We start from the raw sequence: 56,858 nt of genomic DNA, 5'->3' as shown, positions 1-56,858 counted from the left end.
ATCGCGCTGGCGCTGGCGGCGCTGGGGCTCGGCGGGCGGTGGGTGCGGGAGCACCGGACGTCGGCGGAGTCGGAGCGGGTGCGTACCCGGCAGTTACGGGCGCTGTCCCTGCTCGACCCGTCCTCGCCGCCCGCGCTGCGGCTGCGGATCAGGCTCCAGGGCGAGGACGACTACCGGAACGGCACGCATGCCGGGACCCTGCGGCTGCTCCGCGAGGCGCGGGACTCGGGGGACCCGCTCGCCGTCGCGGAGGCGCTCAGCCTGGCCCACCACTGCCTGCTCGGTCCCGAGCACGCGGCGCTCAGGCGCGAGCTGGCCGCCGAGCTGATCGGCCTGGCGGGGGTCACCGAGCGCCGGGGCGACCTGCTGATGGGCCTGATGTGGCGGACCGTCGACCTGTTCATGGCGGCCGACCCGCACGCCGAGCGCTGCCTGGAGGAGCTGCGCCGGCTGCTGCGCGAGCACGCCTACCTCGCGGTCGGGTACGTCGTCAACGCCGTCGAGGTCATGCTCGCCATCCGCGCGGGCCGGTTCGACGAGGCGGAGAAGCTGGCCGGTGAGTGCTTCGAGCGGGGCGTCAAGGCCGGCGACATGGACGCCACCGGCTGGCTCGGCGGCCAGCTCGGCGCCATCCGCTGGTTCCAGGGGCGTGCCGCCGAGCTCCTGCCGGGGGTGCGCGACCTGGCCAGTTCGCCGACGCTCAGCCCGGTCGACAACTCCTACCTGGCGGGCCTGGCGCTGGTCGCGGCGGTCGCGGGGGATCATCGGCTGGCGGCCGGGCACCTGGCCCGGGTACGGGGGCGCGACCTCGCCGACCTGCCCCGGTCGAGCTCCTGGCTGGTCTCGATGTACTTCGTGGCCGAGACGGCGCACCTGCTGCAGGACGCGGGCACGGCGGCGCGGGCGTACGCGCTGCTCGGCCCGTACGCCGGGCTGCCGGTGATCGGCAGTCTCGGGGTCGTGTGCTTCGGGTCGGTGGAGCACGCGCTGGGCATGGCCGCGCTGACCATGGGGGACCTGGACCTGGCCGTACGGCATCTGCGCGCCGCCGTGCAGGCGAACCTGGCGCTGGGGCACTGGCCGGCGGCGGCGTTGTCGCGGTGCCGGCTGGGGCAGGCGCTGGCGTTGCGCGACGGGCCTCGGGACGGGGAGGCGCGCGCCGAGCTGGCCGCGGCGGCGCGGGAGGCCAGGGACCTGGGGATGACGCTGCCCGGCGTGGTCGGCAGCGTTGCGGGCGGCGTCGACGGCCGGGGCGGCGAGGCGCGGCGGACGTGCCGGTTCCACCGCGACGGGCGGCACTGGCGGATCGAGCTGGGCGGGCGGGTCGCGGTGGCGGACCACAGCGTCGGGATGGCCCACCTGGCGGCGCTCGTCGCCCATCCCGGGCGGGAGATCCTGGCCGCCGACCTGGCGGCGGGCACCTGGTCGCAGGAGGGTGAGGGCTCCTCGGCCCAGCCCGTGCTGGACGACGTCGCCCGGCACTCCTACCGCGAGCGGCTGACGCAGCTCCAGGCCGAGATCGACGAGCTGGAGGAGATGAACGACCTGGAACGGGCGTCGGCGCTGCGCCTGGAGCGCGAATGGCTGGTGGCGGAGCTGGCGGCGGCCACCGGGATCGGCGGGCGGGCGCGGCCGTTCGCGGGCGGCGAGGAACGGGCCAGGATCGCGGTGGGGAAGGCGATCCGGCGGGCGCTGTCGCGGATCGCGGCGGTGGATCCGGTGATCGGGGAGGAACTGCGCGCGTCGGTGCAGACGGGACTTCGCTGCTGCTATCGGCCCCGGTGACGGCGACTGGGCGACGGCCCGGCGATGGAACGGGATGGCACGCCCGCAGGGTGAGGATCCGTTTCGATCGTTTCCAGGGAGAACGTCCATATGCGCACCGCGCAACGACTCACCGTGCCGCTCCGTCTCGACCGCGATCTGCGCGAGCCGCTGCAGGCCCAGCTCGCGGCGCAGCTCGGCGAGGCCATCAGGACCGGCCGGCTCGCTCCGCACACCCGGATGCCGTCCACCCGTACGCTGGCCGCCGCCCTCGGGGTCTCGCGGGGCGTGGTGCTGGCGGCGTTCGAGAAGTTGCTGGCCGAGGGGTGCGTCGAGGGGCGGCACGGGTCCGGCACGTACGTCAGCGGCGGTCCCGAGCCGGCCCCGCCCCACGGCCGTCGGCCCGCGCCGGGCGAGCTCGTCGACCTGCGGCGCGGGCGGCCGAGTGAGCAGGGGTTCCCCCTGGCCGCGTGGCGGGAGGCGTGGGGGCGGGCGGGCCGGCAGGCGCCGCCGGCCGGCGGGGTGCCGCCGGCGGGGCTGCCGGAGCTGCGGACGGCGATCGCGGCGTACCTGCGGGAGGCCCGCGGCCTGGTGCTCGACCGGCATGAGATCGTGGTCGCGGCGGGCTACGGTGAGGCGCTGGAGGTGCTGCTGCGCGGGCACTGCGGCGCGCGGCGGCCGGTGATCGCGCTGGAGGACCCGGCTCCGCCGTCGCTGAGGGCCGCGTACGCGCGCCTCGGCACGGTGCTCCCGCTGCCCTCGGACGGGGCGGGCGCGCGGCCCGACCTGATTCCCCGGGGGTGTGACGTGGTCGCGGTCCTGCCGGAACGCGGCGACCCTCTGGGGACGCGGATGCCGCTCGAGCGGCGGCGGGCGCTCGCGGCGTGGGCCCGGCGCGGCGGCGGCCTGGTGATCGAGCCCGCCTTCGACGGCCTCCTCGACGGCCTCCCCGGCGGCCTGCCGGGCGGTCTCCCCGGCGGCCTCCCCCGCGATGTGCCCGGCGGCCTGCCTGAGGGTGCGGGCGGCGGGCGGGCCGGGGTGTTGCCGAGTGTGCTCGCGGCCGGGGCCGGCGAGGCGGGGGCGATGGTGGGGACGTTCCGTGACGTGCTGACGCCGTCGCTGCGGACGGCGTTCGTGGTCGCCCCGCGCCGGACGGCGGAGCGCGCCGCGCCCGCGCAGCCGTCGCACACCTGCCAGCTCGCGCTGGCCGACCTGCTGGCCTCGGGGACCGTGGCGCGCCGCGCGGCCCGCTTGGCCGCCCAGTACGCGGCCAAGCGGACGCTTGTCCGGCAGGCGCTGGCGGCGTACCCGGGGATCCGCCCGCTCGGCGCGGACACCGGGGCCGCGGTGACCCTCCTGCTGCCTGACCGGATGGAGGCCGCCGCCGTGCTGGAGACGCTGCGCGAGCGGCGGATCGCGGTGGCCGGGCTCGGCGCCTACTACCAGCGGCCCGGCGGCATGCACGCGCTCGGCAACGGCCTCGTCCTGCACTACGGGCATCTGGACGGCGTCACGCTCCGCCGGGTCCTGCGGATCCTGACCCGCACGCTCGGCACCGCCGCCTGGCCGGAGCCCGGCGGCGGCCGGACGGTCGCCTGACCCGCGCGGCCGGCCGGCCGGGCCGCGGAAAGGAGGCGCGCCCCGGCTCGACTCGGCCCCGTACCACCCCACGTGGTGGAATACGAGGCAGTACGCAAAGGAAGCGAGCCACCCTGATGGAACACCGCATATTGGGACGCACCGGCCGCGAGGTCGGCGTCATCGGCCTCGGCGCCTGGCAGCTCGGCGCCGACTGGGGCGAGGTCTCCGAGGACGAGGCCCTCGCCACGCTGTCCGCCGCCGCCGACGCGGGCGTCACCTTCATCGACACCGCCGACGTGTACGGCGACGGCCGCAGCGAGCAGCTCGTGGGCCGCTTCGCCAAGGGCCGTCCCGGCCTGACCGTCGCCACGAAGATGGGCCGGCGGATGGAGCAGATCCCCGCCAACTACGTGATGTCCAACTTCCGGGCCTGGAACGAGCGTTCCCGCCAGAACCTCGGCGTGGACACGATCGACCTGGTGCAGCTCCACTGCCCGCCGACGCCCGTCTACTCCACGGACGCGGTCTTCGACGCCCTCGACACGCTGGTCGCGGAGGAGAAGATCGCCGCGTACGGCGTCAGCGTGGAGACCTGTGAGGAGGCGCTGACCGCCATCGCCCGCCCGAACGTGGCGAGCGTGCAGATCATCCTCAACGCCTTCCGCCTGAAGCCGCTGGAGCGGGTGCTGCCAGCGGCCCGCGAGGCCGGGGTCGGCATCATCGCCCGCGTCCCGCTGGCCAGCGGCCTGCTGTCGGGCCGCTACGACGAGCACACCACGTTCGCGCCCGACGACCACCGCACCTTCAACCGGCACGGCGAGGCGTTCGACGTGGGCGAGACGTTCTCGGGCGTCGACTTCGCGACCGGCCTGGAGGCGGTGCGGCGGCTGGCTCCCCTGGTGCCGGAGGGGGCGACGACGGCGCAGTTCGCGCTGCGCTGGATCCTCGACCAGGAGGGGGTCTCGGTCGTCATCCCCGGCGCCCGCAACCCGGCCCAGGCCGCCGCCAACGCGGCCGCCGCCGGGCTCGCCCCGCTGCCGGCCGCGACGCTGGAGGCGGTCGATGAGGTCTACGACGAGCTGATCCGCCCGCAGGTCCACGACCGCTGGTAGCGGGACGGGGGGAGCGGGGCAGGTCTGACCTGGCCGTACCCTGGTGGGCATGATTCGTCCCGCTACCCCCGACGACGTGCCCGTCATCCTCGACCTGATCCGCGAACTGGCCGAGTACGAGAAGGCCGCCCACGAGGTGCGCGCCACCGAGGAGAGCCTGCGCGCCGCGCTGTTCGGCGAGCGGCCCGCCGTCTTCGCCCACATCGCCGAGATCGACGGCGAGGTCGCCGGTTTCGTCCTGTGGTTCCTGACCTTCTCGACCTGGCGGGGCGTGCACGGCGTCTACATGGAGGACCTCTACGTGCGTCCGAGCCACCGGGGCAGCGGTCTCGGATCGGCGCTCATGGGGGAGCTGGGCAGGATCTGCGCCGAGCGCGGCTACCAGCGCATGGAGTGGGCGGTGCTCGACTGGAACGAGCCGAGCATCGGCTTCTACGAGAACCTCGGCGCCGAGCGCCAGGACGACTGGCACAAGTACCGGCTCACGGACGAGCCGCTGCGGCGGCTGGCGGGCCGCGCCCTCGACCCCGCCTGAGGGGCGCCCGCGCCGGAGGCCACGCGGGTCACGCACGGTGACGTGACCCGCGTGACCCGCGTGACGGACCGGTTAAACGCCCGCGTGCGACCGGCTGCGCACGCCCTGGGCCTGGCCGAAGCTCTCCATCTCGGATTCCTCCAGCTCGCGGTGCGTCTCCTCGATGCGCAGCGCGACCCCCATGGCGAAGAACGTGGGCGCCCACTCGCCGATGAAGATCCCCCATCGGTCCGCGCGATCGAGCCCTGCTCCCTCCTTGTTCTTGGACGTGAACCAGGTGGCGAGGGCCAGGCCGACCGAGCCGATCCCCGCCAAGTACATGTGGTTGGACTTGATGCCCATCTTGTGAAGTGTTTTGATCATGATTCCCCCCTTGCTGAGAGTGTCGTTACCCCAGGAAGGCGGCGGTAACCGGGCATTACGCGCATGTTTCCGGCGTGACGCTTGTGCGTGGCTTGTTACCGCGGTGAATCACCCGTAACGAGCGCACAGCCACGGAACGTCAGCGTGCGTAACGACCGATTCCTACGGTGGAGCTCCCGACGCCGAGCGTAGGAGAGGTCGATGGCGCGCTGGATCGCCGACTGGCACCCCGATGACCCAGCTTTCTGGGAGAGCTCAGGAAAGCGCGTCGCACGGCGCAACCTGGTCTTCTCGATCCTCGCCGAGCACCTCGGCTTCACCGTGTGGACCCTGTGGAGCATCGTCGCGACCAGGATGGGCTCCTACGAGTTCACCACCGACCAGCTGTTCTGGCTGGTCGCGCTGCCCAACCTGATCGGCTCGGCGCTGCGCCTGCCGTACACCTTCGGCCCCGCCAGGTTCGGCGGGCGCAACTTCACCGTGGTCAGCGCGGTGCTGCTGCTGATCCCCGCCGTGCTGCTCGCGGTGGCGGTGAACGACCCGGGCACGCCCTACTGGCTGTTCCTGGTGATCGCGGCCCTCGCCGGGTTCGGCGGCGGGAACTTCGCCTCCAGCATGGCCAACATCACCTACTTCTATCCCCGCGCCAAGCAGGGGGTGGCGCTCGGGCTCAACGCCGCGGGCGGCAACGTCGGCGTGAGCTCGGTGCAGCTCGTCATGCCGCTGGTGATCGGCGCGTTCGGGCTGGCCGCGGCCGGCTGGTTCTGGATCCCGTTCATCGTGGTGGCCGCCGCCTGCGCCTGGTTCTTCATGGACAACCTGACCACCGCCAGGGCGAACCCGCGCGAGCAGGTCGCGGTGGCAGGCAAGGCCCAGACGTGGATCATGTCGTTCCTGTACATCGGCACGTTCGGCTCGTTCATCGGCTACTCCACCGCCTTCCCGCTGCTCAGCAAGAGCCTGTTCCCCGACTCCCCGTACGCGGCCGTCGCCTTCGCCGGGCCCCTCGTCGGCTCGCTCGTCCGGCCGTTCGGCGGCTGGCTGGCCGACCGGCTGGGCGGCGCGCCGGTCACCCTGTGGAACTTCGCCGCGATGGGCGGCGGCGTCCTGCTGGTCTGGGCGGCCGGCGAGGGCGGCGGCTTCTGGCCGTTCTTCCTGGCCTTCCAGCTCCTGTTCCTCACCTCGGGCATCGGCAACGGCTCCACGTACCGGATGATCCCGGCGATCTTCCAGGCCAAGGCCGTGGCCGAGCGCGGCGAGGGGGAGGAGGCCCTGCTGTACGGCAAGCGGCAGGCGTCGGCCGCGATCGGCGTCATCTCGGCGGTCGGCGCGCTCGGCGGGTTCCTCATCAACCGCGCGTTCGGGATGTCGTTCGCCGCCTCCGGCTCGCCCGCCCCGGCCTTCCTCGCCTTCGGCCTCTTCTACGCCACCTGCTTCGCGCTCACCTGGTGGTGCTACACGCGCAGGGTCGGCGTCCGGGTCGTGGCCAGCCTCGCCCACGCGAGGGTCTGACCGTGGGCGAGCCGGTGAAGACGCACTGCCCGTACTGCGCCCTGCAGTGCGGCATGGAGATCGGCCCAGGCTTGGTGGTCGGGCCCAGGACCGACATCCCCGCCAACGCCTCGGGCGCGCTCTGCCAGAAGGGCTGGACGGCGGGCGAGCTGCTCACCAGCGGCGAGCGGCTGACCACGCCCCTCCTGCACGGGGAGCCGGTGGAGTGGGACGTGGCGCTCGACCACGTCGCCGGCCGGCTGTCCGCGCTCCGCGCCGAGCACGGCCCCGACGCCGTGGCCGTGTTCGGCGGGGGCGGCCTGACCAACGAGAAGGCGTACACGCTGGGCAAGTTCGCCCGGGTGGCGCTCGGCACCAGCCAGATCGACTACAACGGCCGCTTCTGCATGTCCTCGGCCGCCGCCGCCTCGATCCGGGCGTTCGGCATGGACCGGGGGATGCCGTTCCCGCTCACCGACCTGGCCGCGGCCGACGTCGTCCTGCTGGCCGGCGCCAACGTGGCCGAGACCATGCCGCCGCTCGTCCGCCACCTGGAACGGCCGCGGCTGATCGTCGTCGACCCGCGCCGCACCAGGACCGCCAGGCTCGCCTGGCTGCACCTGCAGCCCGCCCCCGGCACCGACCTGGCGCTCGCCCTCGGCCTGCTGCACCTCGTCGTCGCCGAGGGCCTGGTGGACGAGGAGTACGTGGCCGCCCGCACCACCGGCTTCGCCGGCGTGCGCACCTCGCTGGCGGAGTGGTGGCCCGAGCGGGTGGAGCGGATCACCGGCGTGCCCGTCCACCGGATGCGGCAGGCGGTGCGCGCCCTCGCCGCCGCGGCGAACGCGTACGTGCTGACCGGCCGCGGCGCCGAGCAGCAGGCCAAGGGCACCGACACGGTCACCGCCTTCGTCAACCTCGCCCTCGCGCTCGGCTTGCCGGGCCGCGTCGGCTCCGGCTACGGCTGCGTGACCGGGCAGGGCAACGGCCAGGGCGGCAGGGAGCACGGCCAGAAGGCCGACCAGCTCCCCGGCTACCGCAGGATCGACGACCCGGCGGCGCGGGCGCACGTGGCCGGGGTGTGGGGCGTGCCGCCCGAGTCGCTGCCGGGGCCGGGGCGGTCGGCGTACGAGCTGCTGGACGCGCTCGGCACCCCGGGCGGGCCGAGGGCGCTGCTGGTGTTCGGCTCCAACCCGCTGGTCTCGGCCCCGGCCGCCGAGCACGTCGCCGCCCGGATCGCCGCCCTGGACCTGCTCGTCGTCTGCGACTTCGTCCTGTCGGAGACCGCCGCCCAGGCCGACGTGGTGTTCCCGGTGACGCAGTGGGCCGAGGAGGGCGGCACCATGACCAACCTCGAAGGGCGGGTGCTGCTGCGCAGGCCGGCCGTCGCCCCGCCGGACGGCGTGCGGAGCGACCTGGAGGTCATGGCGGGCCTCGCCGCGCGGCTGGGACACCGGTTCGCCACCGAGCCGGCCGAGGTGTTCGACGAGCTGCGCAGGGCCGGCCGGGGCGGGCCCGCCGACTACTCCGGCATCACCTACGAGCGCATCGCCGAGGAGAAGGGCGTCTTCTGGCCCTGCCCTGAGCCGGGGCACCCGGGCACCCCGCGCCCCTTCCTCGACCGCTTCGCGCATCCGGACGGCCTGGCCAGGTTCGTGCCCGTCCGGCACCGGCCGGCGGCCGAGGAGCCGGACGAGGACTACCCGGTCCACCTGACCACCGGCCGGGTGCTGGCCCACTACCAGAGCGGCGCGCAGACGCGCAGGATCGCGCCGCTCGTGCGGGCCGCGCCCGAGCCGTTCGTCGAGCTGCACCCCGACCTCGCCGAGCGGCTGGAGATCGCCGCCGGGGACATGGTGCGGCTCACCAGCAGGAGGGGCGAGGCGAAGGCCGTCGCCCGGATCAGCGACGCCGTCAGGCGCGACACCGTGTTCATGCCCTTCCACTGGGAGGGCGCCAACCGGCTCACCAACCCGGCGCTCGACCCGACGTCGAGGATGCCGGAGTTCAAGGTCTGCGCGGTCAGGGTGGAGAGGGACTCATGAGGCTCGTCGTCGTGGGCAACGGGATGGCCGGGTCGCGGCTCGTCAGCGAGGTGCGCGCCCGCGACCCCCACGTCAGGATCACCGTGTTCGGCGCGGAGTCGTGCCGGCCCTACAACCGGGTGCTGCTGTCCGACGTGCTGGCCGGCGGCTCCCGCCCCGACCAGGTGCGGCTGCTCGACGCCTCCTGGTACGCCGCCCACGACGTCGAGGCGGTCTTCGGCGACGCCGTCGCCCACCTCGACAGGGAGACCAGGCACGTCGTCACCGCGAGCGGCCGGCGGGAGCCGTACGACCTGCTGGTGCTGGCCACCGGCAGCGACGCCGTCGTGCCGCCGATCCCCGGCGTCGACCGGGCCGTGCCGTTCCGCACCCTGGACGACTGCGCGCGCATCCTCGACGCCGCTGGGCGGGCCGGCCGGGCCGTGGTCGTCGGCGGCGGGCTGCTCGGCGTCGAGGCGGCCCGCGGCCTGGCCGGGCGCGGCCTGCCGGTGACGCTGCTGCACCTCGCCGGGCACCTCATGGAGCGTCAGCTCGACGTCGAGGCCGGCGAGGTGCTGGGCGAGACGCTGGCCGGGCTCGGCGTGGAGATCCGCACCGGCGTCTCCGCCGAGGAGGTGCTGGAGGACGGGGTCCGGCTGGCCGGCGGCGAGCTGGTCGAGGGCGGGCTCGTGGTGCTGGCCTGCGGCGTCCGCCCGGTCACGGGCCTCGCCGCCGAGGCCGGGCTGGAGGTGCGGAGAGGCGTCGTCGTGGACGACGAGCTGCGGACCGACGACCCGTCGATCTTCGCGATCGGGGAGTGCGCCGAGCACGACGGCACCGTCTACGGCCTGGTCGCCCCCGCCTGGGAGCAGGCCGCCGTCGCCGCCGACGTCATCACCGGCGGCAAGGCGCTCTACCGCGGCTCCCGCCTGGTGACCCGGCTGAAGGCGCGCAGCGTCGAACTGGCCGCCATGGGCGAGACCCACCTCACCGAGGAGCACGCCGAGGTGGTCAGGTTCAGCCACCGCGCCCGCGGCACCTACCGCAAGCTCGTCATCCGTGACGGCCGCCTGGTCGGCGCGATCCTGCTGGGCGAGAGCGACGCCGTCGGCACGCTCACCCAGCTCTTCGACCGCGGCGGGCCGGTGCCGGGCGACCGGGCGGGGCTGCTGTTCCCCGGGCTGTCGGCGGCGCCCGTGGCCGACAGCCCGACGCTCATGCCGGACGCGGCCACGGTCTGCCGGTGCAACGACGTGACCAAGGGCCAGATCAGGGCGTGCTGGGAGGCGGGGGCGCGTGACCTCGCCGGGGTGGCCGCCGCCACCCGCGCCACCACCGGATGCGGAACCTGCCGCGACGCCGTGGAAGGCATCGTCGGCTGGCTGTGCGAACAGGAAGGGAGCCCGGTATGAAGGAGCTCGTCGTGGTCGGGTACGGACCGGCCGCCCACCGGCTCGTCGAAAGCCTCAGGGACAAGGGCTTCGGCGGGCGCGTCACCGTGATCGGGGAGGAGCCGCTGCCGGCCTACGACCGGGTGCGGCTGACCTCGTACCTGTCCGGCACCACCGCCGACGACCTCGCCTACGACGTGCCCGAGGGCACCGTCACCCGGCTGGGCACCCGCGTCACCGGCGTCGACCGGGAGGCGCGGCGGGTGTTCACCGCGGGCGGCGACGCGGTGCCGTACGACGTGCTGGTGCTGGCCACCGGCTCGGCGCCGTTCGTGCCGCCGGTGCCCGGCGCGGAGCACGCCCACGTCTACCGCACGATCGAGGACCTGGACGCCATCAGGACCGCCGCCAAGGACGCGGCCGAGGGCGTCGTGGTCGGCGGCGGCCTGCTCGGCCTGGAGGCGGCCGACGCGCTGCGGGCGCTCGGGCTGAAGGCGCACATCGTGGAGATGAGCCCCTGGCTGATGCCGCGGCAGGTGGACGAGGGCGGCGGCGCGGTGCTCCGGCGGCACATCGAGGGCCTGGGGCTCGGCGTGCACGCGGGCTCGGGCGTGCGGGAGGTCGTCCTCGACGGCGCGGGCCGCGTCGCCGGGCTGCGCACGCCGGACGGGACGCTGCTGGAGGCGCAGGTCGTGGTGTTCTCGGCGGGCATCAGGCCGCGCGACGAGCTGGCCCGCGCCGCGGGGCTGGAGGTGGGCGAGCGGGGCGGCGTCGTGGTCGACGAGGGGATGCGCACCTCCGACCCGTCGATCTACGCGATCGGCGAGTGCGCGCTGGCCGGCGGCATGATCTACGGCCTGGCCGGGCCGTGTGCCACGATGGCGGAGGTCGCCGCCGACCGGATCACGGGTGGTTCCGCGGCGTTCACGGGCGCGGACCTGTCCACCAAGCTGAAGCTGCTCGGGGTCGAGGTCGCCCAGTTCGGGGCCATGACGGGGGCGCTGGACGTCACCTACATGGACCCGGTGGCCGGCGTCTACAAGAAGCTGTTCGTCAGCGACGACGCGCGGACGCTGCTCGGCGGCATCTGCGTGGGCGACGCCTCGCCGTACGCCTCGCTGCGGCCCTACGTGGGCAAGGAGCTGCCCGCCCCGCCGTCCGACCTGCTCTTCAGCGGCGCGGGGGCGAGCCTGGACCTGCCCGACGAGGCGCTGGTCTGCTCCTGCAACAACGTGTGCGCGGGCGACGTCCGCGCCGCCGTCGCGGACCGGGGCGTCACCGACGTGACGGGGCTGAAGGCGTGCACCCGCGCGGGCACCACGTGCGGCTCGTGCGTGCCGCTGCTGAAGCAGCTGCTGGAGAGGTCGGGCGTCGAGGTCGGCAAGGCGCTGTGCGAGCACTTCGGGCACTCGCGGGCCGAGCTGTTCGACATCGTACGGGTCCGGAAGATCACCACGTTCTCGCGGCTCATCGCCGAGCACGGGCAGGGGCGGGGCTGCGACGTCTGCAAGCCGGCCGTGGCCTCCATCCTGGCCTCGCTGCACAACGGGCACGTGCTGGAGGGCGAGCGGGCCGCGCTCCAGGACACCAACGACGCCTTCCTCGCCAACATCCAGAAGAACGGCACCTACTCGGTCGTGCCGCGCATCCCCGGCGGCGAGATCACGCCCGAGAAGCTGATCGTGATCGGCGAGGTGGCCCGCGACTTCGGCCTCTACACGAAGATCACCGGCGGCCAGCGCATCGACCTGTTCGGCGCCCGCGTCGAGCAGCTTCCGCTCATCTGGCGGCGGCTCGTGGACGCCGGGTTCGAGTCCGGCCACGCCTACGGCAAGGCGCTGCGCACGGTGAAGTCGTGCGTCGGCTCCACCTGGTGCCGTTACGGCGTGCAGGACTCGGTGGGGCTGGCGATCGAGCTGGAGCTGCGCTACCGGGGCCTGCGCGCGCCGCACAAGCTGAAGTCCGCGGTCTCCGGCTGCGCGCGCGAGTGCGCCGAGGCCCGCTCGAAGGACTTCGGCGTCATCGCGACCGAGGACGGCTGGAACCTGTACGTCGGGGGCAACGGCGGCTTCCGGCCGCGCCACGCCGACCTGCTGGCCGCCGGCCTGTCCACCGAGGAGCTCGTCAGGACCATCGACCGGTTCCTCATGTACTACGTCCGCACGGCCGACCGTCTGCAGCGCACCGCCGCGTGGGTGGAGTCGCTGGAGGGCGGCCTCGCCCACCTGCGTGAGGTGATCATGGAAGACTCGCTGGGCATCTGCGCCGACCTCGACGCGCAGATGGCGCACCACGTCGCCACGTACGCCGACGAGTGGTCGGCCACCCTGGACGACCCGGACAAGCTGCGGCGCTTCGTCAGCTTCGTCAACGCGCCCGGCGTCCCCGACCCGTCGATCGTGTTCGAGCGCGAGCGCGGCCAGATCAAGCCGGTGATGGCCCGATGAGCGCCGCGTGGACGCCGGTGTGCGCCTACGACGACCTGCTGCCGGAGCGCGGCGTGTGCGTGCTGGTGGCGGGCCGGCAGGTCGCGCTGTTCCGCACCTGGGACGGCGGCCTGCACGCGCTGGACAACCTGGATCCGTTCAGCGGGGCGTACGTGCTCTCGCGCGGCATCGTCGGCACCAGGAAGGGGGAGCCGACCGTGGCCTCGCCACTGCACAAGCAGGTGTTCTCGCTGGCGACGGGAGACTGCCTGGACGAGCGGGGCGTGCGCGTGCCGGTTTACGGGGTGCGGCTGGCGGGCGCCGCGGTGGAGGTGCGGGCGTAGCCGTCAGCGCCGGGGCTCCTCGGCGGGCGGGTAGACGTGCGGGCTGCGGTGGCCCGCGGGCAGGACGCAGCGGCGTCCCGCCTCCGAGCTGTCGCAGCGCTCGGCGTCCTCGCGCTGGGGGAGGGGGTCCGGATTCGCCTGGGTTCGCGGCACTGGAGGGACGGTATCGGGGGCTCCCGCTCCGCTGGTCTCGCCGCGGCAACGATCATGGCTCTGAACGGTCTCAGCGGATCGGGTCATTCAGTCGAGTAATACCGGACCAGGTAAAGAACCCGTCGAAAGTGCCTAAACCGCGCATTCGTTGATCGACTGCGGGGGCATCAAAGCGGCCATGAGCAAGATTTCTCACCGCAGGGCACTCCTGCTGGCCGCCGTCCTTCCCGCCCTGCTGGTGGCGGGCTGCGCCGCGGGCACCGACACACAGGCCATGAAGGGCGCGGCGAGCCCGGCCTCGCCCACCGACATGACGTCGCCGGAGCAGACCGGCACCGGCATGGAGTCGCCCATGGGCACCGGCACGGCCTCGCCCACCGGCACCGCCGGGGCCGCGCAGGCGCGCTCGGTCGTCCAGGGCTTCTTCGACGCGGTCAAGTCGGGCAACGTGGACCAGGTCGTCGGCGCCTTCTCCGACGACGCGGTGGTCGCCCTGGCCGGCAAGGCCACGGCGACCGGCGGGAACGCGATCCGCTCCCTCTTCCAGGACCAGCTCAAGAACAAGGACATGGCCAAGGCCACGCACACCATCGAGGACTCGCGCGACCTCGGCCCGCAGTACGCGGTGGTCCGCGCGCGCAGCAAGCAGGGCGACAACGCCTACCGCGAGCTGTTCCTGCTGGCCGACAAGGGCGGCCAGTGGAAGATCACAGACCTTATGACCAACAAGGCGTCCTGACCGGACGGGCCTCCCGGGATCACGGGAGGCCACCCGCACGGGCCGAGGCGGCGTCCGGCGCCCTCGCGCGCCTCGCCCTGTCCTGACCTACGGTGGGGGCCATGGGTGATCTCTCGCAGGACCTGTCGCGGTTCCAGCATCCGCGCTTCGCCCGCGCGTACGCCAGGCTGAGCGCCGAGGCGGAGTCCCGGGCCACCGGCGAGCTGCGCGGGCGCCTGCTGGCCGGCCTGTCGGGGCGGGTCGTCGAGGTCGGCGCGGGCAACGGGCTCAACTTCGCGCACTACCCGGCCGAGGTGCGCGAGGTCGTCGCGGTCGAGCCGGACGACGTGCTGCGGGAGTTCGCCGAGCGGGCGTCGGGAGCCGCGAAGGCGCCCGTGCGGGTGGTGGCCGGCCACGCCGGGGCGCTGCCCGTCGCCGACGGCGACTGCGACGCGGTGGTCCTGTCGCTGGTGCTGTGCTCGGTGCCGGACCAGCGGGCCGCCCTGGCCGAGGTGCGCCGCGTGCTCAGGCCCGGCGGCGAGGTGCGCTTCTTCGAGCACGTACGCTCCTCCCGCCCCGCGGTGAGCCTGCTCCAGCACGCCGTCACGCCGCTGTGGCGGCGGTTCACCGGCGACTGCCACCCCAACCGCGACACCGCCCGCGCCCTGCGCGACAGCGGGCTCGTCGTCGAGGAGTGCGAGCGCTTCCCCTTCAAGCCGCTGCCGTCGTCGCCGACGCTGACCCACATCCTGGGGCGCGCGCGAAACCCCTGATCCGGGGCGGAGCGCGCGGCTACTGGCGGGCGCCGTCGCCCGGGATGCGCGGGCTGATCCGGCCGGCGTCGACCAGCGCCAGATAGACGGCGAACGCGCCCCGCGACCACATGTCGGCCTGCTGCGCGGTCAGCCTGATCTCCTCGCTCCTCGCCGAATTCTCGCCCTGCCTCTTCATTGTGCGCGTCGCGGCCGGGAATGACGCGCCTGCCATCGGGAAATGTCGATTCCCTGGGAACCTCCGCCCGGCCCGCGGTGTATCCGGCGCATGAGATGGATTCTGGCTCTGCTGGTCGCCGGATGGCTCGGCGGCACGAGCGGGGGGTGGGCGGAGACGTCCCTGGACCCCGCGCCCGGCCGGTTCGCGGCGGGGACGTCCTACACGCTGGGCTTCTGGGTGCTGCAGCACGGCACCCATCCGTACGAGGGCGAGTTGACGCCGGTGGGCCTGCGCTTCACCCGGGCCGGCGGCGAGAGCCTGACCTTCCCCGGCACGCCGCTGCCCGAGGCCGGGCACTACGCCGCCTCCGTGGTGCTGCCGGCGGGCGACTGGAAGGTCGAGGGGCTGCAGGGGATCTTCGCGCCGTACGCGGCCGGGACGGTGTCCGTGCCCGGCGGGCTGAAGGCCGAGCCGGCGCGGAAGGAGTCGATCGACGCCTTCGTGGCGCAGGGGGCCGACTACTGGGGCGCGGTGCGGCCTCCGGGCTTCCCCGACCTGCCGGGGGAGCCGGCGTCGGCCGCGCGGCCCACGCCGGGCACGGCCGCGGCGCCAGGTACGGCCGCGCCTGGCACGGCCGCGCCTGGTACGGTCGCGGCGCCCGGCACGGCCGCGCCTGGTACGGTCGCGGCGCCCGGCACGGCCGCGCCCGGTACGGTCGCGGACTCCGCGCCGGCCGCGGCGGTCCCGCCGCCGTCTCCGGTGCGGGTGGCGGAGGGCGCCGGGGTGCCGGCGTGGACGCTGCCGCTCGCCGCGGCCGGGGGAGCGGCGCTCGTGGGCGCGGGGTGGTGGCTGGCCAGGCGGCGGGCGGCGGAGGACGAGGAGCCCCCGCTGCCGCGCGACCCGTCCGCCGAGACCATCGTCATCTCCGGCTGAGCCCCGGCTGCTGGGCCCTGCCTGCCTCGGCCCGGGGAGAGGGCGGTCAGAGGTCGCGTACCTGCTGGTCGAGGATGGCGATCGAGACGGCGACCGCGCGCCCCGGGTCGCCGTCCTCGATCGCGCCCAGCAGCTCCTCGTGGGAGGTGTCCGGCGTCAGCGCCGCCTCCTCCTGGTCGCGTACGCTGTCGCGCAGCGCGTCGCTCATGCCGCGGTAGAGGTCGGCGAGGAGCGCGTTGTGGGCGGCGTCGGCCACCCGCACGTGAAACTCGACGTCGGCGTCGGCGAAGCCGTCGAGGTCGCCGGCCCGGGCGGCGTCGGCCCTGCGGGCGAGGATCTCGCGCAGCGCGGTCACGTCCTCGCCGGTGCGCCGGCCGGCGGCCAGGCGCGCGGCCACGAGGTCGAGGCCGCGGCGCACGTCGATGATGTCCATGGCGGCGGCCGTGTCGAGGCGGCGGCGCAGCGCGACCCTGGACTCGTCGGTCGCGGTGACATAGGTGCCGTCGCCCTGCCGCGTGTGCAGGAGCCCGGCGTGGACGAGGACGCGCACCGCCTCGCGCACCGACAGGCGGCTCATGCCGAGGCTCTCGGCGAGCCGGCTCTCGGACGGGATCTTCGTCCCGACCGGCCAGGTGCCTTCGGCGATCTCCCGGCGGAGTTCGCCGATCGCGGCGTCGACGAGCGAGGTCCGCGCGACGTTGCGCATGTGCCCCCTCTTCTCCTTCGGCTGGGGACTATCACCCTAAGCTCTGCGCTCGCGGCAGGGTCGTGCGGGGAGTGCCGCCGAGCGCCCGAACCTGGCCATCCAGAGGTCAAATCTTGTCAGTTTCCCCAACTGTCTGAGAGATTGCGATTTGTCCCGGATGCTCCTCTGGAGGTCATGCGTGTCATCCTTACGCCCGGCCCTCGTCGCCGTCGCCGCCACCACCCTGGCGGCCACGACCGTCACGGCGCTCCCCGCGCGGGCCGCCACCCCCGCCATCACCGTCGAGAACGGCCGCACCCAGCCGGTCTTCTCCTACACCGACGCCGTACGCGAGCACGTGTACGTCGAGTCCCCCGTCGACAGCGACGCCGACGGCGCGCTCGACAAGGTGCGCGTGGACATCATCCGCCCCAAGGAGTCCGGCCCCGGCCTCAAGGTGCCGGTGATCATCGACGAGAGCCCCTACTACGACAACTCCGGCCGCGGCAACGAAGGCGAGCGCAAGGTCTACGACGCGGCGGGCAACGTCGTGAGGTTCCCGCTCTTCTACGACAACTACTTCGTCCCGCGCGGCTACGCCGTGCTCAACGTCGACATGCTCGGCACCACCAGGTCCGACGGCTGCCCCGACGTCGGCGGCAAGGCCGACGTGCTGGGCGGCAAGGCCGTCATCGACTGGCTGAACGGCCGCGCCAAGGCCACCAGGGCCGACGGCAGCCCGGCCGTCGCCGACTGGACCACCGGCAGCGCCGCGATGATCGGCAAGTCGTACGACGGCACGCTGGCCAACGCCGTCGCCGCCACCGGCGTGCCCGGCCTGAAGACGATCGTGCCGATCTCGGCCATCAGCTCCTGGTACAAGTACCAGCGCTCGAACGGCGTGATCTACAACTACGACTACGCCTCCTGGCTGGCCAACTACATCGACACCGACCCCGAGGCCAAGTGCCAGGCGGTCCGCGACCGGATGGACGCCGAGGACGGCGACGACACCGGCGACTACAACGCCTTCTGGGCCGAGCGCGACTACATCAAGGGCCTGCTCGGCGACGCCTCCAAGGTCCGGGCCAGCGTCTTCGCCGTGCACACGGTCAACGACCTGAACGTCCGGCCGGACAACTTCTCCACCTGGTGGAAGGCACTCGCCGACCGGGGCGTGCCGCGCAAGATCTGGGTCGGCCAGACCCAGCACGTGGACCCGTTCGACTTCGAGGGCCGGCGCGGGCTCTGGGTGGACACCCTGCACCGCTGGTTCGACCACTACCTGCACGGCGTGCGCAACGGCATCGCGCAGGAGCCCCGCGCCGACGTGGAGATCGGCCCCGCCCAGTGGATCACCCAGCGCGACTGGCCCGCGCCGTTCGCGATCAAGGCGTCGCTGCGGCCCTCGGCCGACGGCTCGCTCGGCCTCCGGCCGGCCGCCAGGAACAGCACCGCGACCTTCACCGACGTGGCCATGAGCGAGAACGACATGGTGGCCGACGTCGGCACCGCCCACCCCGGCCGGGTCGCCTTCACCACCGGCGCGCTCCCGCTGGACCTGCGCCTGTCCGGCACGCCCACCGCCGACCTGCGGGTCAAGCTGAACAAGCCGACCGCCAACCTGACCGCCCTGCTCGTCGACTTCGGCGAGCGGGCCCGCGTCGACTGGCGGCGCGGCCAGGGCATCACCACGCTCACCGAGGAGGACTGCTGGGGCGAGAGCACCACGGCCGACGACGGCTGCTACCGGAAGGTCGTCACGAACGTCGCCACCCGCCCGCTGGAGATCGTCGCCCGCGGCTGGATCGACGTCCAGAACCGTGACTCGCTCAGCGAGGCCCAGCCGCTGCCGGTCGGCACGTACGGCACCGTCAAGTGGCTGACGCTGCCGCAGGACTACACCTTCAAGAAGGGCCACAGGATCGGCCTCGTGATCGCCGGCACCGACTCCACCTACACGGGGGAGCGCGGGACCGGCGCCACCGTCACCGTCGACCTGTCGAGGAGCGCCGTCGCCGTGCCGTTCGTGCTCGGGACGCCGCTCGCGGACCTGCCGCAGGACCAGGCCAGGTTCCGCGGCCCGGACCGGGTGGAGCTGCCGCAGCCCGAGGCGGAGTTCACCTTCTTCTAGGAGCCTTCTGAAAATGTTGTTTGCGTGATGGTCGGCAGGTAGAGGGCTGCTGAACGGTCAGATCTTCGACGGAACAGCGCCCGCTGTTGCTCGCTGCGGGCGCTTCAGCCGGTGGCCGGCTGGAGCGCCCAGGTGCCCTGGGTGGGAGTGAGTCCGAGGTTGATCAGGCGACGCAGGTTCAGGGCGGCTGCCCGGAGGTGGAGCCAGAGGTTGTTGCGCTGGACGCCGCGGTAGCGGAGCTTGCGGGCGCCGCCGTCGGCGCCGATGAGCCAGGCGATGGAGCGTTCGACCATGGGGCGGTGCTGCCGGTAGGTGGCGGTCAGGCCGGGATCGGTGGCCCAGGCATGACGGGCCTGTCGTAACAGGGCGTCGTGTGGATGCACCTGTAAGGAACGACCGTTCTTGCTGGTCGTGCAGCGTTGCCGGAACGGGCAGGACCGGCAGGCGGCTCCGAAGGTCACCGACCGTGCCGCGGTGAGGCGCCGTGTCACATCAGCTGGGCAGGTGACCGTGCCCGCAGCCTCATCGACATGGAAGTCGTCGATGGTGAAGCCGCCGGGCACCGCCGGGCGCAGGGGTGCGGGCTTGAAGATGACGAAGTGCCCGGCAGCGGCCAGCGCGGCGCGGGCGTCTCCGGTGCCATACGCCGTGTCGCCCAGCACCTCGAACGTCGCCGGGCCGGCCGGCGGGTCGGCGGGTGGCTCGGCGGGTGGCTCGGCGGGTGGCTCGGCCAGTAGATCGACACCGACCACCGCCTCGTGGTTGCCGGCTCCGGTGGCCATGGTCAGCCGGACGCCGGTGAACAGTCCGGTATCGGGCTCGATCACGACATGCGCCTTGTAGCCGTCCTGCCGGTGGTGCACGGTCTTGTGCACGTGCCGGGCCTGGGCGTCGACGGTGGAGATGACCCGGTCGGTGGCGACCTTGCGCGCGATCCGCCAGCGCCCATCGGTGCCGTCAGAGCCCTCGGCCGGTTCGACATCCTGCCCGGCCACCAGCGCCAGCAGCGCCAGCGCCTGGCCGGCCGTCTCGTCCAGCTCGCCCGCCAGCGCGGCCGTCTCGAACGCGGCCACCACCGTGAGCGCATCGGTGACCAGGCCGGACACCAGTTCCTGCCGTGCCGTGGCGTCGTTCCAGGCGATGGCGGGTTTGCCCGCCTCGGTGTAGTCGGTGGCATGACAATGTCCGGCGATCACCTGGGCGGCGCCGGGCACCTGCCTGCCCGCCCGCCGGATCGCCGCGATCAGCTGGGTGATGGTGTCCTGGGTGGCCACCGCGTCGTCCAGCACGGCCGAGTCCAGCACCCGCCGGGTCCGGCCGCGCAGGGCCCCGCTGCCGGCGGCCAGGCGGCTGACCCGGGCAAAGATCCGGTTCGGGTCGCCCGACCTGCGCAGCCGCTGCCGGAAGTACACCAGCAGGGAGGGATCGAAGCCCCGATCCTGCAGTCCCAGCCCGCAGGCGGCCTTCCAGCGCAGATCACAGCGCACCGCCAGCGCGGCTTCAGGATCGGAGTGATGCAGCAATGCCTGCAACACCAGCACACACGCCAGCATCTGCGGCGGGATGCTCGGCCGGCCATCGGTCGCGGCATACAGGTCGGCGAACATCTCCTCGGGAAACAGCTCATCGCGGTGGTCGGCCAGGAAGGCGTACACGCTCCCTGCCGGGATCAACTCCCGGCAGGTGCTCCACACATCCGGCCCTACCGGCCGCTCGGGACGATGCCCCATCATGCTGTCCAGCCTGAACCTCGGCCTACATGATCGGAAGTCAGCAACATCATCAGAAGGCTCCTAGACCCGCCCCCGGGGCCCCTACGCGCAGGGGCCCCGGCCGGCGGTCCAGCTCACGTCGAGGGTCAGCGTGCCCCGCGCGGACGTCGTGCCGCCGGTGCGTACGCCGTCGCCCGTGGCCGTGCCGGCCCAGCGGACCACGATCCGGCCGCCGCGGTCCCGCTCGCCGCACTCGGCGGCCCGCTCGCGTACCCGGAAGTTCCGGCCCGAGACCGACAGGCCGGACGTGGCGCTGACCGAGGTGATCGTGCAGCGGCCCGTGCACGCCAGCGCGAACGACCCGGCGCGGGCCGCGCCCAGCGAGATCGACGAGGGCGTCAGCCGCGCCACCGGCGGCGCCGGCTTCGGCAGCTCCGCCGTCCTCGGCACGCTGCTCAGCCCGGAGCGCCCGGCGGGGACCGGCTCGGGCGTGGGCGCGGTGACCTTGGCCACCCACTTCGAGGGCCGCTCCAGCAGCACGTTCGTCTGCGCCGCCGCCTTGGTGACGACGGCCGGGTGGTCACGGGCGTTCAGCAGCGCCCACACCAGGCCGGCCGCGAGCAGGCCCACGCCCATGAGCAGCGCCAGCCGGGACACCGCGCGGATCGGGGCGCCCGCCTCCGGGTCGTCGTCGGGCGGCTCCTTCCAGTACTCCTGCCACGGCTTGCCCGCGCCGCCCGGCTCGCCGCTCATCGTGATGCCGCCGTAGCGGATGATCGCGTCGGGCGACCTGGCGTGGCCGTTGCTCTCGCCCTTGAGCGTGGTGCTGTAGACGAGCTTGTCGGTGTACGCGCCCCCGCGGAACGCCCTGGTCCGGCTCTGCGGCGCGAACGGATGCCGCCCGCGCACCGCGGGAGCGGCCGGGAGCTCCTGGTCGGCGGCGGCCGCGCCCGCCGCCGACCAGGGCTTTCCCTGCGTCGCCGTCGTGGGGTCGGCGACGGGGACGGACGGCGTGGCGTCGGCGACCGGTGGAGCGGAGGCCCAGCGGCCAGTCTCCGCGGGGCCGGTCTCCACCAGTGTGCGTGCCTGCACGGGAAAGCCGTCCGCCCGCCAGAGAGGTCCCTCTCCGGGCAGAGGCTGCGCAGACGCCAGCCGGTTCGCGAGGGTGCCGGGCACGGTGGCGATCGGCAGCCGGCGCAGCAGCGCCGCCGCCGACACGGTCCTGGGCGCGGCCCGGCAGGTCGCGCAGGACTGGATGTGGCGGCCGAGCCTCGCCCTGGCCCGGCGGCCGGGCGCGGCGACCCACGCCGACACCCGCGCGGTCAGGTCCTCGCACCCTTCGGGGCCGCGCGCGGCGATGATCGCGGCGAACCACTCCTCAAGGCCGGCCGCGGCCCGGGTCACGATCGCGCGCACCTCGGCCACGTCCAGCTCGAAGATCGTGGCGAGCTCGATGTCGGCCAGGCCGTGCCGTACCGACAGGTCCAGCAGCTCGCGCTGCGGCCGCTCCAGCGACAGCAGCGCCTCGGGCAGCAGCTCCGACATGCGGCCGGGGCGGGACCAGGAGCCGATGCTGGCCGGTTTGGCCACGACGGCGCGGTGCGCGCGGGCCAGCGCGTACAGCCAGGGCCGGGTCAGGGCCGGGTCGCTCACGCGCCCGGCGTACAGGTGAGCCGTCAGCAGCGCGCCCGCGACCGCCTGTTCGGCGTCGCCCGCGGCCAGCTCGGTGCGGCAGTAGTCGTACAGGCGCGCCCCGTGCTGGTCGCACAGGTCGCGGACGGCCTGCCGCGCGTCGTCGGACAGCGTCTGCCACATCCGGCGTCACCTCCTCGTCACGTTCGTCCCGGCACGTTGTCGAGCAGGGACGCCTGGGCCAGGTACGCCCGGGTCGCGTCGGGGTCGCCGGCGATCGCCCGCAACCCGTCCATGGCCGCGGCCAGCCGGGCGTTGTCGTGCTCGCGCACGCCCACCAGCCGGGTCTCGCCGCGCGGCAGCACCCGCTGCATCAGCACCGAGCGCCGCCGCCACGCCCACGCCTCCAGCGCGGCCGGCCTGGCGTGGCCGCGCAGCACGGCGGCGATCACCTGGGCGGCCTCAGCGGCGTCGTGGATGCCGGCGTTCATGTTGAGCCCGCCGACCGTCGAGGTCAGGTGCGCCGCGTCGCCGACGAACAGCACCCGCCCGCACCGGTACGACGGCAGCACCCCCCGCGACAGGGCGAACCGGTCCGCGCCGGCCACCCGGATCGGGCCGCCCGCGCCCGGCAGCGCCCGGCGGACCAGCATCGACAGGTTCCCCTGCGACAGCGGCTCGTGCCCGTCCACGGGGATCTTGAAGATGATCCGCCAGTGGTCGGAGAGCCCGAACAGGGTGCACGACTGCTGGACGTCCCGTACGTGCGTGAGCGGCGCGAGGCTCGGCAGCAGCCGGTCCAGCGGCGAGTCGGTGAACACCCGCAGCGCCTGCGCGATGTGCCCCGACCGGGGGAACGGCAGCCCCAGCGCGGCCCGCACGGTGCTCTGCGCGCCGTCGGCGGCGATGAGGTACCTGGCCCGCGTCCAGGTGTGGCCCACCCGGACCCGGATGCCGGTGCCGCCCTCGGCCACGCCGTCCACGCGGGCGCCGAAGCGCACGTCGGCGTCGCCGTAGACGGCGAGCGCCCGCAGCAGCAGCGGCGTGAGCGCGTTCTGGTCGGCGTGGACCCGGAACGGATGCCGGGTCAGCCCGTCCAGCCGGTTCATGCCCATCTCGGCGAGCACGGTGCCGAGCCGGTCGCGCCACTGGACCCGGTCCACGACGCGGCCTCCCGCGACCAGCCCCGCCGCCACGCCCAGCCCGTCGAGCAGGTCGAGCGTGGCCGGGTGGAAGGTGCAGGCGCGTGGCCGGCGCGGCGGCTCGTTCCCGCTCTCCAGCACGGTGACCGGGATCGCCGCCCTGGCCAGCGAGAGCGCCGCGGTCAGTCCCGCGGGCCCCGCACCCACCACGATGACGCCGTTCATGCCGGGCGCCTCCCCTGCGCGGGGATCGGGCTCCCCTGCGACGGCACGGGGCTCCCCTGCGCCGGGACGTGACCTCCCTGCGCGGGGACGCGGCTGCGGTGGGGGACGCGGCTCAGCGTCACGCGCTGGCCGGTGGCCCGCGACAGCGCCCACCAGGCCGTGCAGAGGTTCGAGGTGAGCAGCAGCCGGTCGTTGCCGGTGCTCAGCGGCCCGAGCACGGGCAGCGTGGGCAGGCCGGTGCCGGTGAACAGCAGCACCGCGTCCTCGGGCACGTCGGCCAGCTCGACCTGGCTGATCAGCTCGGAGGGGGTGACGGCGTACGAGGAGTAGCCGGTCTTGGCGCGTACCTGCACCGTCTGGGTGACCGTCAGCCCGGCGGTCTTCCAGAAGCGCTCGGCCAGCTCCGTCAGCCACGGCTGGTACGGCGACACCAGCACGATGTCGCTCACGCCGACGTGCGCCAGCGCCTCCCTCGTGGCGAGGGTCGACGAGGCGAACGGCGCGCCGGCCGCCGCGCTCAGCCGCGCGCACTGCTCGCGGTCCTCGTCGGGGCCGAGCAGGTAGCGGGGCTCGCTGCAGGCCATGACCATGGCGTTGAGCGGCAGGCCGTCGAAGGCGTACACCATGAGGGGGAGCTCGTCGTTGTAGCTCTCCAGGCGCTCGGCCAGGGGCAGCCCGCGCCGCACGGGGAAGCGGGCGACGTGCATGTCGGCCCGCGACCCGAGCAGGCGGGTCAGCTCCGGTTCCGCCGACGGGTTCGCGGGCGCCACGATCACGCCCACCCTGCCGCGGCTCACCACCGAACGGGTGCGCATCGAGGTCTCCTCGGGAGCGGCGGGATCAGTGCGCACGGCGCCGCGGCGTCCGGTCGATGGGCGCGTGCGCGGGCACGTGGCGGATCCTGCGCAGCCGGTGCGCTCCACGCGCTCCCGCCTCGGGGCCGGGCTCGTCGTGCGGCGGCCCTGGCCGGGCCGGGCGAACCTCGTGTGGTCGTGACCTGTGCGTCTCGTCGGCGAGCATGTCCGCTCCTGTCTATCGGTGCATGGCTGGGCTGGAGACCCGATGAAACCGGTCGCGCACGGAGTGGGCAGAGGGCCGGCTCGGCATCGCCGGCCCTCCACCTGCCGCGCGCTGAGATCGACGTCGAGATCGTCGGTGTGATCGACGTGCGGTCTCATGGCTCGACGCGGCGGCGACCCGCACCAGCGCCGCGGAGTCGAGCGGAACGGCGGCCATCAGGGCGGCCACCAGCACGGAGGAACGCATGGGCGCCGGACCGTTCCCGAACGGCCGGCCGATCAGCACAGCGGCGCCCGTCACGCCGATCGCACTGCCCGGCATCGCCCCCATGCCGACGGCCTCGGACACGGAGGCACGCCTCGCGCGGCCTCCGCACGGGACGGGACCCCCGCCAGAGATGATCCCGTCCCTTGTGGTCATCAGCATTTCGGTGAAGTGATCTGTCGTCGGGGCCGCGCGTCGCCGGGGGCGGGGCGGAACCCCGCACCCCGGCGAACGCGGACCAAGCCGACCCCAGGCGCTGTCCTCCGGTTTGGCCAGCACGCCAGCCGCTACCGCGCTGGCCAACAGCACCGCGCCGACTTTGTCGGGCACGTGCCGCACGGTGCCGGGAAGGCAGGACAGCGCCGGGGCCAGCGCCAGGCGCGCCGCCGGTCCCCCTGAGGGGACGAGCGGGCCGGGCCGGTCGGTCGCGACCGGCCGGCGCCCGCTCCAGGGCGGCGGCGCGTACGTGTGAGGTGAGGTGGTCGTCATCGCGCGGTCACCACGCTCAGGGCCAGGTTGGGCACGCTGGCGCGGACCATGCGCTCGGTCAGCCCGGCCCGCTCGCCCAGCCCGGCCCGCTCGGCCGTCCGGCCGGCCTGCCGGGCACGCGGGGCGCCCGCGCGGGCGGCGGCCGGCATCGCGCCGCCGGCGACCATCCGCGCGACCTTGGCCGCGAGCGCCAGGTGCTCGCCGCAGCGCCGGCCCACCTTGGCCTCCAGCCCGGCCACCTGGGCCAGGCGGAGCCGCATGGGCTCCAGCGACGACGTGCGCTGGAGGCCGTCGAGGTCGGCCAGCCGCTCGGGCCAGCGCAGCAGGCGGCGGCAGCGCGCCTCCACCTCGGCGGCGAGGTCCTGGGCGGGGAAGCCGTCGTGCAGCAGCCGGGTGGCGGCCATGACGGCGGTGAACGCCGTACGGTCGAAGTCGGCGAGCCGTCCCGACAGGGCCGCGCCCAGCATTCTCGCCCGGTGGCTCAGGCACACCGAGCTCCAGCCGAGCAGCAGCAGCCGGTCGGGTCCCGTCTCCGTGTGCCAGCCGGCCAGTCGCAGCTCGCGGGCCATCCGGTGGTAGTGGCGCCAGCGGTCGCCGGCGTCGTCCAGCCAGACCTGGACGCCGCCCAGCGGCAGGTCGGCCACGTGCACGTCGGCCTCGGTGACGCGGCTGCAGATGCGATGTACCACGCGCTCCTGGACGGAAGGGACCGAATCCTCTTGGAACCAGGAACCGCCCGAGACTTCCATGGTCACCTCCGGCCACCTCCTCGTCGGGGAACTCTCTGCAGAATCTTCCGGCCGTTAAGCCCCACTTATCAGCGTGCTCCGATAGTCTGCTTCGAGAGGGGGCTATGTCAACTGGCAGTTTCCGCATAAGTTGGTTCCCACCCGCGGGGCAGAGCTAGCCCGCATGGCGGGGGACACCGGGCCCCGCGTCCCTTACGCTGGAAAAGTTCACGGGCAGTAGGAGGTGTGCCGTGGCGAACTTCGCCGAGCGGCTCGATCTCGCGCTGACCAAGCGCGGATTCACCGGCGCGCAGGTCGCCTCCACGCTGACGGAGGCGGGCATCCCCATCACCCGCGCCTACGTCAGCCAGCTCCGCACGGGCAAACAGACCAACCCGACGCTCCAGGTGCTGCGGGCGCTGGCCTCCTGCCTCCAGGTGAGCGTGGGCTGGCTGGTCGGCGACGACCACCTGGAGTCCGGCGCCGTGGAGGACCTCCAGGTGCGCGCCGCCACGCTCGGCCTGTCCGCCTCGGGCCTGTCCGAGGCGTCGCTGAGCGTGCTGCGCGGCGTGGTCGAGCTCGCCCGCAGGGCCGAGGGCCTGCCCGACGAGCCCGAGCCCGCCGACGGCATCCCCGAGGCCGCCGCCCCGCTGACCGGCCCGCAGCGCCGCGCGCTCGGCCGCCGGCTGCACGGCCTGCGGCTGGCCGCCGACCTGTCGGTGGAGCAGGTCGAGACCGCGCTCGGCAAGGGCGCGGCGCCGATCGCCGCCATCGAGGAGGGCCGGCTCGCGCCGCCGCCGATCACCGTCGAGCGCCTGCTCACCCTCTTCGGCGTCGGCTCGCCGCCGATCCGCGAATACGTCCTGTCGCTGGCCCGCGGCGAGCGCGAGGCCGCCTGGTACGACGCGCACTCCATCCCGGTCTGGCTGGCCACCACCTACGCGCTGGAGCGGCGGGCCACGCTGATCCGCACCTTCCACACTCAGTTCGTGCCGCCGCTGCTGCAGACCGAGGAATACGCCCGCGCCGCGGTCACCGTGATGGGCCCGGCCACCCTCGGCCAGCCGACCGTCGAGGAGGCGCTCGCCCTGGTGATGGCCCGCCAGGAGGCGCTCAACCGCGACAGCGGCGTCGTGCTGTGGGCGATCATCGACGAGAGCGTGCTGCTGCGCTCGATCGTCGGCAGGCACATCCAGCTCCGCCAGCTGGAGACGCTGATGGACCAGGCCAAGCGGCCCAACGTCTCGCTGCACGTGGTGCCGATGGACGACCCCGCCTACGTGCCGCGCACCGGCCCCTTCACGCTCTGGCGCTTCGCGGAGGCGTTCGAGGCCGACGTCGCCTGCGCCCACGGCATCGACCGCGACGAGCTGCTCACCGACACCGGCGCGGTGGAGTCCTACCACCAGGCGTTCACCAAGCTGTCGGTGACGACGACCACCCGCGAGGAGACCGTCGAGCTGCTGAGCGCCCATTGCGAAAGGCTTTCGCGTTCGCTCGGTAAGTGATCGTTTTCTCGGCGGTCAGCCAGATATACCGAAAACTAATGGCATTTCGTGTTGTGTTCTCCCGCGCGGCGGGGATCATAAGGCTTGGGTCATCGAGTGGGGTCCGAAAGGACAACTTTTCCCGAGATTGTGGGCGAGGGGAAAGGGGCAACACTCAATGCGTCAGCGTGCCATCCGAAACTTGGCGAAGCTGGAGATGACCCAGGCCAGTGCCACCCGTATCCTCGACGCGGCCGCGGGTGGAAAGAACAACTTCGTGGCCGACCGGGACGCCGTACGGCGTTATGACCTGGCGGCTCCGATAACGACGAATGCCGCGCGGGCGGTGCTGCACCACGTGCGCCGTGTGGTGCGCTGGCTCGCCGCCGAGGGCGTCGAGCAATTCGCCGTCGTCGGCAGCGGCGTGCCCAGCGGGCTGCCCGCCGGGCGGCAGCTGCACGACGTGGCCCGCGACGCGCTCGCGGGCGGCCGGCCCCGCGTCGTCTACGTGGAGAACGATCCCATGGTGCTGGCCGGGGCGCGGGCGACCATCGAGCCCGTCACCGACCTCGTCCGCGTCGTCGAGGGCGACGTCCGCGACATCGACGAGATCCTCGACGACCGCGTCATGCGGACCTTCCTCGACTGGGACCGGCCCGTGGCGGTGCTGCTGCTGTCCACCCACAGCCTGAACGACGAGGAGTACTTCCACTACGTGATCAAGCGCCTCCGCCAGGCGGTGGCGGAGGGCAGCTACCTGTCGCTGCTGCAGACCACGTTCGACGCGGTGCCGCCCGAACTGCTGCCCGCCATCCACGACCTGCTGGCGATGACGCTGCCCGGCCACGCGATCCGCTCCAGGGAGGAGGTGGCGGCGCTGCTGGACGGCCTGGTGCTGGTCGATCCCGGGCTGGTGTGGGTCCCGGAGTGGCGGCCCGACGGTCACGACGCCGCCGGCCTGGACGACCCCGGCGCCTCGGGCACCTACGGCGCGCTGGCCCGCATCCCGTGAGCGGTCTCAGTCCCACCAGAACGACCACGTGTGGCCGCCGATGATCTGCTCGGCGTACCCCCGCAGGTCGCCGGCGCCCTGCACGACGTTGTCCGGGCAGAACGCCCAGTGCTCGGCCGCCACGTGCAGCGCGTGCTCCGGATCCACCGGTGGAGCCGCCACGCTCAGGTCGAGCGTGTTGAAGCCCACGCCCACCACCCGAGCCCCGAACCGCTCCTCCCAGCTCCGCACGACCGCCGCCATCGGCACCATCCACTCGTTGTGGTGCAGCGCCCCCTGCCAGCCCATGACGGCCAGCGCGTCCGCCCCCCGCGCCGCGGCGACCAGGCCGAGCGGCAGGCTCCGCGCGGCGAGCCGGCCCGCGTACCAGTCGGCGACCGCCTCGGGATCGGCCCTGAGCACGCCCGGCGGCGCCGGGCCAGGACAGATCGCGCCGTACGGCTCCAGCTCCTCCAGCGCGTCCGCCGGCATCCGCGCCACCCACTCCTGCCACACCTCGGCCATGAAGCCCTCGGCGGTGAAGTGGTCGACCTGCCGGGGATCGTCGGGGACGACCTGCCCCACCGCCCACGGCTGCGTGGACTCGTCCAGCAGCAGCGGCCACAGCCCGCTGCGCGGATGCCACGCGCGCATGAGCGCCCAGTCCTCGCCGGCGACCGGCTCGGAGCTCATCCAGAACGCGGGCGTCGACGCCTCGCCCTGCCCCGTGTAACCGGGATCGGGCCAGACGAGCTCGCCCGGAGGCAGCGGCGCGCCGAGGCCCCGTCCCCTGCCGCCGTCGGGGAACAGCCGGCACAGCTCACGTGGCAGCCGGTGATCGTTCATGCCCTACCGTTCCGATACCGAATCCTGTCTCGGAGATGGTAGTGCCGACGATCGCTCAGGCACCTTCCGGTGGTAAGGGAAAGGCGCGAGCTGCGACAATGAGGGCTGTGATCCGGTTTGATGCGGTCCTGTCGGACCTTGACGGTGTGCTGCGCCAGTTCGACCACGGGGTCCAGGCCGAGATCGAGGCCCGTTACGGCCTGCCGTTGCGGAAGACGGCCTTCGACCCCGCCCTCATCGGGCCGCCCACGCTGGGCCTCGCCACCGAGGCGGAGTGGGCGGAGTCCGTCGTCGCCGCGCTCGGCGGGGGAGAGGCGGCCCGGTCGGCGGTCGCCGAGTTCCTGGAGGTGCCGTTCTTCGTCGACGAGGAGGTCAGGGCGCTACTGGCGAGCGCGCAGCGGCACGTCCCCGTGATCCTCGTGACCAACGCCATGGACACCGTGGAGGAGCACCTCGACCGGCTCGGCCTCCGCCACTTCGCCGACGACCTGGTCAGCAGCTACCGGGTGCGGGTGGCCAAGCCCGACCCGCGCATCTACGAGATCGCCGCCGAGCGGGCCGGCGTGCCGCCGGAGCGCTGCCTGTTCGTCGACGACCGGCTGCCGAACGTCGAGGCCGCGACGGCCCTCGGCATGACCGGCGTGCACTTCCGCACGGCGGCCGACCTGGCGGCCGTGCTCGCCGGGGCGTTCTGACCTCTTACCCCGGCGGGGGTTGTTTCCGGCGCGGCTCGCGCCGGCCGCGCCGGAAACGCCTGCGGGACCGCCGTCCCCGGCTCGCTGCCCCGGCGAGCTGCGCTCCTCGCCGGGCAGAGCAGCCCGCCGGGGACGGCGGCGCGGGAGCGCCGGCCTAGTACCCGCCGTACGGGTTCTGGGAGGACGGCGAGGTGGTGGCGGGGGCGCTCGTTTTGTGCCCCGAGGGGTGCCTGGGGGAGGCGGGCGGGTTGGCCGCCGCGCCGGTGGAGGTCGGCTTCACGCCCTGCGGGGTGATGACGCCGATCAGGCCGTGCTTGGTGCCGTCGATGCCCGCGGAGAACCACAGGGAGCGCTCGCCGCCGGTGGCCGCGGTGCCCGGCTCCAGGTCCCACAGCCCCGGCAGCACGATCGGCCGGCCGTTCGCCGTGGTCAGCGCGCCGAGGTGACGGCTGCGCTTGTAGGCGTGCACGGTGCCGTCGCCGAAGTTGCCGACGAGCAGCGCGCCGGCGTACTGGCCCCAGCCCCTGGGCGCGGCGGTGATGCCCCAGGGGGCGTTCAGCCCGACGCGGGAGATGCGGCCGGTGACGCGGCCGGAGGCGTTGAAGCGGCTCACGAAGCCCTTGCCGTTGCCGAAGACCGGCTTGCCGGTGGACGGGTCACGCAGCGCGTACGACACCCAGATGTTGCCGTTGGCCACCGCCACGTTGTAGGCGTGGTAGTTGCCCGGCACCCCCGGGTCCCTGAACTGCCAGCGCGACAGGCGGATGCGCCGGAAGTCCTGGTCGAAGGCGTGGATGCGGCCACCGGCGAAGTCGGCGGCCAGCAGGAAGGCGTCGTCCTCGGTCTGGACGAGCTCCAGCCCCTTGTAGTCGGCGCCCCGGGTGAACGCGGCGATGACGGCGTTCTTCGGGTCCACCTCGGCGTTCCAGCCGGTGATGGCGCCGCTCGGGCTGGAGAAGATGAACGTGGCGGGCTTGCCCTTGACGGTGAAGCCGCTGCCGGGGTTGAAGACCTGGCCGGTGGGTGCTCCGCCCGGGATCCACACCTCGGTCTGCTCCTTCTTCCCGGTGCCGGAGTAGACCGTGGCGGTGCCCGTGCCCGTGTTGGAGACCCACAGTGTCTTGCCCATGGCCAGGCCCCACGGGTTGACGACCTTGGCGTCGGTGACCGGGGCTTTGCCCTGGACGTCCGACACAAGGTTGATGACGTCGAAACGAGTCCTGGTGGTGGCGTGTGCGGGAGTGGTGAGAGTCGCTCCCAAGACGACCGCAACAGCGCAGAGTGTGATGATGCGTGGCCGCATCCGTTGCCTCCTAGTTAGCGCTTGTGACGGGAGGTACGTGGACGGGCGGAGGCAGGTTCAGGTTCCGTCGCGGGGAAAAATCGTCAGACGCATTCGACCGCGTCAGATCGGGGAAGGGACAGGCATGAACGTGCTGGGCATCGACATCGGCGGTTCGGGGATCAAGGGCGCCCCCGTGGACACCGAGGCCGGCGAGCTGACCGAGGAGCGCCTGAGGATCCCCACCCCGGAGCCGTCGCGCCCCGACGCGGTCGCGGTCGCCGTACGCGAGATCCGGGAGCATTTCGCCTGGTCCGGGCCGGTCGGGGTGACCTTCCCCGGCGTGGTCACGGACGGCGTGGTGCGCACGGCCGCCAACGTCGACCGGTCGTGGATCGGGGTGGACGCGGCGGCGCTGTTCGGCGGGGCGAGCGTGCTCAACGACGCCGACGCGGCCGGCGTGGCCGAGATGGTGTTCGGCCGTGGGCGCGGGGAGCGGGGCACCGTGCTCATGCTGACCTTCGGGACCGGCATCGGCAGCGCCCTGTTCCGCGACGGCGTGCTGGTGCCCAACACCGAGCTGGGGCACCTGCAGCTCCACGGCAAGGACGCCGAGCACCGGGCCTCCTCCCGGGCCCGCGAGGAGCACGACCTGAGCTGGGAGAAGTGGGCCGAGCGGGTCCAGGAATACCTGGAGCACGTGGAGATGCTGTTCTCGCCGTCGCTCATCGTGATCGGCGGGGGCGTCAGCAAGAAGGCCGAGAAGTTCCTGCCGCACGTCACGCTGCGCACCCGCGTGGTGCCCGCCGGGCTGCAGAACGAGGCCGGCATCATCGGCGCGGCCCTGGCCGCCCGCCCCTGACCGGTGACCTGCCGATATTGGGATGCGCCTGCCGCGGGCGGTGAGGCACGATGGGCCGTTGGCCGCGCTCCTGCGGGGCTCAAATATCCTTGAAGCAGTATGGGAACGCCTTCCTTGTCCTCTCCGCTCGCCGACCTCCAGTCCCGCCTGCCCGAGCTCATGCCGCGCGACCAGCGGCGGCTGCGGCGCAGGCTCGACGGCATGCGCAGGATCCGCTCCCGCGACACCCGCGACAAGATCGTCGCCGAGATCCTGGCCGACGTCGAACGCGCCGAGCGGCGTCTCGAACGCCGCCGCGCGGCCGTGCCCGTCATCAGCTATCCGGAGCAGCTTCCGGTCTCGCAGCGCAAGGACGACATCCTCGCCGCGATCCGCGACCACCAGGTCGTGATCATCGCCGGCGAGACCGGGTCCGGCAAGACGACCCAGATCCCGAAGATCTGCCTGGAGCTGGGGCGCGGCGTACGCGGCCTGATCGGCCACACCCAGCCCCGCCGCATCGCCGCCCGCACGGTCGCCGAGCGCGTCGCCGAGGAGCTCGGCACCGGCCTCGGCGAGGTCGTCGGCTACAAGGTGCGCTTCACCGACCAGGCGAGCGAGCGCACCCTCGTCAAGCTGATGACCGACGGCATCCTGCTGGCCGAGCTGCAGAACGACCGCCTGCTCGACCAGTACGACACCCTGATCATCGACGAGGCCCACGAGCGCAGCCTCAACATCGACTTCATCCTCGGCTACCTCAAGCAGCTCCTGCCCGAGCGCCCCGACCTCAAGGTCATCATCACCAGCGCCACCATCGACCCCGAGCGCTTCTCCCGGCACTTCGGCGACGCGCCGATCATCGAGGTCTCCGGCCGCACCTACCCGGTCGAGGTGCGCTACCGGCCGCTGGAGGACGACGACGACCAGACCCAGGGCATCGTCAACGCCTGCCGCGAGCTGGTCGCCGAGGGGCCGGGCGATATCCTCGTGTTCCTGTCCGGCGAGCGGGAGATCCGCGACGCCGCCGACGCCCTCGCCAAGGCCGAGTTCCGCAACACCGAGATCCTGCCGCTCTACGCCCGGCTCAGCGCCGCCGAGCAGCACCGCGTCTTCCAGTCGCACACCGGCCGCCGCATCGTCCTCGCCACCAACGTGGCCGAGACCTCGCTCACCGTCCCCGGCATCAAATACGTCGTGGACCCCGGCTTCGCCCGCATCTCCCGCTACAGCCACCGCACCAAGGTCCAGCGCCTGCCCATCGAGCCCATCTCGCAGGCGAGCGCCAACCAGCGCAAGGGCCGCTCGGGCCGCACCTCCGACGGCATCTGCGTCCGGCTGTACGAGGAGGAGGACTTCCTCAGCCGGCCCGAGTTCACCGACCCCGAGATCCTGCGGACCAACCTGGCCTCGGTCATCCTGCAGATGACCGCGATCGGGCTCGGCGACATCGAGGCGTTCCCGTTCGTCGAGCCGCCGGACCGCCGCCAGGTCAAGGACGGCGTCAACCTGCTGCACGAGCTGGGCGCCTTCGACGCGCAGGGCCGGCTCACGCCGATCGGCCGCAAGCTCGCCACCCTGCCGGTCGACCCGCGGCTCGGCCGCATGGTGCTGGAGGCGGAGAAGAACGGCTGCCTGCGCGAGGTCATGGTCATCGCCGCCGCCCTGTCCATCCAGGACCCGCGCGAGCGGCCCGCCGACAAGCAGCAGCAGGCCGACGAGAAGCACCGCCGCTTCGCCGACCCCGACTCCGACTTCATGGCCCACCTCAACCTGTGGAACTACCTGCGCGACAAGCAGCGGGAGCTGTCCTCCAGCGCGTTCCGCCGGCTGTGCAAGGCCGAGTTCCTCAATTACCTGCGCGTCCGGGAGTGGCAGGACATCTACAGCCAGCTCCGCCAGTCGCTCGGGGTCCAGCCCGACAGCGCACCCGCCGACCCCTACCACGTGCACGTGTCGCTGCTGGTCGGGCTGCTGTCGCACATCGGCGTCAAGGACGTGCTCGACAAGCAGCGCCCGGCCGAGGGCGGCCGGCGGCCGATCCAGGAATACCTCGGCGCCCGCAACGCCCGCTTCGCCATCTTCCCCGGCTCCTCCCTCGCCAAGAAGCAGCCGCAGTGGATCATGTCGGCGGAGCTCGTCGAGACCTCCAGGCTCTGGGCGCGGGTCAACGCCAAGATCGAGCCCGCCTGGGTCGAACCCCTCGCCCAGCACCTGGTCAAACGCACCTACTCCGAGCCCCACTGGGAGAAGAACCAGGGCGCGGTCATCGCCCTGGAGAAGGTCACGCTCTACGGCGTGCCCCTCGTCGTCGGCCGCAAGGTCAACTACGGCCGCATCGACCCCGACCTGTGCCGCGAGCTGTTCATCCGGCACGCCCTGGTCGAGGGCGACTGGGACACCCACCACCGCTTCCTCAAGGACAACCGCAAGCTGCTCGGCGAGGTCGAGGAGCTGGAGAACCGCGCCCGCCGGCGCGACATCATGGTGGGCGACGAGGCCCTGTTCGACTTCTACGACCAGCGCGTCCCCGCCGACGTGGTCTCGGCCCGGCACTTCGACTCCTGGTGGAAGACGGCCAGGCAGCAGACGCCCGACCTGCTCACGTTCTCGCCGGAGATGCTGGTCAACGAGGGCGCCGACGTCAGCGCCCGCGACTACCCCGACACCTGGAAGCAGCTCGGCCAGCGGATGCGGCTGACCTACCAGTTCGAGCCGGGGGCCGACGCCGACGGCGTCACCGTGCACGTGCCGCTCCAGGTGCTCAACCAGGTCGGCTCCGACGGCTTCGACTGGCAGATCCCCGGCCTGCGCGAGGAGCTGATCACGGCGCTGATCCGCTCCCTGCCGAAGAACCTGCGCCGCAACTTCGTGCCCGCGCCCAACTACGCCAAGCAGGTGCTGGCCGCGGTCCGGCCGGGGGGCGAGCCGCTGCTGGCCGCCGTGGAGCGCGAGCTGCTGCGCCTGACCGGCGTCCGGGTGCCGCGCGAGGCCTGGCAGCTCGACCAGATCCCCGACCATCTGCGGATCACGTACCGGGTGATCGACGAGCGCAAGCGCACGCTGGCCGAGGACAAGGACCTCGACGCGCTCAAGCGCCGCCTCGCGCCGCGGCTGCGTCAGACGCTCGCCGAGGCCGGCGACGACCTGGAGCGGACGGGCCTGCGCACCTGGAGTTTCGGCAGCCTGCCGCGGGTGTTCGAGCAGGGCAGGATGAAGGGCTACCCGGCGCTCGTGGACGCCGGCGACTCCGTCTCCGTCAAGATCTTCGAGACCGAGGCCGAGCAGCGCCGCGCCCACTGGCCGGGCGTGCGCCGCCTGCTCCTGCTCAACGTCACCAACCCGGCCAAGTCCCTGCTGGCCGGCCTGAGCAACCAGGCCAAGCTGGCGCTGTCGCGCAGCCCGCACGGCGGCGCGGTCGCGCTCTTCGACGACGTGGTCAACGCGGCCGTCGACCAGCTCATGGAGGAGGCCGGCGGCCCCGCCTGGGACCCGGTCGCCTTCGACCGCCTCTACCAGCACGTGCGCGCCGACCTGCACGACACGGCGGCCGGGGTGCTGGCGAAGGTGGAGCAGATCCTGGCCGTCTGGCACGAGGCGGCGGCCCGCCTCGACGCCCTGCGTCCGAGCGCCGCCACCGACGACCTCCGCGACCAGCTCAAGCACCTGATCTACAAGGGGTTCGTCACGGCGACCGGCCACCGCCGCCTGTCCGACCTGCTCCGCTACATCCGCGCCGCCGAGCGCCGCCTCACCAAGCTGCCCGAGGACCCGTGGCGCGACCAGGAGTGGATGGACCGGGTGCACAAGGTCGAGGACGACTACCACGACCTGCTGGACAAGCTGCCGCCGGCGCGGCGCGGTGACCCTGACGTGACGGAGATCCGCTGGATGATCGAGGAGCTGAGGGTCAGCTTCTTCGCCCAGACCCTGGGCACTCCCACGCCGATCAGCGAGAAGCGCATCACCAAGGCGATGGACAAGCTCACGTCATGAAGATCGGCCGTGCGCGGCATGTCGATCTCCTCTGACTGGGTTGTACCGGCCTGTCGCGGGAGGCGGAGCCGAGCGTGCGAGAATTCCGGTTTGCGGTGGATTGCGGAGTGCAGGGGGATCGATGGTCAGGGCTGTGGTGTTCGACATCGGCGAGACGTTGATCGACGAGACGCGCATCTGGACGCGGTGGGCCGAGCGGATCGGCGTGAGCCACTTCGTGCTCATGGGCGCGCTCGGCGGCATGGCCGCGCTGGACCGGCCGCACGGCGAGGCGTTCGAGATCATCCGGCCGGGCATCGACCTCGTGGCCGAGGAGGCGGCGTGGGAGCGGGACGACCCGGACGGGCTGCGCAACCACTTCGACGGCGACGACCTCTATCCGGACGTCCGCGCGGCGCTTGGCGCGCTGCGCGAGGCCGGCTACCAGGTGATCATCGCGGGCAACCAGCCGCGCCGGGCCTATGACGCGCTGGTCGCGCTGGAGCTGCCGGCCGACTCCGTCCACACCTCCGAGGGGTGGGGGGTGGCCAAGCCGCAGCCGGAGTTCTTCGCCAAGGTGGCGGCGGTGGCCGGGAGAGAGCCCGGCGAGATTCTCTACGTCGGCGACCGGCTCGACAACGACGTGCTCCCGGCGGGCCGGGCGGGCATGCGCACCGCGCTCCTGCGCCGCGGCCCCTGGGGCTATCTGCACGCCGCGCGGCCGGAGGCAGGGGCCGCCGACGTGGTCGTCGACGACCTGCACGAGGTCCTGGCGGCCGCGCGGCGGCTGACGTAGCGGCGGTTGCGGGCTCACCTGAAGCCCGCCCGGCGTCTTCACCCGACGCCTTCACACGGGGGACGTCACGGGGCGTCCGTCACGCGACGCCTTCACTCGCGACGTCCTCGCCTCAGGCCCTCACCTGAAGTCCTCGTCGAGGTCCTCGCCGAAGTCGATGTGGATCGCCCGCTCCTCGGCCGACAGATCGCCGCCGTCGGCGCCCTGGTCCTCGGCCACTTCCTCGTCTTCCCGATCCGGCTCCAGGCCCTCGTCGGGCTGCGTGAGCCGGTGCTTCGAGCGCGGCTCGTGCAGGCGTTCGGGCGCCTCGCGCCACAACCGCTCGTCGAGCGTGTCCCGATGCCGCGGGTCGTCGGGGACGACCTCGTGGTTGAGCCCGAGGTCGTCGGTCCACTCCGAGACCTCGATGTCCTGTTCGTCGCTCATTCCGAACCGGTCCGGAGGTAGTTGACTCATAAGGTCCCCCTACCCCCGGACCGCGGCGAAATCCTAGGAATCTGCCCGCTTGAGGGCTTCGGTCAGCTCTTCCTTGTCCATCTGGGAACGGCCGGGGATGTCGGCGCGCTGCGCCTGCTCGTACAGCTCGGCCTTGGTGGCGTCCTCGGTGGTCCTGGAGGGCCCGCCGAGGGCCTTCAGCTCGGCGTTCCTGCGCTCCTCGAAGGCTCGTCCGAGCTCCTGGAGCCGCTTGTCGTCCGCGGATTTCCGCAGGGCGGGGAGAATGTCGCTCTCCTCCTCCTCGACGTGGTGCTGCACCGACTCGACGAGCTTCTCCAGGGTGGAGCGGAACTCGGGGGTGCCGGGGGTGGCCCGTACGAGCGCGTCGAGCAGGACCTCGGCCTCCTTGTGCTCCTCGACGCCGTGGTGGGCGTCGAGGCCGGGGTAGACGCGGTCCTCCTCGGCACGGGCGTGCGCGACCAGGAGGGCGTGCAGCTCGGCCACGGTGGCCTCGGTGTCGCCCTCGCCCTTCTTGAGCCGCTCGAAGAGGGATTCGACGGTCCGGTGGTCCTTCATGATCAGGGTGATGACGTCGGTTGCCATGGGGTCAAGCGCTACCCAAGGGAACGCCGTCCAATCGCCAGGTCACTCCAGCTCGCGCAGGCGCTCGCGGGTCCGCTTCAGCTCCTCGCGGAGCGCGGCGAGCTCGCGTTCGAGCTCCAGGATGCGGCGGATGGCGATGAGGGTCATGCCCTCGTCGGCCATGCGGGTGACGTGCTGGACGATCAGGACGTCACGGCGGGAGTAGCGCCGCTGGCCGCCCTCGGAGCGGCGCGGCGTGACCACGTCGTGCTGGTCGAGGCGGCGCAGGTAGGCCTGCTGGACGTTGAGCATCGACGCCACCTGCCCGAGGGAGTAGAGCGGGGCGTGCTCGTCGTCGAAGGGCAGATCGGCCATCATGACCTCCTCATGCTACGGGGGCGGACGGTGGCGTCCGCCCCCGCGCCGCGCGGGTCAGGCCCTGATGGCCTTGGCGTCGCCGCGCTGGATCTCGACCTTGCGCGGCTTGGCCCGCTCCAGCACCGGGATGCGGACGGTGAGCACGCCGTTGGCGTAGGCCGCGTCGATCCTGTCGCTGTCGAGGTGCTCCGACAGGTAGACCCGGCGGGTGAAGGTGCCCATGGGGCGCTCGCGCACGAACAGCCGCTCCTGCTCGCCGATCTCCTCCTCGCGGCGCGCGCTGACGCTGAGGACGCCGCGGTCCACGGTGACCTCGATGGAGTCGGGGTCGATGCCGGGGAGGTCGAAGCGCAGGACCACGTCGCCGTCACGGCGCAGGCCGTCCATCGGCATGGGTGAGCCGTTGTCGAAGGACTGCCGGGCCAGGCGGTTGAACTGCCGCTCGAACTCCTGGATGAACGGGTCGATCGAGGTGAGAAGCATGGTTGGGACCTCCTCGCTGCGCTCTTGGTTGTATCTAACCTCCAAGTACAGTTACAGGTTAGCTCCAGCGCGAGGGGAAGGCAAGTGAGGGAAGGAAACGCTGTCCGAAGGGCCGGCCTCGCGCGGGGGCCTACCGGCGGCGCGACAGGGCCGTGGCGATGGCGGGCGGCCCGGGACTCCGGCCCGTCGTGTCCCCGGGGCGGTCAGGCCGACAGCAGTTCGGGCCGGTCCCGGCTGACGAGCGCCGCGTACTGCCCGCCGGCCGCCATCAGCTCCTCGTGGGTGCCGCGCTCGGCGATCCGGCCGCGGTCGAGCACCACGATCTGGTCGGCGTCCCGCACCGTGGACAGCCGGTGCGCGATCGTGATCGTCGTGCGCCCCCGCGCCAGCGCGTCCAGCGCCTCCTGCACCGCCCGCTCGGTCTGCGTGTCGAGCGCGCTGGTGGCCTCGTCGAGGATCAGCACCGGAGGGTCGCGCAGCAGCGTGCGCGCGATGGCGAGGCGCTGTTTCTCTCCCCCGGAAAAGCGGTAGCCGCGCTCGCCGACCAGCGTGTCGTACCCGTCGGGGAGGGCGGCGATGTGGTCGTGGATGCGCGCGGCCCTGGCCGCCGCCTCCAGCTCCTCGTCGCTCGCGTCCGGCCGGGCGAAGCGCAGGTTGTCGGCGATCGAGGCGTGGAAGAGGTAGGTCTCCTGCGAGACCACGCCGACGGTCGCGCTCAGCGTCTCGAACGTCAGCTCACGCACGTCCACCCCGTCGATGGTCACCCGGCCGCCGGTGACGTCGTACAGGCGGGGCGGCAGGTAGCTCAGCGTGGTCTTGCCCGCGCCGGTCTCGCCCACGACCGCCACGCTCGACCCGGCGGGGACGGTGAGGTCCACGCCCCCCAGGGTGGGCGTGTCGCCGTAGGCGAACTCGACGCCCTCGAAACGCACCTCGCCCCGGACCCGCTCCAGCGTCCGCGTGCCGGGCCGGATGTCGATCGGCAGGTCCAGGTACTCGAAGATGCGCCCGAACAGCGCCAGCGAGGTCTGCACCTCCACGCCCAGCCGCAGCAGCGACACCGCCGGCCGGAACAGGCTCGTCTGCAGCGTCGTGAACGCCACCAGCGTCCCGACCGAGATGGCCCCCGTGTGGCCGACCGCCCAGTAGACCACCGCCGGCATCGCGGCCATGACGATCTGGATGGACGCCTGCCGCCACCGCCCGGACATGCTCATGCGTACGCCGAGGTCGGCCAGCTCGTCGGAGGCGCGGCCGAAGCGCTCGGTCAGCGCGTCGGAGCGGCCCATCGTCCGGCCGAGCAGGATGCCGCTGACCGACAGCGACTCCTGGACCATCGAGGCGATCGTGGCGAGCTTGCGCTGCCGTTCGGAGGTGATGCGCTTGCGCTCGGCGCCGACCCTGCGGCTGATCCACACGAACAGCGGCAGCAGCAGGAGGGAGATCACGGTCAGCCGCCAGTCGAGCGCGACCATGGCGGCGATCGTCGCGATCACGGTGGTGAGGTTCGAGACGAAGGACGAGGCGGTCGAGGTGACGACCTGCTGCATGCCGCCGATGTCGTTGGCGATGCGGGACTGCACCTCGCCGGTCCTCGTGCGGGTGAAGAAGGCCAGGGACATGCGCTGGAGGTGCGCGTACACGGCGATGCGCAGGTCGTGCATCACCCGCTGGCCGACCGTCGTCGAGATGAGCGTCTGCAGCACGTCGAACACGCTGGTGGTGACCGCCACCGCGATCATGCCGAGGGACAGCAGCGCGAGCAGCCCGGCGTCCCTGGCCGGGATGGCGACGTCCAGCACCTCGCGGAGGAGGAACGGCGAGGCGAGCGACACCAGCGAGGACAGCACGATGAGGGAGCCCACCAGGGCCAGCCGGCCGCGGTAGGCGCGGAACAGGGTGACGATGCGCCGCAGGGGCGCGCGTGGTTCCTCCGCCGAGTGGTGCTCCTCCGCCAAGTGATGCTCCTTTCAGATGCGCACTCAAACAGAGGTTAACTCATATTTGTTCCGGCTAAACTGTCGGCATGTTGCGTCCTGGAAGCTGGTCCAGGCCTACGGGTGAAAGTCCCGTCCGGGTAAGCACTGGAGCGCCCGGTAGCAGGCCCCGGTTCGTCGTGGAGACATGGCGGGCTGAGCGGGGTGTCGAGAGCCTCTTTGGAGGGAGCAAGCACGCGGGCCGTAGCGTTGAGCGAACCTTGCAGCCTCGTCACAGTCACAACGGAGAAGCCGAGCCGCTCATGTCACGGCGAAGGCCATGTCCGGCAGGCCTTGGTCCAGGGTCAGCCCGCCGGGTTCTTCCGGGGTACGGAGGATGGCACGTGTGCATGGTCTGGGCCGGAACAGGAGAGACCCGTCTGACCACGCCTTTCGTCGGGCAAGAGACCGGGCGTATAAGCCGATGGTGAAATCGTCTGGAGGGCAGCGGGAGTCCGAGGGGGTCGTAGTACCGGTGATCGGCGTGCAACATAACGCGCCGGGAGGGAAGGGCCCTCACTTTGATCATGCTTGTGGCGAGGGTAAGCGCAAGGGCATGACCCGTGAGAGCGGGTCCAACGACCCCGGCGGGCCATCGCCCGTCGTGCTGGACGGGCAGGGGTCCGTCCTGAACGTGCGACGACTTCAACGCAAGCTATGGACTGCGGCCAAGCAGTCGCCGGAGCGGCGTTTCCATGCCCTGTATGACCGTGTCCACAGAGGTGACGTGCTGTGGGAGGCGTGGGAACGGGTCCGGGCCAACAGGGGTGCCGCCGGGGTCGATCGAGTGAGCCTGGCGTATGTGCAGGAGGAGTATGGGGTGCGGCGGATGCTCGGCGAACTCCAGTCTGACCTGCGGGAAGGTCGTTATCGTCCCTCGCCGGTGCGGCGGGTGGACATCCCGAAACCACACGGCGGCAAGCGCCCGCTGGGAATCCCCACGATCCGTGACCGGGTGGCTCAGCAGGCCGCCAAGCTGGTGCTGGAGCCCATCTTCGAGGCCGGTTTTCTGCCGTGCTCGTTCGGGTTCCGGCCGAAGCGGTCAGCCGTGCAGGCCAAGGAACGCCTGCGGACGGGCTTCATCGAGGGCCGGGTGTTCGTGGTGGAATTCGACATCGTCAACTACTTCGGCGAGATCGTTCATGATCGGCTTCTTGCTGAAGTGGGACGGCGGGTGTCGGACCGGCGGGTGCTCAAGCTGCTGCGGCAGTGGCTTCAAGCAGGGGTGCTGGTGGAGGGGGAGGTTCGGCGGACGGTCGCGGGAACTCCTCAGGGCGGTGTGATCTCGCCGTTGTTGTCCAACATCTACCTGCACGTTCTGGACGCCGAGCTGACCAGGCTCGGGGTGGGCGAGTTGGTGCGGTACGCCGACGACGGCGTCGTGTTGTGCCGCAGCCAAGCCCAGGCCGGAGCGGCCCTGAGGGCGGTCGAGGAGATCCTCGCCTCGCTGGGGCTGAGGCTGCATCCGGGTAAGACGAAGATCGTTGACCTCAGAGAGGGCCGGGAAGGACTCGACTTCCTCGGCTGCCACTTCAGGGCCCGCATGTCGGGCCGGTTGTGGGAACAGAAGCGGATCGTCCGCTACTACCTGCACCGCTGGCCCGGCCAGGCGGCGATGAAGCGGCTCCGGTCCAAGGTCCGTGAGAGGACCGACCGCCGCCGGTCGGGAACGGATGTCCGTGACGTGATCGCGGATCTCAATCCGGTCCTGCGCGGCTGGGGCAACTACTTCCGGACCGGGAATGCCGCGTCCAAGTTCCGTCAGATCGACAACTACGTGGTGTGGCGCCTGCTTCGTTTGATGATCAAGAAGCGGGGGCGCAACCTGCGAGCCGGTCAGGTGGAGCAGTGGAACGAGGAGTGGTTCAACGGGCACGGCCTGTATCGCCTGCGTGGCACGATTCGCTATCCGAAGGCGGCGTAACCATGTCAAGAAGATCATCGGTAAGCCGTATGCGGGAAAACCGCACGTACGGAATTGAAAGGGGGATGGGGAACCGGGCCTTCACGGCACCGCGCCCCTGACTACCAATGGGTGAGAGGGAGCTGGCGGAGCTGATGCACCTGGTCAACCGGCGGCTGCGGCACGGCTACGTGCGGCGGCTGGTCCCGCTGGGGCTCAGCCCGAGCCACGCGCGGGCGCTGCGCGTGCTCGCGGCCGATCCGGATCGGCCGCTGCGCATGGTCCAACTCGCCGAGGAGCTGCGCATCGTGCCGCGCTCGCTCACGCCCGTCGTGGACGCGCTGGAGGAGGCGGGGCTGGTGCGGCGGCGTACCGATCCGGCCAACCGCCGTTCCACGCTGGTCGAGCTGACCGCGGCGGGGCGGGTGGCGGACGAGCGGACCCGCGACGCGCGCAGGCGGGCGGGCGAGGACCTGTTCTCGGTGCTCACGCCCGAGCAGCGCGAGCAGCTGGGCGAGCTGCTCGCCACCGTGGACGCGGCGGCGGAGGCGAGGGGGCGTGACCTCGATCAGGCCCGCGAAGGGTGATCGTCCCCCCGGATGACGTCATTCTGGCGTGCCCGAGATGATCGCGCCGCCGAGCACCGCGCCGGTGCACGGCGCGCCGGCCAGCAGCGCCGCGTACGGATAACGCCCGCGCGCGTCGTGCACCGCGAAGTCGGCCCGCGCCCCGGGGCCCAGCGTCCCGATCCGGCCGGCTCCCTGGTCCATGCCGAGCGCCCGCGCCCCGCCCAGCGTCGCCGCCGCCACCAGCCGGCGGTCCAGGGCGCGGGGGCGCAGCCCGAGCTCGCGGGCCCGCCGCCGTACGTCCGCCGCCAGCGCGAGCGGCCCGCCCGGCAGCCCGAGACAGCCGAAGGCGACGACGTTGCCCTCGTCCAGCAGGGCCAGCACGTCCGCCGCCGGATGCGCGGGGCCGACGGCCACGGCCGTGCGGCGCAGCCGCAGCAGCTTGCGCTCGCCGGGGTCGAGCGGCCGGGAGCAGATCGCGTGGCACAGCGGCCCGAGCACCCCGGCCTCGTCGAGGGCGTGGGGCGCGTGGGTGTCGAGGTCGGCCAGCAGCCGCAGCCCGAACGTACGGGCCAGCACCGCCACGTCCTCCAGCACCTGAGGATCCCGGGTCCGGGCGGCGAGCCCGCACCCGCCCTGGCGGTCGGCCTCGCGGATCATGGTGATGACCGCGTCCCGTTCGCGCGCCTCCCATTCCTCCTCGGCGGCGCTGCGCACCTCGACGTAGGCGATGCCGGGCAGCCCGGCGGGCTCGTGCGGGTCGCGGACCACCGCGGCGCGCGCGGTCACGCCGGGCGGGGGCGCTCCGGCGGCGCAGGCGTCCACCGCTCCGGCCACGATCGTCCCGGGCCAGCGGTGCTCGGTCTCGACGGGAAAGTACGCCAGCAGCTCCGCCCGCGCCCCCACCTGGAGGACCCGGTCGCCGCGGACCACCACGGCCCCGTCGTGCAGCGGCGCGGCGCCGACGGGCAGGACGACAGGAGCGGAGTGGAGCAGGACGGGCGCGGACGGACGCCGCCGGGCGGAGCGCGGCCGGGCAGGCCGGTCGAGCGCCGGTCCAGCTCGCCTCGCCAGCGGCATCAGCAGTCTCCGTCCGATAACCCTTCAGGGCATTAAACGTGAGCCGGGCCAGGGAATCAATCAGGTCCAAGTACGCAAATCGCTAGGGCAAACCCCGAGGTGAGTAACGCCCCGACAGCCGGGCGAGCTTGAGGCTGAGGTGCAGGGCCAGCCGCTCCCCGCCGTCCTTCAGATCGGTGCCCGCGAGCGCCTCCACCCGCTGCAGCCGGTAGTAGAGCGAGGTGCGGTGCAGCCGCAGCGCCCGCGACGTCGCCACCGCGCTGCCCGCCAGGTCGAGGTAGGTCTCCAGGGTCTCCAGCAGCGGCAGGTGCTGGGCGTCGGCCAGCAGCCCCTCCAGCCCCGGATGCAGCTCCTGGGCGGGCAGGTGGGTGAGCATGCGGTACACGCCGAGCCTCGCCCACTCCGTCGTGCGGCCGAGCGCGGGGACGCGCGCGGCGACCTCGGCCGCGTGCCGCGCCTCCCGGTACGACTCCGCCGCCTCCGCCAGCGCCGCCCGTTCCCGCCCGACCCCGACGACCACCGGCACCGGCATGGCCGCGTGCAGGTCGGCCGCCGCGAGCGCGCTCCCGGCCATGAGCAGCACACCGTGGTCGTAGCGGACCAGGTGCAGCGGATGGTGCCCGCTCAGCCGCCGCCGCAGCGCCAGCAGCCCCTGCTCCAGCGCCAGCCGCAGCGAGTCGGAAGGCTCGGCCGCGAGCGGCCTGGCCACGTGCACGGTCACCGCCTGCGCCTGCGGGAACGCGCCCGCCTCGATGAGCTGCCTGGCCGCGTCCTGCTCGCCGAGCAGCAGTCCGGTGACCGCCTCCAGCTCCCGGTGGGAGGCCAGCTCCGAGGCCAGGCTCTCGTGGTAGAGCGCGAGCGCGAGGCCGGGCACGGCGGCCAGGGCGTCGGCGACCTGGGCGTCCGACATGGACGGGCCCGCGTCGATGAACCACAGGAAGCCGAGCAGCCCGTCGGCGTGCCTGACCGGTACGCACACCCGCGGCAGCAGTCCGAGGTGCGGCGCGCCCGCGGTGCGGATCGGGGCGGTGGCCTCGTGGATGCCGGCCGCCCGTAACCAGGTGCGCACCTCCGGCGTCGTACGCCGCCGCAGGATGGAGTCGCGGCGGATGTCGTCCATCGCGCCGTTCTGTTCGCTGTAGGCCACGACGCGCTGCACCCGGTCCTCCAGCAGCAGGGGGTGGCCGAGACGGGCGGCGAGCTCGTCCACGGTCCGCTGGAGATCCGCCACGGAGACCCCTTCACCTGGAGATTTCTGCGTTTGTAGGACAACGCGCTATGGGTCTTCCCTACAACTGCGCGATGATCTGGGTCAACAACGTCTATAGCGTCGTGTCGTGATTGTCCCGAAGAAGCTATACAAGGGGCTGCTCGCGACCATCGTGATGGTTCCGATCGCGTTGGTGTCGACCCCAGCTTCCGCAGCACCCCCCAGCGACCCCGAACACCCGTGGCGCCGCGACCACTGGCCGCAGGCGCAGCCGTGGCAGAGCGACACCCCTATGGACGCCGCCCAGACGATGCGCGGCCGCCCCGCGACGCCGGGCATCGAGCCGATCGACCCGCAGAACTGGGAGAACCCCGACAACATGACCTGGGCGGACTACAAGAAGCCGCCCGGCACCAACTGGAACGATCCCAGCGTCAAGGGCTCGCAGCGCACCTTCAAGGGCGCGCTCGTCCTGCTGGACTACCCGAACCAGCCGTTCGTCGTCACCCAGCCGAAGGGCTCGACGATCTTCGCGAACCCGAGCGCCGAGGCCCACGACGTGCCGCGTGACCAGGTCGCGAAGTTCTACCAGGACTTCCTCAACACCCCCAATGAGCTCAACAAGGGCCACACCATCCACGAGTACTGGATGGAGGACTCCGGCGGGCGCATCGGGGTCGAGCTGACCGGGTTCGGCCCGTACACGATGCCGGGCAAGGACCACGAGTACGCCATGGAGTACCAGCGGGACGCCTGCCCCGCCGGCGACACCTGCACCAGGAACCTGCGGGGCGACGGCAACGCCGCCTGGCTCGCCGACGTCGGCCAGGAGGGCGCCGGCCAGTTCGACTTCGTCTTCTACCTGAGCGCCGGCCAGGACGAGTCGTCCACCTGGCAGGAGTTCGGCATGATGAAGTTCCCCACCAAGGAGGACGTGCCGGACGCGTGGGGCCCCGACGACCCCAACCTGCCCAACTGGTCCAGGACCCGCTACGTCGAGTGGACCTCCTGGCAGGCCGGCTCCACCTTCTGGCCGAACGCCCGCTTCGGCGTCGACTCGGTGCAGGCCGAGAGCTCCGGCATGGGGGTCTACGCCCATGAGCTGAGCCACATCTTCGGCATCGCCGACAACTACAACAACCCGTACGGGGTGCCGCCGAGACGCGCCTACACCGGCATCTGGGAGATGCTGAGCCGCGGCAGCTTCAACGGCCCCGGCGGCCCGCACTCGCGCTGGCTCATCCCGCCGACCGGTGGCGGCTCCATGGGCGCGCAGCACATGCTCCGCAACAAGATCAAGCTCAACATGGTCGACGAGCAGAACGTGCTGCGCCTGTCCCGCCCCGCCCTCGCCCAGTCCGGCCTGGTCGTGGCCGACGTGCTGGCGCGGGCCGTGCAGCCGGGCCAGAACGAGCTGTCCGGCGTCAACATCGCCTTCGACGGCGCCGACAACAGCACCTGCGTCACGACCGACCCGCTGTGCGACGGCGGCGGCTACGAGAACTACACCGTCGAGGTCGTGGACCGCATGGGCAGCGACTCCTTCACCCCCGACTCGGGCGTCCTGCTGGCCAAGACCAAGAACCAGGACCGCTCCCCGTTCGAGTGGGTGATCGACGCCAACCCGCAGGACATCGGCATGACCGACTACGTCCTGCCTGACGGCACCAAGGTCCCGATCACCATCGGCGACTACCGCCAGCTCTCCGACGCCCTCTTCCACGCCGGCACCGGCTCCGGCAGCCAGTACGAGCACGTGGACGAGGCCAACCGCCTGCACTTCTACGTCCTCGACCTGAAGCGCAACCAGGACGGCGAGCTGACGTACAAGGTGGCCGTCCGCTCGCTGGACGGCGCGGGCCCGCAGCGCCGCGGCGTCAAGCTGCTGCCCGCCGCCGGCGTCCCCACCGGCAAGAACCTCTCCTCCTGCAAATTCCCGCTGTTCAACACCGGCAAGGCGGCCCCGGCGCAGGGGCAGCACCCCGAGGACGTCAGCGCCTACCTCGGCTCCGACGTCTACCGGCTGTCCGCCGAGGTCAAGGGCAAGGGCTGGACCACCCAGCTCCCGAACGAACTGGCCGCCGTCGCCTTCGGCAAGCACGACACCGTGACCGTGAACGCGGTCCGTGAGGCCGGCGGCGACCGCCTGGCCCAGGTCAAGCTCACGGCCACGTCCGAGAGCGACCCGACCAAGAAGATGACCGCCACCTGCCAGGTGATCGGCCTGTAGCGAGATCCCCTCGGGGAAACGGTGGGGCACGGCTGGCGCGGCCGTGCCCCATCGGCTTGAATCGACCCCCGGAAGGGGGTGCCGGTTGAGCGACGACCTGCCGGACAAGATCGAGGACTTACCCGACCGGCCCAGGCGCAGGCTCGGCAAGGTGCCCTGGGCCGCGTCCGTGTCGGCCGGCCTCGCCGCCGCGGCCGCGAGCGTCCTGGCGGCCAGCGTCGAATGGGACATCCCGCCCACCGCCAAGATCGGCGTGACCGCCCCCGGACGCTCAGGTGAGGGGGGTGCGTAGCAGCGCGCCCGCCGCCTGCCTGGCCTGGATGATGCTCTCCTCGAACATCTTGCGCGCGTGCGCCGCCTGGTCGGCGAGCTCCCTGATGTGCTGGTGCGCCAGCTCGTCGTGAACGGTCTCCGCGATCAGCCGCTGGTAGTCCGGCGTCCTCGCGGCCAGCGCCTCCAGCCGCCGGTGCGTCTGGTAGACCTTGTCGGTCTTGATCACCTGTTTGGCGTACTTCTCCAGGTGGCGTACCCGCTTCGACAGCGACGTCCAGGCGGCGTCGAGGGCGTTGGAGTACGGCCGGAACGCCTCCTCCATGCCGGGCGGCAGCTCGCGCGGCACCAGCTTGCCGTGCTCGGCGTGCATGGCCGACAGCTTGCGCAGCCGCTGCGCGATCTGCCAGACCTCCTCCGGCAGCGTCACCTGGTTGTCGATCGTGTCGATCAGGCCCGCGCGGTGCACCTTGGAGCCGAGGATGACCTCGACCGCGTTCTGGGCCCGGCGCAGCAACTGCTGGCAGGGGTAGTCCAGGTCCTCGGCGAGGACGTAGCGGTCGGCGTGCGCGTACGCCAGGCGCAGCCGCCGCCGCGTCGTGCGGTACGACCCCTCCACCGCGACCCACCGCAACAGCGTGATCAGTCCGACGCCGACGGTGGCCACGATCGCGAACGGAAGGTTGACCAGCAGGCTGATCACCAGCAGGAAGGCGGGCAGGACGAACAGCAGCGCGGGGTTGAACGTGGTGTCCATGCGCTTGCCGGTCCGAGCCATGCGGAGGATGTGCGGGCTCGACCGCAGCTCTACCGAGATCTCCGGGGGCAGCGAGGGATCGATCACCAGCCGTGGAGGCAGAGCTCGTGGATCCATACCTTTCATGCTGCGTTATCAAGCCTGAATTCGCTCATCTTTGGGGGACATATAGGGTCCAAGATGATGAGCGAAATGACGAGGTGGATCGAGCTTGACGGCGCGGTCAACGCGCGCGACCTGGGTGGCATCGCCCTCGGTGACGGCGGTGTCACGAGAAGTGGCCGGGTCTTCCGGTCCGACAATCTGCAGGGGCTCACGCCGCGGGACGTGGACCTGCTGGTAGGCGAGCTGAAACTGCGGCACGTGGTGGATCTCCGCTCCACGGCGGAGGTCACTCTGGAGGGCCCCGGCCCCCTGACGCGGGTGCCGGAGGTGCGGCACCACCATCTGACGTTGTTCGCCGAGGGCGGGCGGTACACCGACGTCGAGGCCGACACCGGGCCCACCGGCATCGACGGCGAGCGGGTGCTGCCCTGGGCCGAGCGCGCGCTGGACGAGGAGCTGCGGGTCACCGGCTTCTACTTCGGCTACCTGCGCGACCGGCCGACGGCGGTGATCGAGGCGCTGCGGACGATGGCGCTGGACGACGGGGCGGCGCTGGTGCACTGCGCGGCCGGCAAGGACCGCACCGGCGTGCTGTGCGCGCTGGCGCTGGAGATCGCGGGCGCGACGCGGGAGGCCATCGTGGCCGACTACGTGGCCACCGGCGAGCGGCTGGAGCTGATCCTGGGGCGCCTGCGCGCCAGCGAGACCTACCGCGGCGACCTCGACTCCCGTCCGGCCGACGACCACCTGCCGCGCGCCCGCTACCTGGAGCAGTTCTTCCGGGTGCTGGACGAGCGGTTCGGCGGCCCGATGGGCTGGCTGGCCGGCAACGGCTGGACCGAGGACGACACGGACGCCATGCGCACCCGCCTGCGCGACTGACGCCCCCAGCGGACGTGGCTCCTGTCAGCGAAGGTGGTCCCTGTCAGCGAAGGTGGACCCTGTCAGCGGAGGTGGACCACGATGCGCTGGGTGGCGGACAGCCGGGCCGCCTCCAGCACGGTGAGCACGTCCACCGCGCTCCCCGGGTCCACCGGCGGCGGCCCGCCGTCGCGCAGCGCCGCCGCCACGCCCCGGTAGAAGTCGAGGTAGGCCCCCGGCTCGGTGCGCACCCGCCGATGCCCCTCGGCGGTGCCGAGCTCGCCCCAGCGGTCCTCCTCGTCCTCGCCGAAGCCGGGCGCGTCGGGCGTGGTCCCGGCGCGCAGCCGCTCCTCCTGCACGTCCATGCCGTGCTTGACGTACGCGGCCGCCGACCCCAGCACCCGGAAACGCGGCCCGAGCCGCGCCGCCACCGAGCTGGCCCACAGGTGCGAGCGCGCGCCGCCGTCGTGCGTCAGCGCCACGAACGTGTCGTCGTCGCAGGACACCCCCTGCCGCCGGACGTCGCTCTCGCAGTAGACCTCGCGCACCGGCCCGAGCAGCTGCATCGCCTGGTCCACCAGGTGGCTGCCGAGGTCGTAGAGCAGCCCGCCGAGCTCCTCGGGCCCGCCGTTCTCCCGCCAGCCGCCCTTCGGCACCGGCCGCCAGCGCTCGAAGCGCGACTCGAAGCGCCGGATCTCGCCGAGCTCCCCCTCCTCCGCCAGCCGCCGCACGGTCAGGAAGTCGCCGTCCCACCGCCGGTTCTGGAAGACGGTCAGGAGCACGCCGCGCTCCTCGGCCAGGCGTACCAGCTCGCGGCCCTCCTCGGCGGTGCCGGCCAGCGGCTTGTCCACCACGACCGGCAGCCCCTGCTCGACGGCCGCGGCGGCCGTCGCCACGTGGGTCCTGTTGGGCGAGGCGACCACGACGAGGTCGCTCCGCTCCCACAGCTCCCTGACGTCGGCGACGCCCTGCGCGCCGTAGCGGCCGGCCACCTCGGACTGCCGTCCCGGATCGCGGGTGACGACGGCGCACAGCCGCAGCCCCGGGGTGGCGGCGATCAGCGGCGCGTGGAAGAACGCGCCGGCGACTCCGTACCCGACCAGCCCGACCCTGATCTCGCTCATCCGGCCAGGCTACCCAAACCGCCTCGCGGAGCCCCGGCGGCGAGGCGCGCTCAGGAGGCGGGCGGGTCCTCCCGTTCGGCGAGGAACCGTTCGAACTGGGCGGCGAGCTCGTCGCCGGTCGGCATCGGGGTCGACTCGGCGATGAGGTTCTCGCGTTCGGCGCCCGCGGCGAAGGCGTCGTACTGCTGCTCCAGGCCGGTGATCGCGGAGGAGAGCTCGGTGGAGGCCCGGATCTGCTCCTCGATCTCCGCAGTGGTACGCCGGGCGGCGTCGCGCAGCGCGTCCATCGGGAACACCAGCCCGGTGCCCCGCGTCACCGCCTCCAGCGCGGTCACCGCGGCCGTCGGGTACTCCGCCTGCGACAGGTAGTGCGGCACGTGCACGGCGTACCCCATGGCGTCGAAGCCCTGCGCGCCGAGGCGCAGCTCGATCAGCGCCGCCGCGCTGCCCGGCACCTGGACCCGTCCGAACGCGCTGTTCTGCGCGTTGACCAGCTCGGGCCGGCTGGCGTGCGTGGTGACCCCGAGCGGGCGGGTGTGCGGGACGGCCATCGGGATGCCGTGCACGGTCACCAGCTTGCTCACCCGCAGCCGCTCCGCCAGCGTCTTCACCGCGGCGGTGAACAGCTCCCACTCCCGGTCGGGCTCGGGGCCCTGCATCAGCAGGAAGGGCGTCCCCGTCGCGTCCTCCACCAGGTGCACGGCGAGCTCATGGCTCTCGCACTCCACCCAGCGGTCGGTGTCGAAGGTCATGATGGGCCGGCGGGACCGGTAGTCGAGCAACCGGTCCACGTCGAACGTCGCCACGACCCGGTGCTCCAGCTCTGCCAGCAGGTGTCCCAGCGCCAGCCGCCCGGAGGACCCCGCGTCGACGAAGCCGTCGAAGTGGTACAGCAACACCAGGTCACGCAGCTCGGGCAGCTCATCTGCGAGCTCGTAGAGATCCTTCGGGTCGAACACGGTTGGACAGCCTTTCCCTAGGTACTCTTTCCCAGAACCTACGGCGAGTCGGAACGATTCCGCGCACGGAGCCCCCTGAAGAGCGCGCGCGAGGGGATTCACAGTGTGAAATAAGAATTAAAGCCGGTGAACATCCCGACTGTGGCCATTCGAGCGGTCCGTCGTCATGCTTAGGGCGTGGCTACTTCTGCGCATTCCTTCACCGGGCGACCACTCCACATCCCCCCGCTGCCGTGCCCGTTCCCCAGCGAGATCAACGAGCACGCCGACGCGGTCGATGAGGAGAGCCACACCTGGCTGGCCGCCTCGCACATGCTCAAAGGCGCCGACACCGTCGAGCACTTCCGGCGCTCCAAGATCGGTACGCTCGCGGCCAGGACCAACCCCACCGTGCCGCGTGACAGCCTCCGGCTGATCAACGACTGGTACAACTGGCTGTTCGCGTTCGACGACGCCTTCTGCGAGGGCGAGCTGATGGGACACCGCGCCTCCGCGCTGGCCCGCGCCCTGCCCCCGCTCCTCGAGATCCTGGACGGCCGCCGCGAGCCCGACGGGAGCGACGCGTTCGGCCTCGCGCTCAAGGAGCTTCTCCACCGCATCTCCGACGTCGCCAGCCCCGCCCAGGTGGACCGCTGGCGCACCACGGTGAAGGAATATCTGTTCGCCCAGATCTGGGAGGCCGCCAACCGCGAGGTCGACCTGATCCCCACCCCCGACGACTACGTCCTGATGCGCCGCATCACCGGGGCCACCTACACCTGCTTCGCCCTCATCGACGTGGGCGGCGGCTACCGGCTCGAAGCCGAGGAGTGGCACCACCCCGACGTGCGCACGCTCTCCGACCTCGCCTGCGACCTCATCGGCTGGGACAACGACCTGCTGTCCTACGCCAAGGAGCGCGGCAACGACAAAGCCCGGCACAACCTCGTCACGGTGCTGGCCACGCACAAGTCCCTGACGCTCCAGGACGCCCTGCTCGAGGTCGCGCAGATGCACAACGACGCCGTCGCCGCCTTCCTCGACCGGCGGGCCGCGCTCGACCGCTGGGCCACGCTGCCGGTCCGCAAGTACGTCCGCGGCCTCGAACACTGGGTCCGCGGCCACATCGCGTTCTCGCTCGGCAGCGCCCGCTACGTCGGCGCCTGGCCCGACGACACCCGCTGGCCCCGAGCCGTCTAGCCGCCCGGCCCCCCGGCCGTCCCGCCCGGCTAGGAGCCTTCTGAAAATGTTGTTTGCGTGATGGTCGGCAGGTAGAGGGCTGCTGAACGGTCAGATCTTCGACGGAACAGCGCCCGCTGTTGCTCGCTGCGGGCGCTTCAGCCGGTGGCCGGCTGGAGCGCCCAGGTGCCCTGGGTGGGAGTGAGTCCGAGGTTGATCAGGCGACGCAGGTTCAGGGCGGCTGCCCGGAGGTGGAGCCAGAGGTTGTTGCGCTGGACGCCGCGGTAGCGGAGCTTGCGGGCGCCGCCGTCGGCGCCGATGAGCCAGGCGATGGAGCGTTCGACCATGGGGCGGTGCTGCCGGTAGGTGGCGGTCAGGCCGGGATCGGTGGCCCAGGCATGACGGGCCTGTCGTAACAGGGCGTCGTGTGGATGCACCTGTAAGGAACGACCGTTCTTGCTGGTCGTGCAGCGTTGCCGGAACGGGCAGGACCGGCAGGCGGCTCCGAAGGTCACCGACCGTGCCGCGGTGAGGCGCCGTGTCACATCAGCTGGGCAGGTGACCGTGCCCGCAGCCTCATCGACATGGAAGTCGTCGATGGTGAAGCCGCCGGGCACCGCCGGGCGCAGGGGTGCGGGCTTGAAGATGACGAAGTGCCCGGCAGCGGCCAGCGCGGCGCGGGCGTCTCCGGTGCCATACGCCGTGTCGCCCAGCACCTCGAACGTCGCCGGGCCGGCCGGCGGGTCGGCGGGTGGCTCGGCGGGTGGCTCGGCGGGTGGCTCGGCCAGTAGATCGACACCGACCACCGCCTCGTGGTTGCCGGCTCCGGTGGCCATGGTCAGCCGGACGCCGGTGAACAGTCCGGTATCGGGCTCGATCACGACATGCGCCTTGTAGCCGTCCTGCCGGTGGTGCACGGTCTTGTGCACGTGCCGGGCCTGGGCGTCGACGGTGGAGATGACCCGGTCGGTGGCGACCTTGCGCGCGATCCGCCAGCGCCCATCGGTGCCGTCAGAGCCCTCGGCCGGTTCGACATCCTGCCCGGCCACCAGCGCCAGCAGCGCCAGCGCCTGGCCGGCCGTCTCGTCCAGCTCGCCCGCCAGCGCGGCCGTCTCGAACGCGGCCACCACCGTGAGCGCATCGGTGACCAGGCCGGACACCAGTTCCTGCCGTGCCGTGGCGTCGTTCCAGGCGATGGCGGGTTTGCCCGCCTCGGTGTAGTCGGTGGCATGACAATGTCCGGCGATCACCTGGGCGGCGCCGGGCACCTGCCTGCCCGCCCGCCGGATCGCCGCGATCAGCTGGGTGATGGTGTCCTGGGTGGCCACCGCGTCGTCCAGCACGGCCGAGTCCAGCACCCGCCGGGTCCGGCCGCGCAGGGCCCCGCTGCCGGCGGCCAGGCGGCTGACCCGGGCAAAGATCCGGTTCGGGTCGCCCGACCTGCGCAGCCGCTGCCGGAAGTACACCAGCAGGGAGGGATCGAAGCCCCGATCCTGCAGTCCCAGCCCGCAGGCGGCCTTCCAGCGCAGATCACAGCGCACCGCCAGCGCGGCTTCAGGATCGGAGTGATGCAGCAATGCCTGCAACACCAGCACACACGCCAGCATCTGCGGCGGGATGCTCGGCCGGCCATCGGTCGCGGCATACAGGTCGGCGAACATCTCCTCGGGAAACAGCTCATCGCGGTGGTCGGCCAGGAAGGCGTACACGCTCCCTGCCGGGATCAACTCCCGGCAGGTGCTCCACACATCCGGCCCTACCGGCCGCTCGGGACGATGCCCCATCATGCTGTCCAGCCTGAACCTCGGCCTACATGATCGGAAGTCAGCAACATCATCAGAAGGCTCCTAGGGCCGGCTGTCGCCGGGGGAGTCGAGCTCGCCCAGCGCGAGCGCCGACGCCTCCTCGAGGTCGCGCCGCGCGCCTTCCTCCAGGGCGTCCTTGTACGCCAGCTCGCCCAGCTCCCGCTTGCACGCGCGTACGCAGTCGTCGTGGTCGTCGGTCATCCAGGGCGCGCCCAGCTGCGGCAGGCCGGCCGTCTTCCAGTTCTGCTGCAGCGCACCCAGCAACTGCGTGGCCATCGCGGCGTCGTTCAGCGTGGCGAAGATGCGCGCCGCGGTCTCCAGCGCCAGCAGCGTGCCGAGCGTGTCGTGGAAGTGCCGCTTGATGCGCAGCGCCTCCCGCGCGTTGTGCAGCGCCTCGTCCGGCCGGCCGGTCGCGAGCCTGGTGCCGGCCAGCGCCCACTGCGCGTGGGAGCTGACCCACAGCTCGCCGCGCTCGCGGCACACCTGAAGGCAGTCCTGCAGCAGCGACTCGGCCTCGTACAGCTCGCCCTGCGAGCACAGCACCAGCGACAGCTCGACGATGGCGGGCAGCAGGCCCGGGTTGAGCTCCTTGTTGTCGGTGTTGAACTCGATCGCCACGCCCAGCAGCGCGCTCGCCTTCTGCAGGTCGCCCTGGAGCAGCGCGGCCGTGCCCTGCATCTTCGAGGCCAGGATCACCGCCCGGGAGTCGCCCACCCGCACCGCCTCGGTGCTGCACTCCTCGGCCGCGGACTGGGCTCCGGCGCTGTCGCCCTGGGCGCTCTTGACGTACGAGAGCACCCACAGCGCCTTGCAGCGCTCCTTGCTGAACTCGGGATTGGCCTCCAGGGCCCGTTCCAGGTAGAGCCGCCCCTCGCGGGCGAAACCACAGCACACCCACATGAACCACAGCGACGACAGCAGCGTCAGCGCCAGGGTCTCCTTGCCCGGCGTCTTCAGCGCGTGCTCCAGCGCCACCCGCACGTTGTCGTGCTCCTGGCGCATCCGGACGAACCAGTAGATCTGCCGCGGGCCCGACCAGGCGTCCTCGCCGCGCTGGGCCAGGCTCAGGTAGTACTCCAGGTGCCGCTGGCGCATCTGCTCGCGCTGGCCGAGCTTGTCCAGCCACTCGTCGCCGTACTCGGCCAGGGTGTCGATCAGCTTGTAGCGGACGCCGGCGTGGTTGCTCCTGATCAGCAGGACCGACTTCTCCACCAGGCCGGTCACGAGGTCCGTGATGTCCTCGGAGGGCAGGCGGCCGTCGGAGCAGACGAAACGGGCCGCGTCCAGCTCGAAGTCGCCCGCGAACACCGACAGCCGCGCCCACAGCAGCCGCTCGGCCGGCTCGCACAGCTCGTGGCTCCAGCCGATCGCCGCGCGCAGCGTCTGGTGGCGCGGCAGAGCCGTACGGCTCGCCCCGGCCAGCAGGCTGAACCGGTCGGCCAGCAGCCCCAGGATCTGGTCGACCGACAGCGCCCGCAGCCGCACCGCGGCCAGCTCGATCGCCAGCGGGATGCCGTCGAGCCGCCGGCACAGCTCGGCCACCGTGCCGATGTTGCTCTCGTCGAGCTGGAAGTCGGGCACGCTGGCCCCGGCGCGGGCGGCGAACAGCTGCACCGACTCGTTGGTGAACAGGTTCTCCGCCGGGTCGTCGCCCGGCACCTGCAGCGGCGGGACCGGCACCACGTGCTCGTACGGCAGGTGCAGCGACTGGCGGCTCGTGGCCAGCACCTTCAGGTTGGGCGCCGCCTCCAGCAGCTCGTGCACCAGCTCCGCGCAGCCCTGCACGACGTGCTCGCAGGTGTCGATGATGAGCAGCATGTCGCGCTCGCCCACCCACTCCGACAGCGACTCCGACTCCGCCCGCGAGGACTGGTCGGCGATGCGCAGCGCCGAGGAGATCGTGTGCTTCACCATGCCGGCGTCCTGCAGCCGGGCCAGATCGGCGAACCAGACGCCGTCCGGGTACTGGGCGCGAACCTGGTGCGCCAGGCGCAGCACGGTGCGCGACTTCCCGACGCCTCCGATGCCCGTGACCGTCACCAGCCGGGACTCGCTGAGATGCCGTCTGAGGTTGGCGAGCAGTCGCGTGCGGCCGACGAAGGTGGTGAGCTCCGCCGGAAGATTGCCCTCTCGCCGCCAGCCTGTCGGGGTGGCCATGCGCAGCCTCACGGGGGATAGGCGACACCAACTTTGGCATCGTACCCCCGCGAATGCCGCGTGTCCCTGGACCTGAGGACACGGGCGGTGTTGCTTTCCACGTCTGG

At 72.4% G+C, this 56,858-nt stretch carries 49 protein-coding genes (1 of these 49 cut by a window edge); 25 read left to right on the top strand and 24 right to left on the bottom strand.

Annotated elements, in window-relative coordinates; all coding sequences use genetic code 11:
- The 4 genes from Nocox_RS30945 to Nocox_RS30930 all read left to right on the top strand — a co-directional run.
- On the top strand, window positions 1-1,785 hold the 3' portion of the coding sequence (locus tag Nocox_RS30945) for a hypothetical protein (protein WP_211212568.1). It extends 162 nt beyond the left edge of the window; the window shows 1,785 of its 1,947 coding nt (coding positions 163-1,947); its start codon lies beyond the left edge, outside the window; it ends in the stop codon at window positions 1,783-1,785.
- 90 nt (window positions 1,786-1,875) lie between these two features.
- Entirely contained in the window at window positions 1,876-3,363 is a 1,488-nt protein-coding gene (locus Nocox_RS30940; RefSeq protein WP_020541923.1) for an aminotransferase-like domain-containing protein, read from the top strand.
- Window positions 3,364-3,479: 116 nt separating this feature from the next.
- Window positions 3,480-4,457, top strand: coding sequence for an aldo/keto reductase (locus tag Nocox_RS30935; RefSeq protein WP_026214074.1), 978 nt, complete (start codon window positions 3,480-3,482; stop codon window positions 4,455-4,457).
- A gap of 49 nt (window positions 4,458-4,506) precedes the next feature.
- Window positions 4,507-4,992 (top strand): GNAT family N-acetyltransferase, encoded by a 486-nt coding sequence (locus Nocox_RS30930; protein WP_084685450.1) that lies wholly within the window; start codon window positions 4,507-4,509, stop codon window positions 4,990-4,992.
- Between the two features lie 72 nt (window positions 4,993-5,064).
- On the opposite strand, the gene Nocox_RS30925 is transcribed toward Nocox_RS30930, so the two are convergent.
- Entirely contained in the window at window positions 5,065-5,355 is a 291-nt protein-coding gene (locus Nocox_RS30925; protein ID WP_026214073.1) for a hypothetical protein, read from the bottom strand.
- Window positions 5,356-5,556: 201 nt separating this feature from the next.
- Here Nocox_RS30925 and Nocox_RS30920 point away from each other — a divergent pair, with 201 nt between their 5' ends.
- The 5 genes from Nocox_RS30920 to nirD are packed head-to-tail and all read left to right on the top strand — an operon-like array spanning window position 5,557 to window position 13,031.
- A complete protein-coding gene (locus Nocox_RS30920) occupies window positions 5,557-6,867 on the top strand; it encodes an MFS transporter (RefSeq protein WP_020541919.1) in 1,311 nt (436 codons plus the stop codon).
- A gap of 53 nt (window positions 6,868-6,920) precedes the next feature.
- Window positions 6,921-8,891 (top strand): molybdopterin oxidoreductase family protein, encoded by a 1,971-nt coding sequence (locus tag Nocox_RS30915; protein ID WP_084685448.1) that lies wholly within the window; start codon window positions 6,921-6,923, stop codon window positions 8,889-8,891.
- Window positions 8,888-10,282 carry an FAD-dependent oxidoreductase gene (locus Nocox_RS30910; protein ID WP_020541917.1) on the top strand — a complete coding sequence of 465 codons (1,395 nt, stop codon included), beginning with the start codon at window positions 8,888-8,890 and terminating at the stop codon, window positions 10,280-10,282. Before Nocox_RS30915 ends, Nocox_RS30910 begins: the two co-directional genes overlap by 4 nt.
- The gene (nirB, locus tag Nocox_RS30905; protein ID WP_020541916.1) at window positions 10,279-12,708 is read left to right on the top strand and encodes a nitrite reductase large subunit NirB; all 2,430 of its coding nucleotides are present in this window, start codon (window positions 10,279-10,281) and stop codon (window positions 12,706-12,708) included. The genes Nocox_RS30910 and nirB overlap by 4 nt, the downstream gene beginning before the upstream one ends.
- Window positions 12,705-13,031, top strand: coding sequence for a nitrite reductase small subunit NirD (gene nirD, locus Nocox_RS30900; RefSeq protein WP_020541915.1), 327 nt, complete (start codon window positions 12,705-12,707; stop codon window positions 13,029-13,031). The genes nirB and nirD overlap by 4 nt, the downstream gene beginning before the upstream one ends.
- Window positions 13,032-13,034: 3 nt before the next feature.
- Here the strand turns inward: nirD and Nocox_RS30895 are convergent, their stop codons facing one another.
- Window positions 13,035-13,184: a hypothetical protein gene (locus tag Nocox_RS30895; protein WP_157382910.1), complete on the bottom strand. Its 150-nt coding sequence runs from the start codon at window positions 13,182-13,184 to the stop codon at window positions 13,035-13,037.
- A gap of 178 nt (window positions 13,185-13,362) precedes the next feature.
- Here Nocox_RS30895 and Nocox_RS30890 point away from each other — a divergent pair, with 178 nt between their 5' ends.
- Window positions 13,363-13,923 carry a YybH family protein gene (locus tag Nocox_RS30890; RefSeq protein WP_157382909.1) on the top strand — a complete coding sequence of 187 codons (561 nt, stop codon included), beginning with the start codon at window positions 13,363-13,365 and terminating at the stop codon, window positions 13,921-13,923.
- Between the two features lie 101 nt (window positions 13,924-14,024).
- Window positions 14,025-14,675: a class I SAM-dependent methyltransferase gene (locus Nocox_RS30885; protein ID WP_020541913.1), complete on the top strand. Its 651-nt coding sequence runs from the start codon at window positions 14,025-14,027 to the stop codon at window positions 14,673-14,675.
- Between the two features lie 19 nt (window positions 14,676-14,694).
- Here the strand turns inward: Nocox_RS30885 and Nocox_RS30880 are convergent, their stop codons facing one another.
- Window positions 14,695-14,853 carry a hypothetical protein gene (locus tag Nocox_RS30880; protein WP_157382908.1) on the bottom strand — a complete coding sequence of 53 codons (159 nt, stop codon included), beginning with the start codon at window positions 14,851-14,853 and terminating at the stop codon, window positions 14,695-14,697.
- A 90-nt stretch (window positions 14,854-14,943) separates the two neighbouring features.
- Between Nocox_RS30880 and Nocox_RS30875 the strand changes: the two genes are divergently transcribed.
- Window positions 14,944-15,768, top strand: coding sequence for a hypothetical protein (locus Nocox_RS30875; RefSeq protein ID WP_026214072.1), 825 nt, complete (start codon window positions 14,944-14,946; stop codon window positions 15,766-15,768).
- 46 nt (window positions 15,769-15,814) lie between these two features.
- Here the strand turns inward: Nocox_RS30875 and Nocox_RS30870 are convergent, their stop codons facing one another.
- Entirely contained in the window at window positions 15,815-16,474 is a 660-nt protein-coding gene (locus Nocox_RS30870; RefSeq protein ID WP_020541911.1) for a FadR/GntR family transcriptional regulator, read from the bottom strand.
- A gap of 178 nt (window positions 16,475-16,652) precedes the next feature.
- On the opposite strand from Nocox_RS30870, the gene Nocox_RS30865 reads away from it, so the two are divergent.
- Window positions 16,653-18,587 (top strand): Xaa-Pro dipeptidyl-peptidase, encoded by a 1,935-nt coding sequence (locus Nocox_RS30865; RefSeq protein ID WP_020541910.1) that lies wholly within the window; start codon window positions 16,653-16,655, stop codon window positions 18,585-18,587.
- Between the two features lie 104 nt (window positions 18,588-18,691).
- Here the strand turns inward: Nocox_RS30865 and Nocox_RS30860 are convergent, their stop codons facing one another.
- The 6 genes from Nocox_RS30860 to Nocox_RS30835 form a co-directional block, all read right to left on the bottom strand.
- A complete protein-coding gene (locus tag Nocox_RS30860; RefSeq protein WP_033408455.1) occupies window positions 18,692-20,320 on the bottom strand; it encodes an IS1182 family transposase in 1,629 nt (542 codons plus the stop codon).
- Between the two features lie 81 nt (window positions 20,321-20,401).
- Window positions 20,402-22,114: an RNA polymerase sigma factor gene (locus Nocox_RS30855; RefSeq protein WP_026215018.1), complete on the bottom strand. Its 1,713-nt coding sequence runs from the start codon at window positions 22,112-22,114 to the stop codon at window positions 20,402-20,404.
- A gap of 17 nt (window positions 22,115-22,131) precedes the next feature.
- Window positions 22,132-23,298, bottom strand: coding sequence for an FAD-dependent oxidoreductase (locus Nocox_RS30850; protein WP_020546477.1), 1,167 nt, complete (start codon window positions 23,296-23,298; stop codon window positions 22,132-22,134).
- Complete coding sequence (locus tag Nocox_RS30845; RefSeq protein WP_020546476.1) at window positions 23,295-24,113, bottom strand: maleate cis-trans isomerase family protein; 819 nt, start codon at window positions 24,111-24,113, stop codon at window positions 23,295-23,297. Before Nocox_RS30845 ends, Nocox_RS30850 begins: the two co-directional genes overlap by 4 nt.
- Before the next feature lie 25 nt (window positions 24,114-24,138).
- Window positions 24,139-24,318, bottom strand: coding sequence for a hypothetical protein (locus Nocox_RS30840; protein WP_157383395.1), 180 nt, complete (start codon window positions 24,316-24,318; stop codon window positions 24,139-24,141).
- Window positions 24,319-25,067: 749 nt separating this feature from the next.
- Complete coding sequence (locus Nocox_RS30835) at window positions 25,068-25,760, bottom strand: hypothetical protein (protein WP_020546475.1); 693 nt, start codon at window positions 25,758-25,760, stop codon at window positions 25,068-25,070.
- Window positions 25,761-26,050: 290 nt separating this feature from the next.
- Here Nocox_RS30835 and Nocox_RS30830 point away from each other — a divergent pair, with 290 nt between their 5' ends.
- Complete coding sequence (locus Nocox_RS30830) at window positions 26,051-27,307, top strand: helix-turn-helix domain-containing protein (RefSeq protein WP_020546474.1); 1,257 nt, start codon at window positions 26,051-26,053, stop codon at window positions 27,305-27,307.
- Between the two features lie 181 nt (window positions 27,308-27,488).
- Complete coding sequence (locus tag Nocox_RS30825) at window positions 27,489-28,298, top strand: SAM-dependent methyltransferase (protein ID WP_246649616.1); 810 nt, start codon at window positions 27,489-27,491, stop codon at window positions 28,296-28,298.
- Between the two features lie 6 nt (window positions 28,299-28,304).
- Here Nocox_RS30825 and Nocox_RS30820 read toward each other — a convergent pair whose 3' ends face one another.
- Entirely contained in the window at window positions 28,305-29,123 is an 819-nt protein-coding gene (locus tag Nocox_RS30820; protein ID WP_020546472.1) for a DUF4253 domain-containing protein, read from the bottom strand.
- A 107-nt stretch (window positions 29,124-29,230) separates the two neighbouring features.
- Between Nocox_RS30820 and Nocox_RS30815 the strand changes: the two genes are divergently transcribed.
- Window positions 29,231-29,818, top strand: coding sequence for an HAD family hydrolase (locus tag Nocox_RS30815; protein WP_020546471.1), 588 nt, complete (start codon window positions 29,231-29,233; stop codon window positions 29,816-29,818).
- Between the two features lie 154 nt (window positions 29,819-29,972).
- On the opposite strand, the gene Nocox_RS30810 is transcribed toward Nocox_RS30815, so the two are convergent.
- Complete coding sequence (locus Nocox_RS30810) at window positions 29,973-31,013, bottom strand: TIGR03118 family protein (protein WP_020546470.1); 1,041 nt, start codon at window positions 31,011-31,013, stop codon at window positions 29,973-29,975.
- Window positions 31,014-31,245: 232 nt separating this feature from the next.
- On the opposite strand from Nocox_RS30810, the gene ppgK reads away from it, so the two are divergent.
- From ppgK to Nocox_RS30795, 3 genes are all read left to right on the top strand, one after another.
- A complete protein-coding gene (ppgK, locus tag Nocox_RS30805; RefSeq protein ID WP_020546469.1) occupies window positions 31,246-31,962 on the top strand; it encodes a polyphosphate--glucose phosphotransferase in 717 nt (238 codons plus the stop codon).
- Window positions 31,963-32,061: 99 nt separating this feature from the next.
- Window positions 32,062-35,937, top strand: a complete 3,876-nt coding sequence (gene hrpA, locus Nocox_RS30800) for an ATP-dependent RNA helicase HrpA (RefSeq protein WP_026215016.1) — start codon at window positions 32,062-32,064, stop codon at window positions 35,935-35,937.
- Window positions 35,938-36,058: 121 nt separating this feature from the next.
- Window positions 36,059-36,712 carry an HAD family hydrolase gene (locus tag Nocox_RS30795; RefSeq protein ID WP_033410831.1) on the top strand — a complete coding sequence of 218 codons (654 nt, stop codon included), beginning with the start codon at window positions 36,059-36,061 and terminating at the stop codon, window positions 36,710-36,712.
- Window positions 36,713-36,832: 120 nt separating this feature from the next.
- Here Nocox_RS30795 and Nocox_RS30790 read toward each other — a convergent pair whose 3' ends face one another.
- The 5 genes from Nocox_RS30790 to Nocox_RS30770 all read right to left on the bottom strand — a co-directional run bounded on the left by Nocox_RS30790 (window position 36,833) and on the right by Nocox_RS30770 (window position 40,548).
- The gene (locus Nocox_RS30790; RefSeq protein ID WP_020546466.1) at window positions 36,833-37,138 is read right to left on the bottom strand and encodes a DUF5709 domain-containing protein; all 306 of its coding nucleotides are present in this window, start codon (window positions 37,136-37,138) and stop codon (window positions 36,833-36,835) included.
- A 63-nt stretch (window positions 37,139-37,201) separates the two neighbouring features.
- Window positions 37,202-37,750 carry a hemerythrin domain-containing protein gene (locus tag Nocox_RS30785; RefSeq protein WP_020546465.1) on the bottom strand — a complete coding sequence of 183 codons (549 nt, stop codon included), beginning with the start codon at window positions 37,748-37,750 and terminating at the stop codon, window positions 37,202-37,204.
- A 42-nt stretch (window positions 37,751-37,792) separates the two neighbouring features.
- A complete protein-coding gene (locus Nocox_RS30780; RefSeq protein ID WP_020546464.1) occupies window positions 37,793-38,107 on the bottom strand; it encodes a MerR family transcriptional regulator in 315 nt (104 codons plus the stop codon).
- A gap of 54 nt (window positions 38,108-38,161) precedes the next feature.
- Complete coding sequence (locus Nocox_RS30775) at window positions 38,162-38,590, bottom strand: Hsp20/alpha crystallin family protein (protein WP_020546463.1); 429 nt, start codon at window positions 38,588-38,590, stop codon at window positions 38,162-38,164.
- Window positions 38,591-38,793: 203 nt separating this feature from the next.
- Entirely contained in the window at window positions 38,794-40,548 is a 1,755-nt protein-coding gene (locus Nocox_RS30770) for an ABC transporter ATP-binding protein (RefSeq protein ID WP_020546462.1), read from the bottom strand.
- Between the two features lie 574 nt (window positions 40,549-41,122).
- Here Nocox_RS30770 and ltrA point away from each other — a divergent pair.
- Entirely contained in the window at window positions 41,123-42,490 is a 1,368-nt protein-coding gene (ltrA, locus tag Nocox_RS30765; RefSeq protein ID WP_084685883.1) for a group II intron reverse transcriptase/maturase, read from the top strand.
- 107 nt (window positions 42,491-42,597) lie between these two features.
- The gene (locus tag Nocox_RS30760; protein WP_020546460.1) at window positions 42,598-43,056 is read left to right on the top strand and encodes a MarR family winged helix-turn-helix transcriptional regulator; all 459 of its coding nucleotides are present in this window, start codon (window positions 42,598-42,600) and stop codon (window positions 43,054-43,056) included.
- Window positions 43,057-43,074: 18 nt separating this feature from the next.
- Here Nocox_RS30760 and Nocox_RS30755 read toward each other — a convergent pair whose 3' ends face one another.
- Window positions 43,075-44,115 (bottom strand): amidohydrolase family protein, encoded by a 1,041-nt coding sequence (locus Nocox_RS30755; protein WP_020546459.1) that lies wholly within the window; start codon window positions 44,113-44,115, stop codon window positions 43,075-43,077.
- An 82-nt stretch (window positions 44,116-44,197) separates the two neighbouring features.
- Window positions 44,198-45,346: a PucR family transcriptional regulator gene (locus Nocox_RS30750; RefSeq protein WP_020546458.1), complete on the bottom strand. Its 1,149-nt coding sequence runs from the start codon at window positions 45,344-45,346 to the stop codon at window positions 44,198-44,200.
- 106 nt (window positions 45,347-45,452) lie between these two features.
- Here Nocox_RS30750 and Nocox_RS30745 point away from each other — a divergent pair, with 106 nt between their 5' ends.
- Both Nocox_RS30745 and Nocox_RS30740 read left to right on the top strand, forming a co-directional pair.
- Window positions 45,453-47,555, top strand: coding sequence for a M6 family metalloprotease domain-containing protein (locus Nocox_RS30745; protein WP_246649615.1), 2,103 nt, complete (start codon window positions 45,453-45,455; stop codon window positions 47,553-47,555).
- An 85-nt stretch (window positions 47,556-47,640) separates the two neighbouring features.
- Window positions 47,641-47,847, top strand: a complete 207-nt coding sequence (locus Nocox_RS30740; RefSeq protein ID WP_020546456.1) for a hypothetical protein — start codon at window positions 47,641-47,643, stop codon at window positions 47,845-47,847.
- Here Nocox_RS30740 and Nocox_RS30735 read toward each other — a convergent pair.
- Entirely contained in the window at window positions 47,827-48,699 is an 873-nt protein-coding gene (locus tag Nocox_RS30735; RefSeq protein WP_157383394.1) for a hypothetical protein, read from the bottom strand. The two genes, Nocox_RS30740 and Nocox_RS30735, sit on opposite strands and share 21 nt — an antisense overlap.
- A gap of 75 nt (window positions 48,700-48,774) precedes the next feature.
- On the opposite strand from Nocox_RS30735, the gene Nocox_RS30730 reads away from it, so the two are divergent.
- Window positions 48,775-49,569 (top strand): tyrosine-protein phosphatase, encoded by a 795-nt coding sequence (locus tag Nocox_RS30730; RefSeq protein WP_020546454.1) that lies wholly within the window; start codon window positions 48,775-48,777, stop codon window positions 49,567-49,569.
- A 62-nt stretch (window positions 49,570-49,631) separates the two neighbouring features.
- Here Nocox_RS30730 and Nocox_RS30725 read toward each other — a convergent pair whose 3' ends face one another.
- Both Nocox_RS30725 and Nocox_RS30720 read right to left on the bottom strand, forming a co-directional pair.
- On the bottom strand, window positions 49,632-50,672 hold the full coding sequence (locus Nocox_RS30725; RefSeq protein WP_020546453.1) for a Gfo/Idh/MocA family protein: 1,041 nt from the start codon (window positions 50,670-50,672) through the stop codon (window positions 49,632-49,634).
- A gap of 50 nt (window positions 50,673-50,722) precedes the next feature.
- Window positions 50,723-51,631 (bottom strand): proteasome assembly chaperone family protein, encoded by a 909-nt coding sequence (locus Nocox_RS30720; RefSeq protein WP_020546452.1) that lies wholly within the window; start codon window positions 51,629-51,631, stop codon window positions 50,723-50,725.
- Between the two features lie 177 nt (window positions 51,632-51,808).
- Between Nocox_RS30720 and Nocox_RS30715 the strand changes: the two genes are divergently transcribed.
- Window positions 51,809-52,810, top strand: a complete 1,002-nt coding sequence (locus Nocox_RS30715) for a terpene synthase family protein (RefSeq protein ID WP_157383393.1) — start codon at window positions 51,809-51,811, stop codon at window positions 52,808-52,810.
- A gap of 137 nt (window positions 52,811-52,947) precedes the next feature.
- Here Nocox_RS30715 and Nocox_RS30710 read toward each other — a convergent pair whose 3' ends face one another.
- Window positions 52,948-54,576 (bottom strand): IS1182 family transposase, encoded by a 1,629-nt coding sequence (locus Nocox_RS30710; RefSeq protein WP_033408455.1) that lies wholly within the window; start codon window positions 54,574-54,576, stop codon window positions 52,948-52,950.
- 60 nt (window positions 54,577-54,636) lie between these two features.
- Window positions 54,637-56,763, bottom strand: a complete 2,127-nt coding sequence (locus Nocox_RS30705) for an ATP-binding protein (RefSeq protein WP_246649612.1) — start codon at window positions 56,761-56,763, stop codon at window positions 54,637-54,639.
- Between the last annotated feature and the right edge of the window lie 95 nt (window positions 56,764-56,858).

Origin of the sequence: Nonomuraea coxensis DSM 45129 (genome assembly GCF_019397265.1) — a bacterium.
Taxonomy (GTDB): domain Bacteria; phylum Actinomycetota; class Actinomycetes; order Streptosporangiales; family Streptosporangiaceae; genus Nonomuraea; species Nonomuraea coxensis.
Note: the sequence above shows the minus strand (reverse complement) of the source record. Positions and strands in the feature narration are given on the sequence as shown.

Excerpts from the sequence above, each read along its gene's own strand:
- Nocox_RS30940 (WP_020541923.1), top strand. The coding sequence starts at position 1,876 with ATGCGCACCGCGCAACGACTCACCGTGCCGCTCCGTCTCGACCGCGAT.
- Nocox_RS30935 (WP_026214074.1), top strand. The coding sequence starts at position 3,480 with ATGGAACACCGCATATTGGGACGCACCGGCCGCGAGGTCGGCGTCATC.
- Nocox_RS30930 (WP_084685450.1), top strand. The coding sequence starts at position 4,507 with ATGATTCGTCCCGCTACCCCCGACGACGTGCCCGTCATCCTCGACCTG.
- Nocox_RS30925 (WP_026214073.1), bottom strand. The coding sequence starts at position 5,355 with ATGATCAAAACACTTCACAAGATGGGCATCAAGTCCAACCACATGTAC.
- Nocox_RS30920 (WP_020541919.1), top strand. The coding sequence starts at position 5,557 with ATGGCGCGCTGGATCGCCGACTGGCACCCCGATGACCCAGCTTTCTGG.
- Nocox_RS30915 (WP_084685448.1), top strand. The coding sequence starts at position 6,921 with ATGGAGATCGGCCCAGGCTTGGTGGTCGGGCCCAGGACCGACATCCCC.
- Nocox_RS30910 (WP_020541917.1), top strand. The coding sequence starts at position 8,888 with ATGAGGCTCGTCGTCGTGGGCAACGGGATGGCCGGGTCGCGGCTCGTC.
- nirB (WP_020541916.1), top strand. The coding sequence starts at position 10,279 with ATGAAGGAGCTCGTCGTGGTCGGGTACGGACCGGCCGCCCACCGGCTC.
- nirD (WP_020541915.1), top strand. The coding sequence starts at position 12,705 with ATGAGCGCCGCGTGGACGCCGGTGTGCGCCTACGACGACCTGCTGCCG.
- Nocox_RS30890 (WP_157382909.1), top strand. The coding sequence starts at position 13,363 with ATGAGCAAGATTTCTCACCGCAGGGCACTCCTGCTGGCCGCCGTCCTT.
- Nocox_RS30885 (WP_020541913.1), top strand. The coding sequence starts at position 14,025 with ATGGGTGATCTCTCGCAGGACCTGTCGCGGTTCCAGCATCCGCGCTTC.
- Nocox_RS30880 (WP_157382908.1), bottom strand. The coding sequence starts at position 14,853 with ATGAAGAGGCAGGGCGAGAATTCGGCGAGGAGCGAGGAGATCAGGCTG.
- Nocox_RS30875 (WP_026214072.1), top strand. The coding sequence starts at position 14,944 with ATGAGATGGATTCTGGCTCTGCTGGTCGCCGGATGGCTCGGCGGCACG.
- Nocox_RS30870 (WP_020541911.1), bottom strand. The coding sequence starts at position 16,474 with ATGCGCAACGTCGCGCGGACCTCGCTCGTCGACGCCGCGATCGGCGAA.
- Nocox_RS30860 (WP_033408455.1), bottom strand. The coding sequence starts at position 20,320 with ATGATGGGGCATCGTCCCGAGCGGCCGGTAGGGCCGGATGTGTGGAGC.
- Nocox_RS30855 (WP_026215018.1), bottom strand. The coding sequence starts at position 22,114 with ATGTGGCAGACGCTGTCCGACGACGCGCGGCAGGCCGTCCGCGACCTG.
- Nocox_RS30850 (WP_020546477.1), bottom strand. The coding sequence starts at position 23,298 with ATGAACGGCGTCATCGTGGTGGGTGCGGGGCCCGCGGGACTGACCGCG.
- Nocox_RS30845 (WP_020546476.1), bottom strand. The coding sequence starts at position 24,113 with ATGCGCACCCGTTCGGTGGTGAGCCGCGGCAGGGTGGGCGTGATCGTG.
- Nocox_RS30840 (WP_157383395.1), bottom strand. The coding sequence starts at position 24,318 with ATGCTCGCCGACGAGACGCACAGGTCACGACCACACGAGGTTCGCCCG.
- Nocox_RS30820 (WP_020546472.1), bottom strand. The coding sequence starts at position 29,123 with ATGAACGATCACCGGCTGCCACGTGAGCTGTGCCGGCTGTTCCCCGAC.
- ppgK (WP_020546469.1), top strand. The coding sequence starts at position 31,246 with ATGAACGTGCTGGGCATCGACATCGGCGGTTCGGGGATCAAGGGCGCC.
- hrpA (WP_026215016.1), top strand. The coding sequence starts at position 32,062 with ATGGGAACGCCTTCCTTGTCCTCTCCGCTCGCCGACCTCCAGTCCCGC.
- Nocox_RS30795 (WP_033410831.1), top strand. The coding sequence starts at position 36,059 with ATGGTCAGGGCTGTGGTGTTCGACATCGGCGAGACGTTGATCGACGAG.
- Nocox_RS30790 (WP_020546466.1), bottom strand. The coding sequence starts at position 37,138 with ATGAGCGACGAACAGGACATCGAGGTCTCGGAGTGGACCGACGACCTC.
- Nocox_RS30785 (WP_020546465.1), bottom strand. The coding sequence starts at position 37,750 with ATGGCAACCGACGTCATCACCCTGATCATGAAGGACCACCGGACCGTC.
- Nocox_RS30780 (WP_020546464.1), bottom strand. The coding sequence starts at position 38,107 with ATGATGGCCGATCTGCCCTTCGACGACGAGCACGCCCCGCTCTACTCC.
- Nocox_RS30775 (WP_020546463.1), bottom strand. The coding sequence starts at position 38,590 with ATGCTTCTCACCTCGATCGACCCGTTCATCCAGGAGTTCGAGCGGCAG.
- ltrA (WP_084685883.1), top strand. The coding sequence starts at position 41,123 with ATGACCCGTGAGAGCGGGTCCAACGACCCCGGCGGGCCATCGCCCGTC.
- Nocox_RS30760 (WP_020546460.1), top strand. The coding sequence starts at position 42,598 with ATGGGTGAGAGGGAGCTGGCGGAGCTGATGCACCTGGTCAACCGGCGG.
- Nocox_RS30755 (WP_020546459.1), bottom strand. The coding sequence starts at position 44,115 with ATGCCGCTGGCGAGGCGAGCTGGACCGGCGCTCGACCGGCCTGCCCGG.
- Nocox_RS30735 (WP_157383394.1), bottom strand. The coding sequence starts at position 48,699 with ATGGATCCACGAGCTCTGCCTCCACGGCTGGTGATCGATCCCTCGCTG.
- Nocox_RS30730 (WP_020546454.1), top strand. The coding sequence starts at position 48,775 with ATGACGAGGTGGATCGAGCTTGACGGCGCGGTCAACGCGCGCGACCTG.
- Nocox_RS30725 (WP_020546453.1), bottom strand. The coding sequence starts at position 50,672 with ATGAGCGAGATCAGGGTCGGGCTGGTCGGGTACGGAGTCGCCGGCGCG.
- Nocox_RS30710 (WP_033408455.1), bottom strand. The coding sequence starts at position 54,576 with ATGATGGGGCATCGTCCCGAGCGGCCGGTAGGGCCGGATGTGTGGAGC.